This is a genomic window from Aquabacterium sp. (assembly GCF_049274795.1).
Classification (GTDB): Bacteria; Pseudomonadota; Gammaproteobacteria; order Burkholderiales; family Burkholderiaceae_C; genus Aquabacterium.
This window is the reverse complement of record NZ_JBASTH010000122.1, coordinates 1-55,708: the sequence shown is the minus strand read 5'-3', so window position 1 is coordinate 55,708 and position 55,708 is coordinate 1. Positions and strand designations below refer to the sequence as shown.

Here is a 55,708-nt window from a genome sequence, read left to right as displayed (position 1 = left end):
GCCTGAGTCTCCGGTGCGGGCCGTGCGCACCCTGGTGATTTCCGAGACGGGTGGGACGCTGGACCGCGAGTTTTCCGGTGACATCCGCGCCCGAACGGAAACGCGCCTGTCCTTCCGGGTGCCGGGCAAGATCACCGCGCGCCAAGTGGAACTGGGCCAATCCGTGCGGCCGGGCCAGACGCTGGCCCAACTTGACGCCACCGATTTGCGCCTGAACCAGCAGGCCGCCCAGGCCGGGCTGGCCGCTGCGGAGGCCACGGCCGTGCAGGCCGCCGCCGACCTCAAGCGCTTCCAGGATCTGCGTGCCCAGGGCTTCATCAGCGCGGCCGAGCTGGACCGCCATCAGACCAACAACAAGAACGCCCAGGCCCAGCTGACGCAGGCACGCGCGCAATCCAGCGTGCAGGGCAACCAGGCCGCCTACGGCACGCTCACGGCGGGTGCCGCCGGTGTCATCACCTCGGTGGATGCCGAGCCGGGCCAGGTCGTGGCCGCCGGCCAGCCCGTCGTCACCCTGGCCCACGATGGCCCGCGCGACGTGGTCTTCTCCGTGCCCGAAGACATGGGCCCGACCGTGCGCCCGCTGGTGGGCAAGGGCGGCGCGCTCAAGGTGCGCCGCTGGGGCAGCGAGCAATGGGTGCCCGCCACCATCCGCGAGATGGCCGCCGCCACCGACCCCACCACCCGCACCTTCCTGGTCAAGGCCGATGTGAACCGCCTGGATGCGGCCCTGGGCCAGACGGCCACCGTGGCCCTGGCCGTGCCCTCGCGCCTGCAGGGCGGCGGCGTGCACCTGCCGCTCAATGCCCTGGTGGAGCAGGGCGGCAAGTCGGCCGTGTGGATCCTTGATCCCAAAGCGATGACGGTGTCGCGCCAACTGGTCATCACAGCCGAGGTCAACGGCAACATCGTGCTGGTGGCCAGCGGCCTGCGTCCGGGCCAGGAGGTGGTCACCGCCGGCGTGCACGTGCTCACGCAGGGCCAGAAGGTGCGCCGCCTGCAGGTCAGCGCCTCGGCCGCGGCCGCCAACTCGCACTGACATCCCGGCCTGAGGCCCTCTGACACCCCTGAGACCGCATCGGACCGAGATGAGCTCCACCCCTGACCATGCGCCCCAGCCGGCGGCGCCCAAGTCCCACTTCAATCTGTCCCGCTGGGCGCTGCAGCACGCCCCGCTCACGCGCTACCTGATGGTGGCGCTGATGCTGCTGGGCCTGGCCGCCTTCTTCCAGCTCGGCCAGGACGAAGACCCTCCCTTCACCTTCCGCATCATGGTCGTGCGGGCCTACCTGCCGGGCGCCTCGGCCGAGGTCATGGCCGACCAGGTCACCGACAAGATCGAGAAGACGCTGCAGGAAGTGCCGCACGTCGACAAGATCCGCTCCTACAGCAAGCCGGGTGAGACGTACACGCTGCTGCTGATCAAGGATTCGACCCCGCCCAAGGAGGTGGCCGACATCTGGTACCAGACGCGCAAGAAGGTCGGCGACATGCGCGGCACCTTGCCGCAGGGCGTGATCGGCCCCTTCTTCAACGACGAGTTCGGCGATGTCTACGGCTCGATCTACGCCCTGTCGGCCGACGGCTTCAGCGACGAAGAACTGCGCCAGTACGCCGAGAAGGCACGCGGCAGCTTCCTGCACGTGCCCGATGTGGCCAAGGTCGAGATGTTCGGCGTGCAGCCCGAGAAGGTCTTCGTCGAGGTGCCGCAGTTCAAGCTGGCGCAGATGGGCATCGACCTGTCCTACGTGATCAACCAGCTCAATGCCCAGAACGGCATCGAGGGGGCCGGCGTCTACTCCGGCGAGAGCAGCACGGTGCAGATGCGCGTCACGGGTGCGTTCGGCACCATCGAGCAGATCCGCGCGATGCCGCTGCGCGTGGCCAACCCGGCCACCGGCCAGTTCCGCACTGTGCGCCTGGGCGACATCGCCACCGTGCGCCGTGCCTACGAGAACCCGCCCGTTACCAAGGTGCGCCACAACGGCAAGGAAGTGCTCGCCCTGGGCATCTCCATGGCCAAGGGCGGCGACATCATCGCGCTGGGCAAGCGTCTCACGCAGACCGCCAACGAGATCCGCTCCGACCTGCCCGTGGGCATCGAGATGGAGCAGGTGCAGAACCAGCCCGAGGCCGTGTCCCATTCGGTGGGCGAGTTCCTGCGCGTGCTGGTCGAGGCCGTCGTGGTCGTGCTGGGCGTGAGCTTCGTCAGCCTGGGGTTGCACACGCGGCCGTGGCGCCTGGACATCTGGCCCGGCATGGTGGTGGCCATCACCATCCCGCTGGTGCTAGCGCTGACCTTCCTGGTCATGTACTTCTGGGGCGTGGGCCTGCACAAGATATCGCTGGGTGCGCTCATCATCGCGCTGGGCCTGCTGGTGGACGACGCCATCATCGCCGTGGAGATGATGGTGCACAAGCTGGAGGAGGGCTACGACAAGATGGCCGCCGCCACCGCCGCCTACGACATCACAGCCATGCCCATGCTCACGGGCACGCTGATCACGGCGGTGGGCTTCCTGCCCATCGGCATGGCCAAGTCGGCCGTGGGCGAGTACACCTTCGCCATCTTCGCCGTCACGGCCGCGGCGCTGCTGATCTCGTGGATCGTGTCCGTCTACTTCGTGCCCTACCTGGGCCAATGGCTGCTCAAGACCAAGCGCAAGGTGTCCGAAGGCGGCACGGCGCTGGATCTGTACGACACGCCGTTCTACCGCCGCTTCAAGCGCACGGTGAGCTGGTGCGTGGAGCACCGCTGGCTCACCATCGCGCTGACCATCGGGGCGCTGGTGCTGGGCGTGCTGGGCATGGGCAAGGTGCAGCAGCAGTTCTTCCCTGATTCCAGCCGCCCTGAGCTGCTGGTGGACCTGTGGCTGCCCGAAGGCAGCAGCTTCGAGGCCACCGAGCGCGTGGCCAAGCGTTTCGAGGCCCGCCTGCTCAAGGAAGACGACGTGAAGATGGTCAGTGCCTGGGTGGGCGCCGGCGTGCCGCGCTTCTACCTGCCGCTGGACCAGATCTTCCCGCAGAGCAACGTCACGCAGATGATCGTGATGCCCAAGGACGCGCCGGCCCGAGAGCGCCTGCGCCACCGCCTGCCTGACCTGGTCGCCGAAGAGTTTCCAGAAGCCCGCGCCCGCGTCAAGCTGCTGCCCAACGGCCCGCCCGTGGCCTACCCGGTGCAGTTCCGCATCGTGGGCGATGACATCAACGAGCTGCGCAAGTGGGCCGACCAGGCCAAGGCCCTGATGGCTGCCCGCGCCGACATGCGCGGCATCAACGACAACTGGAACGAGTACGTCAAGGCCGTGCGCCTGGAAGTCGATCAGGCCAAGGCCCGTGCGCTGGGCGTGACCACCCAGTCCATCGCCCAGGCCAGCCGCGTGCTGACGTCGGGCGCCATCGTCGGCCAGTACCGCGAAAGCGATCGCCTGGTCGACATCGTGCTGCGCTCGCCGCAGTCCGAGCGCGTCACCCTGGGCGCGCTGGACAACGCCTACGTGCCCACCGCCTCGGGCCGCATGGTGCCGGTGCTGCAGGTGGCCAAGCCCAAGCTGGTGTGGGAGCCGGGCGTGATCTGGCGCGAAGGCCGCCGCTACGCCATCACCGTGCAGGGCGATGTGATCGACGGCGTGCAGGGCCCCACCGTGAGCACCGCGCTGTGGCCCCAGATGCAGGAACTGCAGCGCAAGATGCCCACCGGCTACCGCGTGGAGCTCTCCGGCACCGCCGAGGAAAGCTCCAAGGGCCAGGGCTCCATCTTCGCCAACCTGCCCGTGATGCTGTTCATCACCTTCACCTTGCTGATGCTGCAACTGCACAGCTTCTCGCGCTCGATGCTGGTGTTCCTGACCGGGCCCATGGGCATCGCGGGCGTGGCGGCGGCGCTGCTGATCTTCAATCGCCCCTTCGGCTTCGTGGCGCTGCTGGGCGTGGTGGCCCTGATGGGGATGATCATGCGCAACTCCGTGATCCTGATCGACCAGATCGAATCCGACCGTGCGCATGGCGTGCCCACCTGGGATGCCATCGTCGGCGCGGCCGCGCGGCGCTTCCGCCCCATCGTGCTGACGGCTGCCGCTGCCGTGCTGGCCATGATCCCGCTGAGCCGCAGCGAGTTCTGGGGCCCGATGGCCGTGGCCATCATGGGCGGGCTGATCGTGGCCACGGCGCTCACCCTGCTGGCGCTGCCCGCAATGTACGCCGCCTGGTTCCGCGTCAAACGCCCCGAAGACGAGGCCAAAACCCCGGCGCCGGCGCATTGAGGCATCACCCTGGTCGCGGTGGGTCAAAACGACCCCCGCGGCGCGGTAGAATCCCGGGTTCAGACCGAATCCGACCCGCGAGGGTTACGCCGGTCGTCCCGCGCGGGTGGCGAAATTGGTAGACGCACCAGGTTTAGGTCCTGACGCCAGCAATGGTGTGGGGGTTCGAGTCCCCCCCCGCGCACCAGACGACCGTTCAATTGCCAACATTTCTTAAGTGAGTTTCAACATGGCTGTCACCGTGGAGACCCTGGACAAGCTCGAGCGCCGCATCACGCTGTCGCTGCCTGCCGAAGTCCTCAAGAACGAAGTCGACGCCCGTCTCAAGAAGCTGGCGCGTACCGTCAAGGCTGACGGCTTCCGCCCCGGCAAGGTGCCGATGAACGTGGTGGCCCAGCGCTATGGCTACTCCGTCCAGTACGAAGTCATGAACGACAAGCTGGGCGAGGCCTTCTCCCAGGCTGCCGCCGAAGCCAAGCTGCGCGTCGCCGGTCAGCCCCGCATTTCCGAGAAGGAAGGCGACGCCCCCGAAGGCCAGGTGCAGTTCGACGCCACCTTCGAGGTCTACCCTGAAGTCACCGTCGGTGACCTGTCGGCCGTCGAGATCGAGCGTGTCAACGCCGAAGTGAACGACGCCGCCATCGACCGCACCGTCGAGATCCTGCGCAAGCAGCGCCGCACCTTCAACCAGCGCCCCGCCGCTGAAGGCGCCGCCGACGGCGACCGCGTCACCATCGACTTCGAAGGCAAGATCGACGGCGTGCCCTTCGAGGGCGGCAAGGCCGAAGGCTTCCAGTTCCTGGTCGGCGAGGGCCAGATGCTCGAAGCGTTCGAAAAGGCCGTGCGCGGCATGAAGGCCGGCGAATCCAAGACCTTCCCGTTGCAGTTCCCCGAGGACTACCACGGCAAGGACGTGGCCGGCAAGGAAGCCGACTTCCTGGTGACCCTGAACAAGGTCGAAGCCCAGAACCTGCCCGAAGTGAACGAAGGGTTCATCAAGACCCTGGGCCTAGCCGATGGTTCCGTCGAAGCCCTGCGCGCCGACATCCAGAAGAACCTGGCCCGTGAGGTCAAGTTCCGCGTGGCTGCCCGCAACAAGGCTGCCGCCCTGGACGCCGTGCTGAAGGTTGCCGAGTTCGACGTGCCCAAGGCACTGGTCGAAGCCGAAGGCGAGCGCCTGGTCGAGAACGCCCGCAATGACCTGAAGCAGCGTGGCATCAAGGACGCCGACAAGGCCCCGATCCCTGCTGAAATGTTCGCGCCCCAGGCCGAGCGCCGCGTGCGCCTGGGCCTGATCGTGGGCGAGTTGGTCAAGGCCAACAGCCTGCAGGCCAAGCCCGAGCAGTTGCAAGAGCACATTCAAGAGTTGGCCCAAAGCTACGAGCAGCCCGCCCAAGTGGTGGCCTGGTACATGAGCGACCGCCAGCGCATGGCCGAGGTCGAGGCCGTGGTGATCGAAGCCAACGTGACCGACTTCATCCTGGGCAAGGGCAAGATCGTCGACAAGACCGTCAGCTTCGAAGAGCTGATGGGCCAGGCCGGCCAGGCCTGATCGTCGCGATCGGCTGCCGGCTTGCCGGCGGCCATCCCGCCAAGCACCCCCTGTGGGTGCTTTTTCTTTGTCCGGCGTTCTTTGTCCGGGAGAACCAACCCGATTCGGGTTGTCTACGGGCTGCAACGCAGCGGAAAGGCCACAGCCGGGGGCGGCGTGCTTTTTCTCGGGGTGGTCACGACCCCGGCCAGCGTGATAATGAATTCATCACATTGAAAAAACGGCCTGATGCCCTCATGTGGGCCGTTCGTCTCACTTTCATCCCTTCCGAGGACTTCATGAGCGCACTGGATACGCAAAATTTGGGCCTGGTGCCCATGGTCATCGAGCAGTCCGGCCGCGGCGAACGCGCCTATGACATCTACAGCCGCCTGCTGCGCGAGCGCGTGGTGTTTCTGGTAGGTCCGGTTAACGATCAGTCGGCCAACCTGGTGGTCGCCCAACTGCTGTTTTTGGAAAGTGAAAATCCCGACAAGGACATTTCGCTCTACATCAACTCGCCGGGCGGCAGCGTGAGCGCCGGCATGTCGATCTTCGACACCATGCAGTTCATCAAGCCCGACGTGTCCACCCTGTGCATGGGCATGGCCGCGTCCATGGGCGCCTTCCTGCTGGCGGCTGGCGCCAAGGGCAAGCGTTTTGCGCTGCCCAACTCCAAGATCATGATCCACCAACCGCTGGGCGGCACCCAGGGTCAGGCCACGGACATCGAGATCCACGCCCGCGAGATCCTGAAAACCCGCGAGCAGCTCAACCGCATCCTGTCCGAGCGCACGGGCCAGCCGCTGGAGAAAATCCAGGCTGACACCGAGCGCGATTACTACATGTCCGCTGACGAATCAGCCACTTACGGCCTGATCGACAAGGTCATCGACAAGCGCGCCTGAGGTCAGGCGCAGGGGCGCTGGGGCGGAAAAGCCACACCAATCCCCTGCACTTTGCCCCGGGAACCCCTCCCGGGTTTGACTTATCATCACTTTCACGTTGCCAGCAACCCTCAAGGCTGACCACCATGCCCGAGAAAAAAGGCTCTTCCAGCGAAAAAATCCTGTACTGCTCCTTCTGCGGTAAGAGCCAGCACGAGGTCAAGAAGCTCATCGCCGGCCCGTCGGTCTTCATCTGCGACGAGTGCATCGAGCTGTGCAACGACATCATCCGTGACGAGGTAGCCGCCGAGGCCGAGGCCGTTGGCAAGCCCGTCCGCAGCGACCTGCCCACGCCCGCCGAGATCAAGGACAGCCTGGACCAGTACGTCATCGGCCAGGACGCTGCCAAGCGCACCCTGTCTGTGGCTGTGTACAACCACTACAAGCGCCTCAAGCACATGGGCGTGGGTGGCAGTGAGGGCAAGAAGCCCGACATCGAACTGGCCAAGAGCAACATCCTGCTGATCGGCCCGACCGGCTCCGGCAAGACGCTGCTGGCCCAGACGCTCGCCCGCCTGCTGAACGTGCCCTTCGTGATCGCCGATGCCACCACGCTGACCGAAGCCGGCTACGTGGGCGAAGACGTCGAAAACATCATCCAGAAGCTGCTGCAGAACTGCAACTACGAGGTCGAGAAGGCCCAGCGCGGCATCGTCTACATCGACGAAATCGACAAGATCTCGCGCAAGTCCGACAACCCGTCCATCACCCGCGATGTGTCGGGCGAGGGCGTGCAGCAGGCCCTGCTGAAGCTGGTCGAAGGCACCATGGCCTCCGTGCCCCCGCAAGGCGGCCGCAAGCACCCCAATCAAGACTTTTTGCAGATCGACACGACCAACATCCTGTTCATCTGCGGCGGCGCCTTCGATGGCCTGGAAAAGGTCATCCAGAACCGTTCGGTCAAGTCCGGCATCGGCTTCTCTGCCTCGGTGCAGAGCAAGGACGAGCGCAAGGTCAGCGAGGTCTTCCGCGAGGTCGAGCCCGAGGACATCATCAAGTTCGGCCTGATCCCCGAACTGGTCGGCCGCCTGCCCGTGGTCGCCACCCTGGGCGAGCTGACCGAAGACGCGCTGGTGCAGATCCTGACCGAACCGAAGAACGCGCTGGTCAAGCAGTACCAGCAGCTCTTCGCCATGGACAACGTCGAGTTGGAGATCCGCCCGGCCGCGTTGAACGCGATTGCCCGCAAGGCCCTCGCACGCAAAACTGGTGCGCGTGGCCTGCGTTCCATCGTCGAGCAATCCCTGCTCGACACCATGTTCGAATTGCCCACCATGGAAGGGGTGCAAAAAGTCGTGCTCGACGAGCCGACCATCGAGGAGCAGGCTAAACCCCTGCTCGTCTACCGCGACAAGGCCAAGGCTAGCGCCTGAAACCTGTTTCGGGGCCCTTGTGTTCCGGCACCCGGGCCCCCACGTAGCTGCTAGAAAGTGAGGCCATCATGTCAGGACATCCGATCCTTCCCCCTGAACCGCTGACACTCCCGCTGCTTCCTCTGCGGGACGTCGTGGTCTTCCCCCACATGGTCATCCCCCTCTTCGTGGGGCGCCCGAAGTCGATCAAGGCTTTGGAGCTGGCCATGGAAGCAGGCCGTCAGATCATGCTCGTGGCCCAGAAGGCCGCCGGCAAGGACGAGCCCAAGGCCGACGACATGTTCGAGGTGGGTTGCGTCTCCAGCATCCTGCAAATGCTCAAGCTGCCCGACGGCACGATGAAGGTGCTGGTTGAAGGCGTGCAGCGCGCCCGCACGACGGGCATCAACGACCTGGGTGACCATTTCACGGCCGACATCGTGCCCGTGGAGCCCGAAACCACGTATTCCGCTGAAGTCGAAGCCCTGCGCCGCGCCGTGACGCAGCAGTTCGACCAGTACGTCAAGCTCAACAAGAAGATCCCGCCGGAGATCCTCACCTCCATCTCGGGCATCGACGATGCTGGCCGTCTGGCCGACACCATCGCCGCGCACCTGCCGCTCAAGCTGGAAAGCAAGCAGTCGGTGCTGGACCTGTTCGCCGCCTCGCAGCGCCTCGAGAAGCTGCTGGAGCAGCTCGAGCACGAGGTCGACATCCTGCAGGTCGAGAAGCGCATCCGTGGCCGCGTCAAGCGCCAGATGGAGAAATCGCAGCGCGAGTACTACCTCAACGAGCAAGTCAAGGCCATCCAGAAGGAGCTCGGCGAGGGTGAAGAGGGCGCCGACCTCGAAGAGATCGCCAAGAAGATCGAGACTGCGCGCATGCCCAAGGAGGCACGCAAGAAGGCCGATGCCGAGCTCAAGAAGCTGCGCCTGATGTCGCCCATGTCGGCCGAGGCCACCGTGGTGCGCAACTACATCGACACCCTGGTCGGCCTGCCCTGGAGCAAGAAGACCAAGATCAAGCACGACCTGTCGCATGCCGAAGGCGTGCTGAACGAAGACCACTACGGTCTGGACAAGGTCAAGGAACGCATCCTCGAATATCTTGCCGTGCAGCAACGCGTGGACAAGGTCAAGGCGCCCATCCTGTGCTTGGTCGGCCCTCCTGGCGTCGGCAAGACCTCGCTGGGTCAGTCCATCGCCCGTGCCACCGGACGCAAGTTCGTGCGCATGGCCCTGGGCGGCGTGCGCGACGAGGCCGAGATCCGTGGCCACCGCCGCACCTACATCGGCTCGATGCCGGGCAAGGTGCTGCAGAGCCTGTCCAAGGTCGGCACGCGCAACCCGCTGTTCCTGCTTGACGAGATCGACAAGCTGGGCATGGACTTCCGTGGCGACCCTTCGTCGGCGCTGCTGGAAGTGCTCGATCCCGAGCAGAACCACACCTTCGGTGACCACTACATCGAGGTCGATTTCGACCTGTCCGATGTGATGTTCGTGGCCACGTCGAACTCGCTGAACATCCCGCCGGCCTTGCTGGACCGGATGGAAGTGATCCGCCTGGCCGGCTACACCGAAGACGAGAAGGTCAACATCGTCCAGACCTACCTGCTGCCCAAGCAACTGAAGAACAACGGCGTCAAGGATGAAGAGCTGGAAGTCACCGAAGCGGCCATCCGCGGCGTGATCCGCTACTACACCCGTGAAGCCGGCGTGCGCTCGCTGGAACGCGAGGTCTCCAAGATCTGCCGCAAGGTGGTCAAGGGCATCGCGCTCAAGCAGTACACCGGCAAGGTGGTCGTGACGGAAGAAAACCTCAACGACTTCCTGGGCGTGCGCAAGTACAGCTACGGCGAGGCGACCAAGGAAAACCAGGTCGGCCAGGTCGTGGGCCTGGCGTGGACGGAAGTGGGCGGCGATCTGCTGACCATCGAAGCCGCGATCATGCCCGGCAAGGGCAACATCATCCGCACCGGCCAGCTGGGCGACGTGATGAAGGAATCGGTCGAGGCGGCCCGCTCGGTGGTGCGTTCACGCGCCCGCCGCCTGGGCATCACGGACGATCTGTTCGAGAAGCGCGACATCCACATCCACGTGCCTGACGGCGCAACGCCCAAGGACGGCCCCAGCGCGGGCATCGCCATGACGACGGCCTTCGTGTCGGCGCTCACCGGCATCCCTGTGCGGGCGGATGTGGCCATGACGGGCGAGATCACGCTGCGAGGCGAGGTCACGGCCATCGGTGGTCTGAAGGAGAAGTTGCTGGCGGCTCACCGCGGTGGCATCAAGACGGTGCTGATCCCGGAAGAGAACGTCAAGGACTTGGCCGAGATTCCCGAGAACGTGAAGAGCCAGATCGAGATCGTGCCGGTCAAGTGGATCGACAAGGTGCTGGAAGTGGCCCTGGAGCGCGAGCCCCAGGCCCTGCCGGACGAAGAGGCCAAGCCTGTGGACGGCAAGGTGGTGGAAGCCGCCAAGCCCGATGCAGCGCCCGGCGGCTCGAACGACTTGATGAAGCACTGATTTTTTCGCAACAAACGAAGGCCTGGGTCAGAAATCGCGTAAAACCGATGTATAGTTCAGTTCTTCGCTGAACGCGACACCAGGAGCGGTCAACGGCAAAAAGCCTCAAGCTTGATGTCAGCGAATATGCGGGATTAGCTCAGTTGGTAGAGCGATACCTTGCCAAGGTATAGGTCGAGAGTTCGAGCCTCTTATCCCGCTCCAAACGCTTAAAAGCCCTGTGCACACGCACAGGGCTTTTTTCATTCCGTCTCACATTCGGGTGGGCCTCATGTGCGGGGCAGGGCTGTGGTTTTGTCGTCCCTTGCCGCCGGCCAGCATCCTTGCGCCAAGGCGGGATGTCGAAATCTGGGCCATAATCCGGCCTGCCTGAGGCGCGGTAGCAAAGCGGTTATGCACCGGATTGCAAATCCGTGTAGGTCGGTTCGACTCCGGCCCGCGCCTCCATCTTTCAAGGAAGCAACCGTAAGGAATGGGAAAGGCACTGATGGTTATGACACCGCGAACTTCGACCACCCCCTTCACCTCGACCGAGGTCTAGTCGGCTGGCCGCTGCTTTCGTACTCTCTCATCTCCATCCCATCAGAAAGCGCGGCGCCCACCGCGCTTTTTTGTTGTCTGCGCGCTCTGCCAACCCCTATCCAAGAGCTTGAACACCATGATTTCGATCCAACTGCCTGACGGCTCCAAAAGAGAATTTCCGGGGCCCGTGACCGTGGCCGATGTGGCCGCCTCCATCGGTGCGGGCCTGGCCAAGAACACCGTGGCCGGCAAGGTGAATGGCTGCTTGGTCGACGCCAGCGATGTCATCGACCACGATGCCAAGCTTCAGATCATCACGCCCAAGGATCAGGAAGGCGTGGAGATCATCCGTCACTCCTGCGCTCACTTGGTGGGGCATGCCGTCAAGCAGCTCTATCCGACCGCCAAGATGGTGATCGGCCCGGTGATCGAGGATGGCTTCTACTACGACATCTCCTACGAGCGCCCCTTCACGCCAGAGGACGTGGCCGCTATCGAGCAGCGCATGCGCGAGTTGATCGCCAAGGACTACAACGTCATCAAGAAGATGACGCCGCGCGATCAGGTGATCGAGGTGTTCCAGTCGCGTGGCGAGGACTACAAGCTGCGCCTGGTGGCGGACATGCCAGATGAGAAAGCCATGGGCCTGTACTACCACGAGGAATACGTGGACATGTGCCGTGGCCCGCACGTGCCTAACACGCGCTTCCTGAAGGTCTTCAAGCTGACCAAGCTGGCGGGTGCCTACTGGCGCGGTGATGCCAAGAACGAGCAGCTGCAGCGCATCTACGGCACGGCCTGGGCCGACAAGAAGGACCTGGAGGCCTACATCACGCGCATCGAGGAAGCCGAGAAGCGTGACCACCGCCGCCTGGGCCGCGAGCTGGACCTGTTCCACATCGACGAGCATGCGCCCGGCGTGGTGTTCTGGCACCCCAAGGGCTGGACGGTGTGGCAGGCGGTCGAGCAGTACATGCGCGCGGTGTACCGCGACAACGGCTACCAAGAGGTCAAGGGCCCGCAGATCATCGACAAGACGCTGTGGGAAAAGACTGGTCACTGGGACAAGTACCGCGAGAACATGTTCACGACGGAATCGGAAAAGCGCGACTATGCGCTCAAGCCGATGAATTGCCCTGGCCACATCCTGATCTTCAACCAGGGCATCAAGAGCTACCGCGACCTGCCCATCCGCTACGGCGAGTTCGGCCAGTGCCACCGCAACGAGCCCACCGGCGGCCTGCACGGCATCATGCGCGTGCGCGGCTTCACGCAGGATGACGGCCACGTCTTCTGTACCGAAGACCAGATCCTGCAGGAGTGCGTGGACTTCACGGCGCTGCTGCAGAAGGTCTATGCCGACTTCGGCTTCACCGACATCATCTACAAGGTGGCCACGCGCCCCGAGAAGCGCATCGGCTCCGACGAGGTGTGGGACAAGGCCGAGCAGGCCCTGATGGAAAGCTTGCACGCCACCAACAGCGAGTTCACGATCGCCCCGGGCGATGGCGCCTTCTACGGCCCCAAGATCGAGTACACGCTGAAGGACGCGCTGGGACGCCACTGGCAGTGCGGCACCATCCAGGTCGATTTCTCGATGCCGGAGCGCCTGGGTGCCGAGTACGTGACCGAAACCAGCGATCGCAAGCACCCCGTGATGCTGCACCGCGCGATCCTGGGCAGCCTGGAGCGTTTCATCGGCATCCTGATCGAGCAGCACGCCGGTGCCTTGCCGGTTTGGCTGGCGCCGGTGCAGGTGGTGGTGCTCAATATCACCGAGGCGCAGGATGACTACGCACAAGATATTGTCAAATCACTGCAGAAACAAGGAATTAGAGTCCGGCTGGATTTGCGAAACGAGAAAATTAACTATAAAATCCGCGAGCATTCGTTGCAGAAGGTGCCGTACTTCGTCGTTGTCGGTGACAAGGAGAAGGCTGATGGCACCGTCGCCGTGCGCGCCCGGGGTAACCAGAACCTCGGTGTGATGTCACTGGATGACTTCTCCCAGAAGATCTCTCAAGACATCGCCAGCAAGGCCTGAGGCGGGAGCGTGCTTTGCCCGTGCCGTTAGGGCATGAGCACGCTGCCAGCCGGCGTTGCCTGGGTGCGTGAACATTGTTAACTGGTGCGGTTGCCGTCGGGCAGCCGTGGCCTGAAGGAATTTGACATCGCTAACTTCTTTGACCGCCGTACGCGCAATGATGAGCGCAAGCATCGGCTGAACCGTGAGATCACTGCTCCTGAAGTCCGCCTGAACGGCGTGGAGAACGAGCCCCTTGGCATCGTCAGCACCCAGGATGCCCTGCGCATGGCGGGTGAGGCTGACGTGGACCTGGTCGAGATCGCTGCCACGGCGGATCCTCCTGTCTGCCGCCTGATGGACTACGGCAAGTTCAAGTACCAGGAGCAGAAGAAGGCGCACGACGCCAAGCAGAAGCAGAAGGTCATCGAAGTCAAGGAAGTCAAATTCCGTCCCGGCACGGACGAAGGTGACTACCAGATCAAGCTGCGCAACCTGCGCCGCTTCCTGGAAGATGGCGACAAGGGCAAGGTCACGCTGCGTTTCCGCGGCCGTGAAATCACCCACCAGGAACTGGGCATGCGCCTGCTCGAGCGTGTGCGTGACGACCTGACCGATGTCTCCGTCGTCGAGAACATGCCCAAGCTGGAAGGGCGCCAGATGATCATGGTGCTCGGCCCGAAGAAGAAAAAGTGATGCACAGACGGCCTCGGCCGTCGTAGAATGCGAGCTTCGCCCGGATTTTGTCTGGGCGAGCAGCAGCCGGGCAGGTGGTTTGGTCACCGCTTGCCACGGGACAAGTGCTGGATCAGCACTTGATAAGTTCCTGGGGGCCATCAAGACGCGAAGCAGTTTCGCGGCGCCTGGCAGGAACAACGTAAAAGGAGCAGAATATGCCCAAAATGAAGACCAAGAGCAGCGCGAAGAAGCGTTTTCGCGTGCGTCCGGGTGGTACCGTCAAGCGCGGTCACGCCTTCAAGCGCCACATCCTGACCAAGAAGTCCACGAAGACCAAGCGCCAACTGCGCGGCGTCGCCAACGTGCACGAGACCAACCTGGGCCACGTCGCCCAGATGCTGCCTTTCGCTGGCCTGTAATCGGCTACTGCGAATCGCAACAAACGTCTCGAATTTCTGGTTTTAGGTATCAACGCCGAAGGAGTCATCCATGCCTCGCGTCAAACGTGGTGTAACAGCCCGCGCTCGTCACAAGAAAGTTCTCGCCCTGGCCAAGGGTTTCCGTGGTCGCCGCAAGAACGTCTATCGCATCGCCAAACAGGCGGTCATGAAGGCAGGCCAATACGCCTACCGTGACCGCCGTGCCAAGAAGCGCGAATTCCGCCGCCTGTGGATCGCTCGTATCAATGCCGGTAGCCGTGCACTGGGCCTGACTTACAGCAAGCTCATCGCCGGTATCAAGAAGGCGTCGATCGAGATCGACCGCAAGGTGCTGGCTGACCTCGCCGTCAACGACCCCGCTGCTTTTGCCAGCATCGTTGAAAAGGCCAAGGCTCAACTGGCTGCTTGATTTTTTCAAGCGGGCAGCAAAAGATGCTGCTCCGGCCCACGCCGGCCGAGGCTCACCCCTCGGACGGCCAGGCCGGTGACTCAAAGGCCAACGGTTCGTTGGCCTTTTTTTTCGACACAAGACCATGAACGACCAGCCAAGCGACCTGCAGGCCCTGGTGCAATCGGCCCAGGAAGCTTTCGCCGCCGCCCTCACGCCCGCCGACCTCGAAAACGCCAAGGCGCGTTTTCTGGGCAAGTCCGGCAGCGTGACCGATCTGCTCAAGGGCATGGGTGCCCTGAGCCCCGAAGAGAAGAAGACCCGGGGCGCGGCCATCAACCAGGCCAAGCAGTTGGTGGAAGCGGCGCTGACCGCCCGTCGCCAGGGTTTGGCCGATGCCGAACTGGCGCAGCAACTGCAGGCCGAGAAGCTGGACGTGACTTTGCCCGGCCGCCGCCGTGGCGAGGGCGGATTGCATCCGGTGTCGCTCAGCATTGAGCGCATCGAGGGCATCTTCGGCTCCATGGGTTTCGACGTGGCCGATGGCCCCGAGATCGAAGCCGACTGGTTCAACTTCACCGCACTGAACACGCCGGAAGACCACCCCGCGCGTTCGATGCACGACACCTTTTACGTCGAAGGCGGCCACCTGTTGCGCACGCACACCAGCCCGATGCAGGTGCGCTACGCCGTGCAGCACGTGAAGGCTCATGCCGACCTGATCGCCAAGGGCGAGCGCATGCCCGAGATCCGCGTGATCGCGCCGGGCCGCACCTACCGTGTCGACAGCGATGCGACGCACTCGCCGATGTTCCACCAGTGCGAAGGCCTGTGGATCGGTGAGTCGGTGAGCTTCGCCGACCTGAAGGCCGTGCTGGGCGATTTCTTCAGCACCTTCTTCGAGACGGACGATCTGGACATCCGTTTCCGCCCCTCGTTCTTCCCGTTCACCGAGCCCTCGGCCGAGGTGGACATCGCTTTCGCGAGCGGCCCGCTGAAAGGCCGCTGGCTGGAAGTGGGCGGGGCAGGGCAGGTGCACCCGAACGTGGTGCGCAACTTCGGGCTGGACCCGGAGCAGTACATCGGCTTCGCCTTCGGCCTGGGGCCGGATCGCCTCACCATGCTGCGGTATGGCGTGAACGATCTGCGCCTGTTCTATGAAGGTGACCTGCGCTTCCTGCAGCAGTTTCAGTGAGTGAGTTCCGATCGCCATACCCCAGCGATCGGCCCAACAGTCTGACCAGAGAACAAGCCATGAGCACCACCAACATCCGCGCCTGGGCCGCCCAGGAAGCCGCCAAGCCCCTGGTGAACTTCGAGTACGACCCGGGCCCGCTGGGCGTCGAAGAGGTCGAGATCCGTGTCGAGCACAGCGGGCTGTGCCATTCCGATCTGTCCGTGATCGACAACGAATGGGGCTCGTCCCGCTATCCCACCGTGGGTGGCCACGAAGTGGTGGGCACGGTGGTGGCACTGGGCCCCAATGCGCGCGGCCTGAGGCTGGGCCAGCGTGTCGGCCTGGGCTGGATGTCCGAATCGTGCATGACCTGCCGCGCCTGCCTCAATGGCGAGCCGCAGCTGTGCCGCGTCAGCCGCCCGACCATCATCGGCCACCACGGCGGTTTCGCCGAGCGCGTGCGTGCGCACTGGCTGTGGGTGTGCCCCATCCCTGAAGGGCTGGATGCGGCCAAGGCCGGGCCGCTGCTGTGCGGCGGCATCACGGTGTTCTCGCCGTTCCTGAATTTCAACATCAAGCCGACGCACCGCGTGGGCGTGGTCGGCATCGGTGGCCTGGGCCACCTGGCGCTGAAGTTCGCGCGGGCCTGGGGCTGCGAGGTTACGGCCTTCACGTCCAGCGATTCCAAGCGCGACGAGGCGCTGAAGCTGGGCGCGCACCAGGTGGTGTCCAGCGTGGACCCGAAGGCCATGAAGCAACTGGCTGGCCGGCTGGACATGGTGCTGGTCACCGTGAACGTGATGCTCAACTGGCGTGCGCTGATGAGCACGCTGGCGCCCAATGGCCGCCTGCACCTGGTGGGCGTGTTGCCGCAGCCGATGGAGGTCGATGCCTTCCCGCTGATCGGTGGGCAACGCAGCGTGTCGGGTTCGCCCACGGGCTCGCGCCAGGACATCGACACCATGCTGGAGTTTGCCGCGCGCCACGGCATCGAGCCGCAGACCGAGCACTTCCCGATGAGCCGCATCAACGATGCGCTGGAACACCTGCGCGCCGGCAAGGCCCGCTACCGCGTGGTGCTGGATGCCGATTTCGCGCCGGCCGCCTGACGCCGCCTGAAGAACCGTTTTTAAGAGATTCCCGAGGATCCCATGCAATTCCCCGAGTCCTGGCTGCGCAGCTTCTGCAACCCCGACCTCGACACCCAGCAACTGGCCAACCTGCTGACCATGGCCGGCCTGGAGGTGGAGGAGCTGGAGCCCGTGGCCCCGCCCTTCACCGGCGTGGTCGTGGCGCAGGTGCTGGAGGTGGCCCGCCACCCCGATGCCGACCGCCTGAACGTCTGCAAGGTGGACGCGGGCACCGGCACGGTGCTGCAGATCGTGTGCGGCGCGCCCAATGTGCGCCCCGGCATCAAGGTGCCTTGCGCCACCGTGGGCGCCGAGCTGCCCCCGGGCGCCGATGGCAAGCCTTTCAAGATCAAGCTGGGCAAGCTGCGTGGTGTGGAGAGCCAGGGCATGCTGTGCTCGGCGCGCGAGCTGGGTGTCTCGGAAGAGTCCAACGGCCTGCACATCTTGGCCGATGACGCGCCCGTGGGCGAGAGCATCCGCACGCACCTCAAGCTGGACGACACGCTGTTCACGCTCAAGCTCACGCCGAACCTGGCACACTGCCTGAGCGTGGCCGGCATCGCCCGCGAAGTGTCGGCACTGACCGGTGCGCCGCTGGTGCTGCCTACCATCGCCCCCGTCAAGCCTTCGATTGACGATGCGCTGAAGGTGTCGGTGCAGGCGCAGGACTTGTGCGGCCGTTTCGGTGGCCGCGTGATCCGTGGCGTGAACCCTCAAGCCGCGACACCTGACTGGATGATCGAGCGCTTGGCCCGTTGCGGCCAGCGCTCCGTGTCCGCCCTGGTCGACATCTCCAACTACGTGATGTTCGAGCTGGGCCAGCCCTCGCATGTGTTCGACCTGGACAAGATCCACGGCGGACTGACGGTGCGCTGGGGCCGCGCCGGTGAAACGCTCAAGCTGCTCAACGGCCAGACCATCACGCTGGACGAGCAGGTCGGCGTGATCGCCGATGACTCGCAGGTCGAATCGCTGGCCGGCATCATGGGTGGCGACGCCACCTCGGTGGGCGACGACACGCGCAACATCTACCTGGAAGCCGCCTTCTGGTGGCCCAAGGCCATCGCCGGCCGCGCACGCCGCTACAACTTCTCGACCGATGCCTCGCACCGCTACGAGCGCGGTGTGGACCCGGCGCCCACGGCCCAGTACCTCGAGCGCATCACGCAGCTGATCCTGGACATCTGCGGCGGCCAGGCCGGCCCGCTGGATGACCAGCATCTGCAACTGCCCGAGCGCAAGCCCGTGACCATGCGCCTGTTGCGTGCCCAGCGCGTGATCGGCATGGACGTGTCGCTGGTCGATTGCCAGACCGTGTTCCATCACTTGGGCCTGCACTACACCACGCAGGCGCTCAAGCACGACACCAACCTGATCGTGAACCCGCCGAGCTGGCGCTTCGACATCCAGATCGAAGAGGACCTGATCGAAGAAGTGGTGCGCGTGATCGGCTTCGACAAGCTGCCCAAGCGTGCGCCCAAGGCCCCGGTGACCAGCCAGGTGCGTCCCGAGCGCCAGCGCGGCCTGTACGCCGTGCGCCGTGCCGTGGCCGCGCGTGGCTACCAAGAGGCGATCACCTTCAGCTTCGTCGAGGAGCGCTGGGAGCGCGAGCTGGCCGGCAATGCCGACCCGATCCGCGTGCTCAACCCGATCGCCAGCCCGCTGGCCGTGATGCGCTCCAGCCTGATCGGCAGCCTGGTCGAGGTGCTGCGCCTGAACCTGTCGCGCAAGGCCGACCGCGTGCGCGTGTTCGAGATCGGTCGTGTGTTCAAGCGCGATGCCTCCGTGCAGGATGGTGATCAGACGGTTGCGGGTTTCGATCAGCCCGTCCGTGTGAGCGGCCTGGCCTATGGCCCCGCTGATGCGGCGCAGTGGGGCACCGCTTCGCGCGCTGTCGATTTCTTCGATGTGAAGGGCGATGTCGAGACCTTGCTGGCGCCGCGTCAGCCGCGTTTTGTGGCCGCCGAGCATCCGGCTTTCCACCCCGGCCGCTGTGCCCGTGTGGAGCTGGACGGCCAGGCCGTCGGTTTCATCGGCGAGTTGCACCCCAAGTGGCGCCAGGCCTATGACCTGCCGCAGGCCCCCGTGCTGTTCGAGCTGGACGCGCAAGCCCTGGCTACCCGCGTCGTGCCCGCCTTCACCAGCGTGCCCAAGATGCAGTCGGTCTACCGCGACCTGGCCCTGGTGGTGAACGACGCCACCACGTACGAGTCGCTGATCGGCGCCATCGTGCAGGCCAAGACCGATGGCCTGGTGCGTGGCGCCCGCCTGTTCGACATCTACAAGCCCAAGACGCCGGTGGCCGGCATCGCCGACAATGAACGCAGCCTCGCCGTGCGCGTGGAACTGCGCGATGATGAGCAGACGCTGACCGACGAACGCATTGAAGCGGCCATGGCCGCGGTGATCGATGCCTTGTCGCAAGGTGTGGGCGCACGCGTGCGTGCCTGACGGCCGGGGGAGGGCCAGGAGACATGAACGACAAGATCCGCGACCTGACGGTACTGCTGCCAGCCACGTTGGAGACGCCCACGCTGACCAAGGCCGAACTCTCGGACATGCTGTTCGAGCGCCTGGGGCTGAACAAACGCGAGTCCAAGGACATGGTGGAGGCCTTTTTCGAGCTGCTCCATGAGTCGCTGGTGGACGGCAAGGATGTGAAGCTGTCCGGATTCGGAAACTTCCAGATCCGCCAGAAGGCCCCGCGGCCGGGCCGCAACCCCCGTACCGGCGAGGCCATCCCCATCAAGGCCCGCCAAGTGGTGACCTTCCACGCCAGCCAGAAACTCAAAGGCATGGTGCAGGGGGATGTTCCCAGCGACGACGACTTGGAGTAAAGTCTGAAGCCCCTGGCCCATCACACTGATGGCCCAGGGATTTTTTACACTCCTCCAAGCCATGGAACGCACAGAGCAAGAATCATCGCCGCGTTCGGAATCGCCCGTGTCCACGACACCGGGGGCTGCGCAGCCGCGTGGCGCCACATCACGCGCCCTGGCCCGCACGGAGGCCAAGGGGGCGTCTCGCGCGGAGGGGCGTGCGGAAGGTCGTTCTGAGGGCAGGGCCGAGGCCCGCACCGAGGTGCGTGTGCCTACCGGCGCCGTGGCGCCTGTGAGCAGCCTGCCGCCCATTCCCGCCAAGCGCTACTTCACCATCGGTGAGGTCAGCGAGCTCTGTGGCGTGAAGCCTTACGTGCTGCGCTACTGGGAGCAGGAGTTCACGCAACTGCGCCCCATGAAGCGGCGCGGCAACCGCCGCTATTACCAGCACCATGAGGTGCTGCTGATCCGCCGCATCCGTGAACTGCTCTATGAGCAGGGCTTCACCATCAGTGGTGCGCGCAACCAACTGCACGATCATGCGCCGGCAACCGCTCAGGCGGCAACTGATGTCGATGCCGAGGAGGCATCCGGCAAGGTGGCCTTGGCGCCTGACGTGGCCTGGACAGGCCCTGACCTGATGGCCCTGGCACATAGCCACCCACAGGCCGCCGCCGAGTTGCGTGAGGCCTTGTTGTCCATCCGCGACTTGCTGAGTTGACACGCGCGTGCTGTTGAGCGTGTGGCGCAAAAAAATTGCATGGCTTCAAAAGCCCCTTCAAACCGTGCTATAGTCTAAGTCTTCGTCGGGGCGTAGCGCAGCCTGGTAGCGCACTTGCATGGGGTGCAAGGGGTCGCGAGTTCGAATCCCGCCGCCCCGACCAAGAGAATCACGAGGGTCAGCAGAGAAATCTGCTGACCCTTTCGTGTTTCTGGGCTCAGGCCGCCTGTGCCTCGTAGCCTTCTTCGCTGATGGCCTTGGTCACGGCATCAGCCGTCAGCACCGAGTTCACGCTGACGCGGCCCTGTGCCAGATCGACCTGCACCGTGGCCTGTGGATCCAGTGCCTGCACGGCGTTGGTCACGGATTTGACGCAGTGCTGGCAGCTCATGCCCTTCACGCTCAACTGCAGCGTTTGCGGGGTGGTGGTGCTCATGATGGTTCCTTTCCTTGAAGCGCCCTGATCAGGGGCAGGCCACGAAGTATTGACCTTGACATCATGGAAAGGTCAATACTGGCGCCATGGCCATCACGGGATGGTCCGCAAGGATAGAGAACATGAGTGACGCAGCAGCAGGCGTGCTCCACGCGCTTGAAGAGCCCTTGCAACTCGCGGTGCGCGGCATGACCTGCGCGGCCTGCGTCAACCGTGTGGAACGCGCGCTGCGCAAGGTGCCGGGCGTGGCCTCGGCCAACGTGAATTTCGCGACCGAAACCGCCTCCGTGCAGTGGGCCGCCGGGGCGGATCACCCGGCTGACAGCGCCCTGGTCGAGGCCGTGGCACACGCAGGCTACGAGGCTCATGTGCAGGCGGCCGATGCGCCCTTGGCGGATGAATCGCAGAGTTGGTGGGATGTCTGGGGCGCCGTGACCCTGGGGCTGGTGGCCAGCGTGCCTCTGGTGCTGCCGATGCTGTGGGGCAACCACCACTTCTGGCCCGCCTGGGTGCAGTTCGCGCTGGCCACGCCGGTGCAGTTCATCCTGGGCGCACGCTTCTACCGGGCAGCCTGGGCGGCCTTGAAGGACCGCAGCGGCAACATGGATCAGTTGGTGGCACTGGGCACCACGGCCGCCTGGGCCTTGTCATGCTGGCTGTGGTGGACGCATGAGCGCACTGCAGAGCAGGGGCATGGGCCGCACGCTGGCATGCCGGATCTGTATTTCGAATCTGCCGCGGTGGTGATCACCCTGGTCCTGCTGGGCAAGGCGCTGGAGGCGCGGGCCAAGCGCCAGACCACGGCGGCGATCCGGGCCTTGCAGTCGCTGCGGCCGGACACGGTGCTGCGCCTGGGTCCTCAAGGCGAGGTGAGTGTGCCGCTGCGCCAGGTGGTGGTTGGCGACATCCTGGTGGTGCGCCCGGGTGAGCGAGTGCCCAGCGACGGTGTCGTCACCGAAGGCCACAGCCATGTCGATGAATCCATGCTCACCGGTGAGCCTCTGCCCATCGCCAAAGGGGAGGGCGAGCGCCTGACCGGCGGTGCCATCAATGGCGACGGGCGCCTGCTGATGCGGGTGTCGGCGGTGGGCAGGCAGACGGTGCTGTCGGGCATCATCCGCAGCGTTGTCGAGGCCCAGGCGGGCAAGGCGCCTATCCAGCGTGTGGTGGACAAGGTGTCGGCCATCTTCGTGCCCACGGTCTTGCTGCTGGCGGTACTCACCGGGCTGGGCTGGTGGGCCTGGGGGCTGGGCTTGGAGCAATCCCTGGTGCGGGCGGTGGCGGTGCTGGTCATCGCGTGTCCTTGCGCCTTGGGCTTGGCCACGCCAGCGGCCCTGATGGCCGGCACGGGGGCGGCGGCGCGCCACGGCATCCTCATCAAGGATCCGGAGGCGCTGGAAGCGGCCCACAAGATCGCGGTTGTTGCGTTCGACAAGACAGGCACGCTCACCGTTGGCCAGCCGCGCCTGACGCACTGGCAGGTGGCGGATGGCCGGGGGCTGGCGCCGGATCAGGCGCTGCAGGTGGCGGCTGCCATGCAATCGGGCAGCGAGCACCCCTTGGCCAGGGCGGTGGTGGTGGCCTGCACGCAGGGCATGGATGGTGTGCAGGCCACGGCAGTGCAGGCGGTGCTTGGGCGTGGCCTGCAGGCGGTGGTGGCGGGCGATGCCTTGCCCGCTGCATGGTCGGGGCTGGCGTGGCGGTTGGGCAGCACGCGCTGGATGGAATCGCTGGTGCCGGTGTCGGCGCGGCCGGCTGATCTGGCGGCCAAGGCATCGTCTCTGGCGGCCGGCGGCTCATCCGTCTCGTGGCTGATGGCCGGGCCCGCGCATGACGTAGGAGCCTCCCTGAATGGCGAAGACGTCCAATGGCAGGTGGTCGCCCTGTTGGGATTTGGCGACGAGCTCAAGCCGCAATCGGCACAGGCCGTGGCGCAACTCCATGCGCTGGGCATCGAGACCGTGATGATCTCTGGCGATAACCGTGGCGCGGCCGAGGCCGTGGGCCGGGCGCTGGGCATCGGCAAGGTGGTGGCCGAGGTGTTGCCCGCCGACAAGGCTGAGCAGGTGCGCGCGTTGAAGTCCGGCCGTGATGGCCACCCGCGCGTGGTCGCCATGGTGGGTGATGGCATCAACGATGCGCCGGCACTGGCCGCGGCGGACGTGGGCATGGCCATGGCCAACCCGCATGGCGCCACCGATGTCGCCCTGCATGCGGCCGGGGTCACGCTGATGCGGGGCGATCCGGCCCTGGTGCCCGCGGCCATCGACATCTCGCGCCGCACTTCGGCCAAGATCCGCCAGAACCTGTTCTGGGCCTTCGGCTACAACGTGATCGGCATCCCGCTGGCCATGGCCGGTGGCCTCAGCCCCATGCTGGCGGGCGCGGCCATGGCCTTCAGTTCCGTGAGTGTGGTGGGCAATGCCCTGTTGTTGTCGCGATGGCATGCGAAGGGTTCGCGCCCCGAGGCGGTGCAAAGCCATTAAACTCGCCCGATCACTGCCAGTAGCTCAGTTGGATAGAGCACCTGCCTTCTAAGCAGGCGGTCGGGGGTTCGACTCCCTCCTGGCAGGCCATCGTGCACGCCGGGCAATCAGGCGTGCGATCAGAACGAGGTCCGTGGATGATGTTGGACGCACTCAAGCGATTGATCGGCGCCGGCCAGTCTCCGGCAAAAGGTGCTGACCAGCAGCAAGTGCTGGCCACCTGGGCCAAGGCCGAAGGCCACAAGCTCAAGACCGTGTCGGGGCAGTCCGGCGGTGTCGTCGTGGACACGACCGCGGGCTGGCGCATCGAATGGGGGCCGGCGCAACGCCCTTATTTCACGGGGCACGAGTTGCGTTTCCGCTTCGATGCCGGGGTGCCGGCCGATGTGCAGATCCTGTTCCTGACCAAGGTGCTCGCGCACTCGCTTGAGACAGACGTATTCCAGCGCTTCACCGATGCCATGCAGACCCGGGTGGACAACACGCTGCCCGAAGAGATGCGCTGGCTGGCCATGCATGCCAAGGTGCCGCTGTCCGAGCACCCGGTGCTGCATCGGCGCTTCCTGATGCTCTCCAACGCCGAGGGCATCGCCAAGCTGTGGCTGGATCCGGAGTTCGCCGCGGCGCTGGAATCCGCAGCCGCCGCCTGGTGGACGGATGCCCTGGTGGCCGTGATGACCGTCAACCGCGGCATCCTGACCGTCCGCATGTCGGGTGACGACATCGAGGTCAACCAGTTGCGCCTGGTGTCCGCCCTGTTCGATCTGGCGGCGCGCAAGCTGGTCGACGCCGTCTGATCAGCCTTTCTTGCGCTGCAGGAAGCGCGCGATGGCCTCGCCGGCCTCTGGGCGCATCAGGTTCACCAGGAAGTGCCGCTTCTCGGCGGCCAGGTGCTCGCTGAGCGGCGCTTGCGGCGCATCGTTGACCAGCTCCTTGAGGCTGGCCAGCACATTGGCCGGGGTCTTGGCCAGCGTGTCGGCCAGGGCCAGGGCTGCGGTCAGCACCGTGCCAGCCGGCTCGATCTGGTGCACCAGCCCCCACTGCTGCATCTGCTGGGTGGTGGCATCGCCGCCGGTCCACAGCCATTGCAGCGCCACGCCGCGGGGCAACTGCCGCGCCAGGTGCCAGCTGGCGCCGCCGTCCGTCGACAGACCCACCTTGCTGTAGGCGCTCACGAAGCGCGCGTTGTCGGCCGCGACGATCAGGTCGCAGGCCAGCGTCACCGACAGCCCGCCGCCCGCCGCCACGCCTTCCACCGCCGCGATCACGGGCTTGGGAAAGGCGCGCAGAGCCTCGATCCACTGGTGAAACGCATCAATGTTGGCCGCTTGCTGGCTCGGATCCTGCTGGCGGTTATGCGACAAACGTTGTAAATCTCCCCCACCGCAGAAATGGCCGCCGGCGCCTGTCACGATCACGGCGGCCACGCTCGGGTCGGATTCCGCCATGTTCAGGGATTCGATACCGGCCGCATACACCTGTGGCGACAGGGTGTTGCGGGTGGCGGGGCCGGACAAGGTCATGACCAGGACGGCGTCCCGGCGTTCGGTCAGTAATTCAGTTGTCATGGCTGGATCTGGTTGTTACTGTTTCTCGATGTGAATGGGGGCTTATGATCAGAAAGACGGGTAACTTGACGTGCTAGAGTGAAAACTTGGCAGAAAACCGCACCGATATGATGAAATTCAAAGGAGTATCGGCGGCCATTGTCGTAGGTCTCTCGGTGGTGAGCTTGTGCGAATCAGCGTTCTCGCTGGGATTCGGGAGGCCCACCAGTCGGGCAGTACTGGGGGAGACACTCAGCCTGACCGTTCCGCTCCATCTGGAGGCGGGCGAAGTCATCGCTGATGAGTGCGTGGCAGCCGACGTTTATTTTGGGGATGACAAGCAGACTTCACTGTCCGTGAAGGCTACCGTGCTGCCTGGCGAAGGCTTGCAGCGCGCTGTGCGCGTGGTGACCACGTCGCTGATCAACGAACCGGTGGTGACCGTTTACCTGGGCGCTGGTTGCAAGGCCAAGATCACCCGCAAGTTCGTGGCCTTTGCCGATCCACCCGGTCTGGCCATTGGCGCTGACAGCGCAGTGGCGGACAACGTGCGTGGGGTGTCGTCTCCTGTTGTTGGCGATGGTGCACCGCTGGCCGCTGCGCCATCGGGTGCCGTGGGCGAGCGTGCGGCTTCGTCGACGCGTGCGGCGCGCACGGGCGGCACAATGCCCCGGCCGGCCAAGGCGCCAGTGGCCCGCAAACCCCGGGACGCCGCCAACGGTGGCGTGATCACGGAAGGCCCCGCCACCAACCTGGCCAGTGCCACGGCACCGGTCAAGGTGAGCCCGGATCGGCGCTCCGGCACGCCCGCCAAGGCGGCCGTGAGTGAGCAGCCCAGGCGCGAGACCTCGCGCCTGGTGCTCGATCCGGCCGAGGCCGATGCCCTGGTCATTCCCAACCTGATGATGACCTCCGCCATGAGCGGGATCGCCGCGGACATCGATGCGCCGGAAGTCAAGGCGCGTCGGGCTGCGGCTGCGGCGCTGTGGGCCGCGATGAACTCATCGCCGGAGCAACTGGCGCGTGACCGCCAGCGCATGCAGGAGCTCGAGCAGCGCCTGGCGCACCTGCAGCAGGAGTCCAACGGTGCCCAGAGCCGTGTGGCCGCCATGGAGGCTCGCGTGCGTGAGGCCGAAGACCAGCGCTTGCGCCACCCCCTGGTGTATGCGCTGGTGGCTCTGGTAGTGCTGCTGGGCGCTGCCGTGGCCTGGTTGGCCATGCGCCGGCGCAGCCAGCCGGCTGAGGCAGCACAGTCCTGGTGGCAGGGTGAACCCGGTGATGGCGGCGCCCCCCAAGGTGGCGATGCTGCTGCCGTAGAGCCGGCGCCGTCAATGGCCGAGCCCGCGATCGCCCGCACGGCGGCCGAGTTCATGCCGGTGCGCCCGAAGGCCACGCCGCCGAGTGCACTGCTGGCCGATACCGCCGCGCCTGTGGCAGCCGCTGCAGCCTCTGTGGCGGCCCCCGCCACGGCGAACGAATCGACCACCAGCAGCCGCGCCATGCTGATCAAGCCGGCCGCGCAAGAGGCCCGCGAGATCACGGTCGAGGAGCTGATCGACCTGGAGCAGCAGGCCGAATTCTTCGTGGTGCTGGGGCAGGACGACGCCGCGATCGAGCTGCTCGAAGGCCATGTGCAGAGCACGGCCGGCGCCAGCCCCTTGCCACATCTGAAGCTGCTGGAGATCTACCAGCGCCTGGACCGCCGCGACGACTACGAGCGTGTGCGCGAGGCCTTCAACGGTCGCTTCAACGCCTATGCTCCGTCGTGGGAGTCCGATCTGCAGCACGGCCATGCCCTGGAAGATTACCCCGGTGTGATCGACCGCCTGCAGAACCTGTGGTCCGTGCCCGCCAAGGCCATGGATGTGCTGGAGGTGTCGCTCACCCGTGCCGATGGCAGTGCAGAAACCTTCGATCTGCCGGCCTACCGTGAACTGCTGTTCCTCTACGGCGTGGCCCGGGATCTGTCCGAACGTGAAGCCCAGGACCGTACCCCCGTGGACCTGCTGCTGCCGGTTCAAGGTGGCGGGGACGAGGATGCCGATGACATCAGCCCGCCCACCATGCTGCAGCCCCTCATGGCTACGCGCCCGGTCAAGGCCCTGCCAGAGGTGACGCCCAGCTTGAGCCTGGACCTGTCGCTGGATGACCCCGCGCCGGCCGATGACGATGGTGGTGCCCGGGTGGACATGGGGGATGCCGACAAGGACAAGCCTCAGGGCGGTACCGGCAACAGCATCGACTTCGAGCACGTGGACCTGCCCCAGAACAAGGGCTGATCCTCGACCACACCTTGCTGCACGTTGCGTCAGTCAGGCCCTCTCCGGAGGGTCTGATTTGTTTCGGGAGCCTTAGAGGGCCTGATCGCTGTCGGTGGTCTGTGCACCCGGCCCGGTGGTGCTGTTGCCTGCGCTCTGCAGCGCCTGCAGGATCAGCTGCTTGTTGAGCCGTTCGGACAGCAGTTCAGTGAAGGTCAGCACGAACTGCCGCAGGTAGCTGCCCCGCTTGAAGGCGATACGGGCCACGTTGCTGCCGAACAGGTGGCCCACGGGCCGCCAGGTCAGCTCGCCCCCCGGGCCGAACAGGGGGTCATCCTTGACCACCATGTCGGCCACCAGGCCGATGCCCAGGCCCAGCCGGGTGTAGGTCTTGATGATGTCGGCGTCGATGGCTTCCAGCACCACATGGGGTGTCAGGCCCCGCTGCGCGAAGGCCTTGTCGATGCGCGAGCGGCCGGCGAACGAAGGGTGGTAGCTGATCAGCGGCTCAGCCGCCAGTTGCTCCAGCGTCAGGCGGGGTGCCTCGGCCAGGGGGTGGTCGTGGCGCATCAGGGCCACGTGCTGCCATTCATACAGCGGCAACGTCACCAGTTCGTCGTAGTTGGCCAGTGATTCGGTGGCCAGGCCCACGTCCGCGACGTCGTCCAGCACCATGCGGGCTACCTGCTCCGGGTTGCCCTGGTGCAGGCTGACGGACACCTTGGGAAAGCGCTTGCGCAGCGCGGCCACGGGCTCTGGCAGGGCATAACGCGCCTGCGTGTGCGTGGTGGCGATGGAAAACGTACCGGCATCCTGCAGTGCGTACTCGGCGCCGATGCGCTTGAGGTTGCTCACCTCGCGCAGGATCACGTCGATGGACTGGAGCACCTTCTCGCCAGGCTCGGTGATGCGCTTGAGGCGTTTGCCGTGCCGCACGAAGATGTCCACGCCCAGCTCTTCCTCCAGCTCCAGGATGGCCTTGGAGATGCCGGGCTGCGAGGTGTGCAGGGCCTTGGCGGTTTCCGTGAGGTTCAGGTTGCGCCGGGCGGCCTCCCAGACGAAGCGGAACTGGTGCAGGTTCATGCGGCGTCTCCGTCGGTCGGTTGTGCTGGGGATGCGTCCAGGCCGGCTTGCGCCAGTTGCCAGGCCGCGTCGGCCAGGGCGTTGACCACCGTGCGTGTCTCGCCCACGGCCGGTGCCAGGTGCCAGGTGATGTGCGGGTGCTGCTGCTGCATCTGCGCCATCAGTACCGGCAAATCCTTGCGCACGTGTCCGCCCGCGCCCAGGAACAGGGGCACCACGGTGATGCGGCTGCAGCCTTGCGCGGCCAGTTGATCACCGGCTTCCTGCAGCGTCGGGCTCATGAACTCCAGAAAGGCGAGGGCCATGGGCACGCCAGGGCCATGCTGGGCCTGCAACTGCGCGCGGGCCTGCTCGAAGGGGATGGCCCAGGCCGCATCCCTGGCGCCATGGGCGAAGAGCAGCAGGCCGTGGGTCATGGGGCAGGCCTTTCGGGTGTCAACGGTTGCGCACCAGCCAGATGAAGGCCGACAGCGACAGCAGCAGGTAGGCCAGGCTGGGCGCGGAGGCGGCCAGCCAGGGGCGCCACTCATGCAGCAGGCCCAGGTGGCTGGTGATGTGGTTGACCAGCACGAAGCTGATGCCCAGCATCACCCCGCCGAACACCTTGAGGTTCATGCCGCCGCTGCGCGATTGCAGGTAGGCGAAGGGCAGGGCCAGCGCCACCATCACCAGGCAGGTCAGGGGCGAGAAGGCCTTTTTCCAGAACTGCAGCTCGTACTTCTGCGCGGCCTGGGCGTTGCGGGCCAGGTGGTGCGTGTAGCGCCACAGCGCCACGGTGGACATGGTGTCGATGGGCAGCACCGAGGCGGCCACCACCTGCGGTGTCATCTGGCTGATCCAGTCGAGCTTGTCCAGGCGTTGTTCGGTCACCAGGGACTGGCCCGTGGTCTCCTGCTCGGGGGTGACCTTGGCGGCCGAGGCCCAGTGCGTGTCGGTCACGCCGCGCAAGGTCCACAGCGAGGCGCCACCGGAGCCCTGGGCCGCGTGCGAGATGTCGGCCTCTTGCGCGATGATGCGGCGCACCATGCGGCCTTGGCCATCGAACTCGAAGATGCGCACGTTCTTGAAGCTGGATTCGCCGGTGGCCGAGCCCACGTTGACGGTGAGTTGGTGCCCCTCGGGTGTCTCTGGCCCGCTGCTTTCGCGCAACCAGGCGCCCCCGCGGCCCAGATTCAGCGCCTGGCCCTTGCGGAAATCAGAAGAGTTCAATGAGGTGAGCTGCCGCGTCCAGGGGGTGACGAAATCGCCGATCGCGAACAGCATCAGCGCGCTGCCCACGCCCAGGGCGGCCAGCAGCGTGAGCGCGCGCGCCGGGCCCAGGCCGCTGGTGCGCAGGATGGTGTACTCCGAACTCTGCGCCAGTTGCGACAAGGCCATGATGGTGCCGATCAGCAGCGTGATCGGGAACACGTCGTAGACGTGGCCGGGCAAGGCGAGGATGCAGGTCCACAGCGCGTCGGTCAGGGTGTAGCCATTGCGGCCGATGTCCTGCAGCTCATCGACCAGGTCGATGAAGAAGAACAGCGCCAGGAAGGCCAGCGTGACGAACAGCACCGACGACAGGATCTGTCGGTAGAGCAAGCGGCGGACGGTCTTCATGCGCCGGCTCCTTGTGCGGCCGACGAGGCAGGCGGTGAGGGCTCGTCCGCATCGCCATCACCCGGTTTGCGCCAGGCGCCATCACGCCACCACAGCGTGGCCAGCGCGCCCAGGGTGATCGCGCCATGGATGCCGAACAGGCCGGCGGCGCTGCTGAGCTTGCCCGATGTGACCCAGGCCTGCGTGAGCGTGAGCACGTTGTAGTACGCCACGAACACCAGCAGGGCCCAGACCATGCTCCAGGCATTGCCGCGCCGCACCTGGGTGTTGACGGAGGCCAGCGCGATCAGCACCAGGTTGGCCGCCGACCACAGGGTGCCCAGGCGCCAGACCAGCTCTGCCTGCATCTCGCGGTTGGTGCTGTTGAACAGCTCCACGGTAGGGGTGCCGCGAGCGCCCAGTTCGCCGGCATTGCCCACCGGGGCATCACCCACCAGAATCTGGGCCTGCTCGAAGCGCGAGCGGGTTTTCTCGCCGGTGGACAGCTTGGTCTCGACACGCTCGCCCTGGCGCAGGTTGAGGTAGCGCTGGGCGCCGATGGTTTCGATCTGCCCCTCGCGAGCGCTGACCACGGCTTCGGTGTCGCCCTCGCTGAGCACGATGAACACGTTCTTGCCGGTGCGCTCGCCATCACTGCGGCTGTCGATGAAGAACACGCGCTTGCCATCAGCCGAGCTCTGGAACTGGCCGGGTGCCACGCGGGCGATGTCTGAGCGGCGCTCGAAGCGGTCCTTGAGCACCTGGGTCTGCTGCTGCCCCCAGGGGCGCGCCACCAGCAGCAGCACGCCCAGCGCCACCAGCACGGGCCAGGCCATCTGCCAGATTGGCTTGAGCAGGCGCGACAGGCGCACGCCGCTGGCCTGCCAGACCACCATCTCGCTGTCGCGGTGCAGGCGGGCCAGCAGGGCCACCACGGCCACGAACAGCGCCAGGGTGATCAGGGTGGGCACCTGGGCGATCATGGTGTAGCCCAGCAGCAAGCTGACGTCGGCCAGCGCCACGCTGCCCTTGGCCGCCTGGCCCAGCACGCGGATCAGCACCATGGTCAGCACCACGGTCAGCAGCACCACCAGCGTCCCGACAAAGCCACGCCAGAGTTCTCGGCGGAGAGAGGAATCGAATAACATCAGTCAAATCAAACTCAATCCGTCCATTATGGACGTGGCAAGCATGGACTATCGCAACGTGGTGGGCTCGGGCCCGGAACTCGCAGGTTTTTCGGCCGACGTGCTGCTGGTGGTGTTGACCCCTGAGCATTCACGCACGGGCAGCGCCCCGCTGGACGCGCTGGTGAGCGAGGCCCTGTCCGCCGGTGATCTGGAGCTGAAAGACGGCCAGACCCTGTACGTGCACCGCCCCGCCGGCCTGAAGGCCCCCCGCCTGGCCGTGGCCGTGGCAGGTGGCGACACCCCCCGCCAGTTCAAGGCCGCCATCGCGCGCCTGGCTGGCCACGCCAAGGGCGCCCGTTTGACGCATGCCGCCGTGGCCACCGCGCAGGGCCTGGCCGTGACGGCCGCCCACGCCGAGGTGCTGGCCACCGCTTTTGGCGATGCCACCTACGTGTACAGCCTGAGCAAGCCTTCCGCGCCCAAGCCGGCTGCGCTCAAGAAGGTGTCGCTGATCACCACGGCCGCCGAGGCTACGGCTGCCCGCGAAGGCCTGGCCCGTGGCCAGGCACTGGCAGCCGGCAGCACACTGGCGCGTGAACTGGGCAACCGCCCCGGCAACTACTGCACGCCCACCGGCCTGGCCAATGAGGCCCGTCAACTGGGCAAGGCCTTCAAGCACATCAAGGTCGAGGTGTTCGACCGTGCCGCCATCGAGAAGATCGGCATGGGCTCCTTCTTGTCCGTCACGAACGGTTCGGCCCAGCCGCCACGCTTCATCGTGCTGCGCTATGACGGCGCTGCCAAGGACCAGGCGCCGGTGGTGCTGGTGGGCAAGGGCATCACTTTCGACACGGGCGGCATCTCCATCAAGCCGGCCGGCGAGATGGACGAGATGAAGTTCGACATGGGTGGCGCCGCCAGCGTGCTGGGCACCTTCCGTGCCGTGGCCGAACTCAAACCCAAGGTCAACCTGATCGGCCTGGTGCCCACCTGCGAGAACATGCCCAGCGGCACGGCCACCAAGCCGGGCGATGTGGTCACCAGTCTGTCGGGCCAGACCATCGAAGTGCTCAACACCGATGCCGAAGGCCGCCTGATCCTGTGCGATGCGCTGACCTACGCCGAGCGCTTCAAACCGGCGGTGGTGGTGGACATCGCCACGCTGACGGGTGCCTGTGTGATCGCGCTGGGCCACATCCACAGCGGCTTGTTCTCGGCCGATGACGAACTGGCGCAAAGTCTGGAGCAGGCGGGCAAAACTGCGGGCGACACCGCTTGGCGCATGCCACTGGACGACGAATACGGCGATGCCCTCAAGAGCAACTTCGCCGATCTGGGCAACGTCGGCGGTCGCGCAGGCGGCGCCATCACGGCCGCCGTGTTCCTGAGCAAGTTCGCCAAGGCCTACCGCTGGGCCCACCTGGACATCGCCGGCACGGCCTGGAAGTCGGGCGCGGCCAAGGGCGGCACGGGCCGGCCCGTGCCGCTGCTGACGCACTTCGTGCTGTCGCAGCAAGGCAAGGGGGCGCTGGTGCCCAAGCAGGCCAAGGCCACCGACAAAAAGGCTGCAGGCAAGGGCGCCGTCGCTGCCACGGTGGTCAAGCCCACGCGCAAGGCCCCCGCCCGCCGTGCGGCCAAGGCCTGATCAGCGTAGCCTCCGGATGTGCAAGGCACGATGAAGCAGGTGGAGTTCCATCACGGCATGGACGACAAGCTCGCCTACGCTTGCCGGCTGTTGCGCAAGGCCTATCGCAGCGGTGCGCGCCTGGTCGTCACCGCCGACATGGGCACGCTGCGCCAACTGGACCGCCAGCTGTGGGTGTTCGACGACCAGGAGTTCCTGCCCCATGTGTGCACCGGGGCCGGTCAGGCTTGGCCACTCCGCTGGAAGGACACGCCCGTGTGGCTGACCGACGCGCCCGAGCAGGCGCCGCAAGGCCTCCAGGTGCTGATCAACCTGGGGCAGTCCATTCCTTCGGGCGTCGAGCGCTTCGAGCGGTTTTTCGATGTCGTGTCCACCGAGCCGGATGACCGCCAACTGGGCCGCCAGCGCTGGCGTGAGTACGAGGCCAAGGGCTGGACAGTCAAGGCGCATCTGGCGCAGGAGTAAGCCTCGATGAGCCAGCCCCCACGCCCCGCGCCGTCTCATGTGCCGACCCTCACCGAGGTGATCGAAATCCCCGAGGTCTTGCCGACGCCGGTGCAGCCGACGACGGGTGTTGTCGAGGCCTTGGCGTCGGAGCCCGCATCGACATGGATGGCGCCGGCAGTAGTCGACAGCGTTCAGCCGACAGAGACCGTGGGCATCCTCGCGCCGCTTGTGCCTGCTGCCGTGCCCGCCGCGGTGCCATTGGCGATGCCGCCTTTGGTGCCCGTCGTGACGTCGCTGGTTGCAGCACCCACCGCGCCTGTATCTGTCCCTGAGCCCTTGCCCATACCGGCGTCACTGTTGAAGCCTGCGCTGGCACCAGTGCCGCCCCTGTCATCGCCTGCACCTGCGCCCGCACCGCTGACACCGGCACGCGGCGCTTCCGGCTTGGACGAGGCCGCCATGGCGCAACGCGTGTTGAGCGAGGTGCAGCGCCAGATCGACGGCATGCTGGAGTACCGCCTGCGCGAAGCGCTCACCCCGATCCTGGCACGCACCTCCGAATCCCTGGTGCGAGAATTGCGACAGGAACTCTCCAAGACCATGCGTGACGTGGTGTCGCGCGCCGTGGCCCAGGAAGTGGCGCGCCAGCGCAGCCGCTCTTGACCCGTCATCCCTTTCACCCACACAAGCAAGAGGTAGACAGACATGAAAGCGAACTTCCCGAACGTGGCGCCCCTGGCGCTGGCCCTGGTTGCTGCTGCGGCCACCATGCCTGTGCAGGCCCAGCAGGTTGTTCGCATCGGCCATGTGGGACCGGTGTCGGGCCCGCAAGCCCATTACGGCCGTGACAACGAGAACGGCGCGCGCATGGCCGTGGACGATCTCAATGCTCAGGGTGTGACCATCGCCGGCAAGAAGCTGAAGTTTGAGCTGATCGCGGAAGATGACGCGGCTGATCCGAAGCAGGGCACTGCGGCGGCGCAGAAGCTGTGCGATGCCAAGGTCAACGGCGTGGTCGGGCACCTCAACTCTGGCACCACGTTGCCGGCCTCCAAGGTGTATGCCGGCTGCGGGCTGCCGATGATCTCGCCCTCGGCCACCAACCCGCAGTTGACCGCGCTGGGCTACAAGAACGTGTTCCGCCTGCTGGCCAACGACAACTCGCTGGGCGCGGGCCTGGCCAAGCATGCCTTCGAGGTGCTCAAGCTCAAGAAGGTGGCCGTGATCGACGACCGCACCGCCTATGGCCAGGGCGTGGCCGAGGTGTTCAAGAACACCGCGCGCAAGCTGGGCATGGAGGTGGTGAGCGAGCAATACACCAATGACCGTGCCGTGGACTTCACCGCCATCCTCACGGCCATCAAGAGCAAGAAGCCCGATGGCATCTTCTTCGGTGGCATGGACCCGCAGGCCGGCCCCATGCTGCGCCAGATGCAGCAGCTGGGCCTGACCAAGGCCTACCTGTTCGGCGGTGACGGCATCTGCACCGAGAAGCTGGCGGATCTGGCCAGTGGTGCACGCACCCTGGGCAACGTGGTGTGCGCCATTGGCGGCCTGCCGGTCGACAAGCTGCCCGGTGGCCAGGATTGGCGCAAGCGTTACGATGCCAAGTTCCCCAAGCAGTTCCAGGTTTACTCGCCCTACACCTATGACGCCACCATGGTGCTGGTGGACGCGATGAAGCGCGCCAACTCCACCGACCCCAAGGTGTACGGCCCCAAGATCGTGGAAGCCAACTACAAGGGCGTGACGGCCCAGGTGCAGTTCGAGCCCAATGGTGAGTTGAGGAATCCGGCGATGTCGCTGTACACCTACAAGGATGGCAAACGCATCAACGCGAATTGACGCGATAAGCCTGCTACAATGGCGGGCTTCCGGAGAGGTGGATGAGCGGTTTAAGTCGCACGCCTGGAAAGCGTGTGTGGGTTAATAGCCCACCGCGGGTTCGAATCCCGCCCTCTCCGCCAAGACATCAATGAAAACGGGCCTTCGCGGCCCGTTTTTCATGTCTACCCACCTTCCTGCCCACCTTCGTGAAAACGATTGAACCTCGTGCGGAAGTGGTGGTGGCAGCGATCTAGGCCTGATGAGGCATCGCAAGTCGCTCGAGCACCTCTTTGACCCCTGGTTCCGGCATCAAGTCTCCTGCGGCAATCTCTGCAAGCCATCGACCTCGCACCGCCAGTGCTCCACCTTGAGCGGTTGGATTTCGATGATCCAGGCATGTCTGCACGACGGCGCGGGCTTGGGGCATGTAGAGTTTTTCGAGCATGGCGAGCCTCTGCATTTCGGTGAGCATGGGGTTAGGTCAGTTGAAGGGACGTGGCCCGTCAGTTGGGTCATCTGCGCTGGACAGGTGGACCAGGTCGGCAACTGCGCGGCGGGCGGCTTCCTCGGGCACTGTGGCGCCAGCGTCTTCCCAAAGCCGCTCTGCCCACTCGACGGCCTCGGGCAGACTCATGCTTCCGAGCAGCGGTGACAGCAGGAGCTTGTAGAGCGAGACCAGCTCAAGCGTGCAGCGGTTCATCCAAAGATTGCGGGGTAGGCCTGGATCATCTGAAGGGGTAGGGCGGTGGTTCGTAGTCGTCATGCGCTCACTCTCCAAACGGATGCCAGATCGGCACCCCTGAGCCCTGCAGCTGTTCCATCAGCACCTGGACGCGGTGGCTTTCGCCGGGGAACACGATCACGCCCTGCGGCGTGCCTGTCTCCAAGACATAGTTGTTCTCTTGCTCAATCGAGGGCGAGAAACGTCGTTCGGTGACGCCCAGGTCACGGACGCCCACCCCACGGGTGACGCACCAGCCCTCGGCCAGCCGGCCGACCAGGCCACCCCAGTGGATGACCTGAACAATGCGACGACGGCGCCAAGCTTGGTCTAGGGCAAAGGCGAAGCGCTCCCGATCGGAGTAGTCGACAGGCCCACAGGCCAACACGCGGATATCTGCCCCCTGACCAATCGGCGGGGTGTGATCTTCACAGCCAGTCTGCGGACGTTTGCACGGCACATCGCGGTGTGTACAGAAATCCTGGCCGGACTCGGCTCTGTGGTGGTGGCAGGTTCGGCAGGGCCAGACGCCCCGCCCGCTGGGCTTTTGCATACTGTATCTTTATACAGTATTTGGCGGCTTTGAACAGCTTTAGACGGCGCATGAACCAGCGCCAGCGCGGTCAAGGCTGATGAGCGCCCGGTGCCCCGCATCGAAGCAATCGAGATCCGTCTGCATCTGCCCTTGCGTTCCCCGTACACTTTTCCAAAAAGGAGAGACATGGAGTCAATTCAAGGAGCTCGATCATTTGCGATCGAGATGCATGGCGGCCAGTTGTACGGTGACCGGCCGTACTCCTTCCACCTCGACCAAGTGGCCGAGATCGCCTCAAGCTACGGGCATCAGGCGGAGACCCTGGCGTTTTTGCACGACACAGTAGAAGACACCTCCGCCACGCTGGACGAAGTTCGAGAGCGCTTTGGCAGCTTCATCGCAGACTGCGTGGCCTTGTTGACGGATCAACCAGGCGAGAACCGCAAAGAGCGCAAGGCGAAGACATACGCCAAGCTTGCCGAGGTGAACGATGAGCGCCAGTTGGCTCTGATCGTCAAGGCTGCAGACCGACTGGCCAACGTGCGAGCCTGTGTCGCCGATGGCAATGAGCGATTGCTCAGCGTCTATCGCGGCGAACATGAGGTGTTCAAGCTGGCTGCGTTCAGAGCAGGGCTGTGCGATGAGCTTTGGGGTGAACTTGGATCGCTCCTCTCTCTCGTTGGACCTGCTGTGCCTACCTCCGGGAAGAGCTAGCCTTGTCGCGCATGGAAAAAGCGACGGAAGACCTGTCTGCTCCGTATGAGAGCTGGGCGAGTGCCCGCCTGGATGTCGAAGGCAAAGGTGCCAAGCGTCGGGTGGTGCCCGGGGCGTTTGCGATGCTGGTTGTGGTGCTAGCCATCGGATGGCTGAACGCGTGGGTGCTTGTCTCCGACGTGCTTCGTCCCTTGTGGAGCAAGCCCTCGGCGACGGTCCTGTTGGGGATGGCGATCTCCTTCTTCGTGGGCGCCGCGGTGCTTTGTTTGACCTCCAAGTTTGGGCGACTGCGAACGCACGCGATGCTTGTGGGCTTTTGCCTGGTGTTGCCTTTGGGCGCCTTGATATTCGCTCCGCTCTTTCTGTACATCAATCAGGTCGGAGACTCGAGCGACGCTACTTGTGCTCGCTACACCTTACTGAAGAAGACGGTCGTGAAGGTGAAAGGGTATGCATACGAACTCACCTTGTCGAATGACGCAGCACAGGAGAAACGCCTTCGCGTACACCGAAAGCTATATGACGAGCTCCACGAAGGCCGGCCGCTCTGGGTTCAGGTGGGCAATGGGCTCTTCGGAGTTCGGTTTGCTAGACAGATCAGTGACATGGAACTGCCCGACTGTGGCAACCATGAATAGCGGTGCTCTGGAGGCTGCGAGATCAACGAGTCCTTGATTCAAGCGCTGTCGTCTCTGAGCTCAAACCAAATTCGCTGGGCGACTTGACCAGATACCGCGCGGCGGGGAGCCAAGCAGTCACGCACTTCACTGCGACATAACTGGCGAGGCCAAGAGCCACAGGCGCACAAAGCCAGTTGCCGACAGGGTCCAGATCGTGAACGCCGGCCACCCAGCCGACGATCTTCAACGCCAGTCCTATTCCACATGCGGCGCCCGCAATGCCGATGGCTCTGTCGATGAATTGATCTGTCCCGTCTTGCATCCTGAGAGTGTCGCTGGCAGAGGCCTGCAGCGCCATCCCTCTCAAGAGGGTAGCCGTTACCGAGCCTCGGGAATGACCTGGGCAGCCATCCCTTAAGTACCGAAGGCTTCCGCATAGAAGGCAAGCTACTTGGGGAGCTTGTCCTTGGCCAGCAGTTTCTCCATCACCTCACTGGAGCGTTTTGAGTCTTCCCGCAGAGCTTCAAGTTCCGCGGGCGTCAGCATGGTTGGATCATGCCGAGGCACCGGCGGTCGCTTGGCGGCGGCATTCTCGGGTGTTGGCTCTGGTGGGTTGGCCTGGTCGGGCGCGGTTGTCATGGCGATCCTGCACGAGTAGATCGAGGTCGCCAAGCGTACCCCTTTTTGGCGGACCCGGCGCGCCGGCGGTGCAAGCGCCCCGGCCTGATGGGAAGGCTATCAGCACGACGCGGCGACATGGAGGGCTGGGCCTACACGGGGCGGTTACCGCGAGCTACAGGCCATAGTTGTCACTCAGATACCTCTGGAGCCGACTCTCCAGAACCATTTTGGCTCGACCGTAATTCTCTTTCTCAATGGCCGACCGCATATTGATGACCTGCGGGTCACGTTCCGCCTGAACCCGTCTGAGTTTTTCTGGCGGCAGAGTCGACCCCTTTCCACGATTGGCTCCTGAAACCGTTGCGACAGGCTTCGCGGCCTGGTCCATGGATGCACGCGGCTGCGCCACGATGCCAGCCATTGCTGCAGCGGCGTTCTGGCTGGCCATTTGCTTGCCGGCCTCTACCGCATAGATGGCCGCCTGCAGATCCACAGTTCTCGCCGACTTTTCTTCGGGTGTCGATGCGGCCTTGACCGCAGAGTGCAATTGCTTCACGGCGACCTGAGCCCGCGCGATGTCGCCACCATATTTGCTCTGCAGCGTGGTGTACCCGGCAGACCGCTGGCGGTCCTCCATCACGGCAGGCGCCTCGTACACCTTGCCATCGCCGGTGAGGGGGCCCCGGTTGCTACCACTGCGCTTCGCGTTCAGTTCGGGAATGGGCCCAACAGCCTCACTCCTGTCGGAGGTGTAGCGGGCAAAGATCTTGCGCTGCTGATCAGTCAGTTGGGCTCGCTCCAAGATAAGGGCTTGGGCTTCCCCACTACCTTTCTTGACCGCGCCAAAAGACAGCTCTTCGTTGATCTCTGAGAGCCGCTTCTGGATGCCGTTAAGGCGGATTTCTTCGACCTTCGGAAGACGTTCTTGCCCGCCGGAGGTACCCTCCATAGCCAGGTTGTGCCGTCGCGTTTCCACCTGCTGTTGGCCCATGAAGGCAAGGCGCTTCCCAGTCTCGAACCGGTTGTCGGCCAGCGCTTCCCTCTCCTTTGAACTCATGCCGTAGATGGCTTCTATGTTGCGGCCGGTCATTGGAGAGACGAGCTTGCCGTCGGCGCCGACCACGCGAAAGTCGGGGATGACCCGCCCGTTGCCCAGATCGAGGGTAATCCACTCGCCGCGGGAACCGTCAGGGATCTGCGCCTTGCCGACCTTGTTGAAGACATCCACGCCAGCCAGATCGAACAGCTTGGACTTGCCGGCCTGAATGTCAGCCACTGATGGAGAGCTGACGAAGTTGCCCTTCACGAAGTCCATCAGGCCCTCGGCCTCGATCTCCTTGAGGTACTCCGCGCGCCGCTTCTTCATGTCCATCGCGGCCTGCTCTTCCGCCATGGCCTGCATCCCACGCCCCTGGGAGCGCAAGACTTGGTTGCGGCGGGCGTTCTGAGCCTCGATCGTATCCAGTCCAGGCACCGCGCCTTGCGCATCGGCCATCGAGGCGTAGCCCTTACCGCGTACCCGCGCTTCCTGGCCTGCTGGCATGGGGCCAGCATTGCCATCGCTGACCACCGAGTCAGCGACGGCGCCGCGCAGGGCCTGATCGTCTGAGCGCTGCAACTGCAGGTCGTCGATCTGCATCTGCCGTAGCTGGCGTTGCTGCTCGCGGTCGACGTTGTTCTCTTCTTGCTGTTTGGCCTGCAGGTAGCCCCCACCCATCCCGACCAAGAAGGCCCCCAAGCCACGCATGGTTCCGATTCCGCTCATGATTTTCCTTTCTGAAACCGGCCGCCCTCTGGGGCGCCACCGGGTAGTGATTCGCCGCCCTGGGGCCGCGATTTGACTTCCAATCCTTAACAAAACTTGGCTGCAGTTGAGGCTATCCAGAGAGGGCTTTCTGGTCGGTGCCGGCAGCCTTGTCCCTCCTGTATCTCCATCGATATGCTTCCCTCTGCACAGCTAGAAACCAGCTCTGATCTGTGTCCAGCCCATCGGGGAACTGCGTGGTGACTTCCCTTGCTAGTCGGTCAAAAGCACCATGCGCGGCGGCCTCATCCGCCTTTGCTTCAAAGTCCGGTGTCATGCGCCCTCCCGCGGTGCGGCGTTGGTGCCGCCGGCGAAACATCAGCTGTGCTCTCCGCCCACCGCTGATAGGCACCCTCGAATCGCAGGGCGATGCGCCGTTTTTCGCCTTGTCGGTTCTTGGCGACGATGCAGGCCACGACCTGGGCGCCTTCGGCCGGCTCGCCGCGAGGGTGGAGCAGCAGAACCACGTCCGCGTCCTCTTCGATCGCGCCGGATTCCTTCAGGTCGGCCAGGGTGGGCTCCCGGTCGGACTTGGTCACGTCGCGGTTGATCTGGCTGAGCACCACCACGCAGATGTCCAACTCCTTGGCCAGCGTCTTCAGGCCACGGCTGATCTCTTCGATCTGGTGGTGTCGGCTGAGCTTGCGGTCAGAGGCGGCGCACAGCTGCAGGTAGTCCAGCACCAGGGCATCTAGGCCGTGCCGAGCTTTGACCACCTGAGCCTTTGACCGAATGGCCAGCAGGCTCAAGGCAGGCTGGTCGTCGATCTGCAAGGGCAGGCGCAGGGAGGTCTCTCTGGCTTCGAGGATCCGGCCCCAGGTATCGTGATCGTCCGGGGCAATCCCCTGGATAAGCCCGTCAAGTGGAACGCGCCCCAGGTTGGCCGTGATCCGGTCGACCAGGTCGCCCCGTGGCATTTCCTGTGACAGCGCCAGCACGTGGTGTGCATCACCGGCTACGTTCAAGGCGACCTGGACGGCGAGGGATGTCTTCCCAATGCTCGGGCGAGCCGCGATCACGACCACCCTGCCGCGCTGCAGCCCTCCGCCAAGACACCTATCCAGTCCTGGGAGGCGCGTTCTCATGCCGGGCGCCACTACCCCCTTACCCATATCCTCCCAGCGCTCTGAGCGGACTGTCATCGCGTCGACCAGGCTGACAGGGTCTCGGCGGTTGTCCTGCCGCTTGAGGGCCATCAGGGCTGACTGGGCACGGTCCAGTAGCACGGAGGGCGCTTCCGGCTCGCGGGTCAGCGCCTGCACTTGGTCGCCGGCCTGGATCAGCGCACGGCGCTGGGCCTTCTCGACCACGATGGCGGCATAACCTCGGACGCTGCTGGTGCTGGCCACGGACATGACGATCTCCTGCAGGTAGGTCAGCCCACCGCACGCATCCACCTCGGAGCCCAGGGCTTCGGCCACCGTGATGACGTCGGCGGGCTTGCCAGCGGCGATGAGGGCCGTGATGGTGGACCAGATGCACCCGTGCACGGCGTTGTAGAACGCCTCGGCGGTGAGGTCGGCATCGGCCAGGCGGTACACCAGGCTGTTGTCCAGCAGCAGGCAGCCCAGCAAGGCTTGCTCGGCTTCAGCGGACCAGGGCAGGGATTCGCTGGCGCTGGTCATGCGGCCTCCTGGTGCTGGTCGTGCTGCTGCGCCTGTGACGCCCCGCCGTACTTGCCTTCGACCACGCCGGTGAAGCCCTTCGGCGACAGCAGGTGGTCGATGCTGCAGCGCCAGCTTTCATGCCCTGGGCGCGCCTCAACGCGGCCCATCAGGAAATCGGAGGCGGCCACGGTCTCGAAGAAGCGGCGAAACCAAGCCAGCCCCTCGGCCTCGCTCGTCCATCCCTTGTCGCGAGCTGTCTCACCCCACCGGGCCCGCAGGGCCGCCTGGCGGTTGTTGCCCCAGCGCTTGATCGCGGGCAAGTCGTGCAGAACCTCGGAATACAGACCGCGGATTGCGGCCTGGGGACAGGCTGGGCGGGGCGGCGTTTTAGCCGTCAAGGACATACCTGACGGTTCTTGACGGTTCAATGATGGTTCGGGTGCACTGTGGTGCAGGGGTTTTGTGCACTCCAGTGCACCCCCCGCGGCAACGTGGTGCACCCCTGCAACCGCTTGCACCCCTGCACTGTGGTGCAGCCCCAGTTGCGCAAAGACGATCCTGTACCGGTTGGTGCCGCGCGGGCCTTCGCCCTCCCGGATCTCCAGTTCTCTGGTGTCCTGGAGTTCCTTCAGCACGTAACGGGCATTGCGCTCCTTCATGCGGCACTTGGCAGCCAGAGTGCTGACAGAAGGGTAGGCGTTGCCGTCGTCATCTGCGAAATCGGCGATGGCCAGGAGCATGAGCAGGTGGCTGCCGTTGTGGCTGGAGCGCTCCCAGACCTGGGCGGAGGCTTTGACGCTCATTCGGCTCCCCCAAGGACGCGGATGAAGCGCTCTGCGTTCTCCAGCGCGCCGAGATCTCTCGTGGTGCCCCAGCGGGTGGCGAAGAAGCGCACCGGCCCATCAGTTGGGTCGGTGCGGGCAATCTGATAGCCGGCAAGCGCCGCTGCGGCCGTCAGGGTGCTGATGCGCTTTTCCTGGTCTTGCTGGTCGATTGTCATTCTCAGCGTGGCCTCCCGTTCGGCCAGGCGCCGGGGTAGCCGGCCTCAATGTCTGCCCACCGGCATTGCTCAATCAGGCTGAGTTGCGCCGAAGGTTCGAAGTCGTGCAGCGGGGCCCAGAAGTCACCGGACCTAGCGGACCAGATCACCGCGAAGACGCCAACGCCCCCGGCCGTTCCTGACGGACGCCAGGGGCCGCGGATGTTGTCCAGCGTCAGCAAGCGACCAGGCACCGGTTGGAATCGCCGAATTGCTTGGGGCATCGTCATGCTGGCACTCCCTCTTGTCCCTGGGCTGCGATGAACTGCTCGGCCAGAGACAAGTCATCGAACTCAAAGCCAATGCTCCAGCGGGTGGCAATCACTTTCACTGGGCCATCCTCTGGATGGGACCGGACGATCTGAAAGCCAGCCAGCGCAGCAAAGGCCTTGAGGGTGCAGAGACGTTTGGCGGACTCGTCGTTCTCGTTGTCTCGATCGGCGTTACTCATGCCGCAGTCTCCTGATCGAGCGCTTCCGCGTTAGCAGTGCCAGCACTTGGCGAGTCGTTGAACAGGTCGGGCTGGCGTTGCTGGGGGGCTGGCACCGTGCCGCCTCGGCGCAGCGAGTACAGCCCGACACGATGGCGCTGGCCATAGGCAGTTTCGATGGCCACCCAGACCATCATGATGTCAAGGCCGCGCTGCCTCAGCCCGTAGATCCGCGCTCGGCCATCCTGCAGGCCCAGGGCCCACATCTCCTGGAAGGTGAGGGGCCAGCGACGCAAGGCCATTTCCAGCCTTTCCTGCTGGGCCTTAACCGACCCGCCTGGGTGGGCATCACGGAGTGCAGTCAGTGCAGCGAGCTTGATAGGGGAGGTGGCGTGAAAGGGGATGCCGACCTGGGGCCGGGCGCGCTCCTTGGCGATCACCTCAGAGCGAGAGTCCGGTGCTTTGCGTTTCGCCGAAGCTTTGGAAGCCTGGGGCGTCTTGCTGCTCCGTTTGATCCGCTGGGGCGCTTCCTTGCGCTGCTTGCGGCCCTTGGCCTTCTGTGAGGGGTTCATGACGGCCTCACTGCGGCAGTCCGAGCCAGGTGCGGACATCAGCTACGCGCCAGCCTGTGAGCCCGCCGACTTTCAAAGGCTTGGCCAGCAAGCCGTTCTTGACGTGGTTCCAGACGGTCTGGTCCGAGCAGTTGCCTACCGTGGCAACGGTGCGAACGCGCACGATGGCGGAGCTGGGGAGGGCGTCGAAGTTCGAGACCGCTTCTCGTGTTGCGGCTTCGACCGCCGCCTTGCGGTCTCGAGTCTTGGGCGGGGTGCAAGCTGTCTTTGGCATCTCTAAACCTCACAAGGTTTGTTAAGAGATGCCCATTAGTTCGCACACCACGATGGGAGCATAGGGCCTGCGCCTTATCCAGCGCTGTTCCGCCCTATCCCGCGCTACCCCGCTTCTTTTGCTCGCCCCGAAGTCGGTCGGCGAGGTTCTTTCGGCTCAGTGCTTTTTGAGTGCCATCGCCATCTTTCCACTTCAGCCCTCCGCCTACTTCTCCTGTGAAAGGGCTCGCGCCGGTCCGGGCCACGTCCGACAGTATGAGCCAGACCTGATTGGCGTCGAAGGGGTCAGCGCACTTACCTTGGGCTTCTTCAATGTGTGGCCGAATCAGGTCTCTCCGACTGAGTTTCTTTATGACTCGCGAGTCGCTGGGATTTGATGCTCCGACATCCTGACTCATTGACGATGTGCCCTGCCGGAAGTGGGTGCCATCGCTCCGGTTCGGTTGAGCAAGAAGATGGTGAACCATGGCCCTGAGCCATTCCTTCTCAGCAGTGTCCTCCGCAGCCCTCGCCTTTGCGTGCTCAGCCCATGCTTCGTTTATTTCACTGCGCGGCCGCCCCTCGTTTTCAAGCTTCTCCGCGGCCTGGTGCAGCTCACGGGCATGTTGTCTTGCCCCAGCTAGAGCTTGTCCATCGACGGCAGAAGTAGCCGTCCGGTAGGCTGCGAACGCATCGCTGACGGCATCCTGAGCGTCGGTTGATCTGGAGAGGTAGTGGCGCAGTCGTTCTTGATCTGGGCCGTTCTCCCAGTCACCGAATCGAAGTGCAAAGCGACCGGCACCATGGAGAAACACCGCCGCCAGCCGCTCAGCTGTGAATGGGATTGGCAAACTGGGGTTCAGAAAGGGGTCGGGAGCTCCGCGTTCGTGGATGGCTCGTAATGGATGCCAATCCAGGGAGTCGAACTCTGCACATAGGTCTTCGTCACGAGAGGGCAGATCTAGCCATACACCCTTGTCGTCGACCCTAAAGTGTCGCGCCCCATCAAAGATGTATCCCGCAATCTCCTTGCCGTACCCATCAGTTTCCATACCCATCCCGTTCTTGGTGCTGCTTGGTGCCTCAGTGGCTTGACCTTCGGAAGGTTCGAAGGTGATGGGTCACCACGGCCACGACTTCGATAGGGTGCTCAAGCGAGCAGGCTTCGGCTCCCCTCTCAGGTCGAATATAGAACTCGCCGTAACGGTACCCGCTCGAAAAAGCCTCCAGGAGAAGCTTGGTGTCATGGCCCAATAGCGCCCCGGAATCGCCCCAAGATCGCAACTCCGTGTTGCGCCTTGGTGTAGACATCACCGAAAGCGGTCACCGCCTCAAAATTTCCGCCCGCCAGGCCGCGGTATCGACCGATGAAGTGATGGCCCGCCTCGGTCCTGAAAAGGTATATCTTGCGCTCTGCTGGCTGGAACAATCCATCGACTGGATCAATTGCCATTTGGTGCCCGGCTTGCACGCCAAAGGCTGGCATGTCCTCAACCGCAATCACCCATTTGAACAGGCCGCCCCCGCTTGGGTGTGCTGGGAGGCTGGAAGGGCACTCATCAGGGTTAAAGCGGGAAGGATTGCCGAGGGAGAGGCGGGTGCGGGAAGTCGTATGCTTTGCAATAGCCATGGTCGATCCTCGTGTGATCGGTTTTGGTCAGGGCCCGGTTGCTGTTCCACCAGCTTCCGGGCCCGCTATGCCTGAAATCGTCAGGCGGCGGTTTTCCTTTTGAGGGGGGTGACTTTCGCCTCGGTTGGTTCGGCTGTGGCGCAGAAAGCGGCCCAGTCCTCCATCATCTGTCGGCGCTTGTCGAGCATGTCGCCTCGGCGATAAGCGGCCTCCACCTTGTCGCCGATGGTGTGGGCCAGGGCCATTTCGGCCATGTCGCGGGGATAGCTGGTGCGCTCGGCCGTCCAGTCACGAAAGGTGGATCGGAACCCGTGGGGTACCGCGTCGACCTCCATCCGGCGTAGTACGCTGGTGAGGGTCATGTCAGAGAGTTGGCCACCACGCGGCGAGGTGAACACCAGGTCAGAGTCGGCGATTTTCGGGAGAGCCTTGACTAGGTCGATGGCAGCCTGGGAGAGGGGAACTCGGTGTTCCTTGCCCGCCTTCATCCTGACGGCTGGGACGATCCAGACGCCGGCGTCCAGGTCGATCTCTCCCTTGGTCGCGCCGCGTACTTCCCCAGAGCGGGCGGCCGTGAGGATGGCGAACTCGAGCGCCCGGGCGCCCATGCCTTCCTGCTGGCGCAGATCGCTGATGAAACCGCCCACGTCGGCAACGGGCAGGGCGGCGTGGTGCTCAACCTTGGTGACCTTCGCTGGCTTAGGCAGCAGTTTGTCCAAATGGCCACGCCAGCGGGCAGGGTTAAGGCCTTGGCGATAGTCCCGGGCTGTCGACCAGTCCAGCACCGCTTCCAGCCGGCCGCGGAGACGGGTGGCCGTCTCTGTCTTGGTCTTCCAGATGGACTCCAGCACTTTGAGGATGTGGGGCAGCCCGATGTCTCGCACGAGTACCTGGCCAATCTCGGGATAGGCGTAGGTGGTAAGGGTGTTGGTCCATTGCTGCCCATGCTTGGCATTGCGCCAGCCAGATTCGTGGGCTGCGATGTAAGCCTTGGCGGCTTCCTCGAAGGTGACGGATGAGGCCTGGGCGGCAGCGTTGGCGCGGCGTTCCTTTAGGCGGTACTCGACCGGGTCAATGCCGCGGTCGAGCAGCTGGCGCTGTTCACGAGCCTTGTCCCTGGCCTGGGAGAGTGTGACGTCCGGAAATGCCCCGAGACCCATCTCCCGGCGCTTGCCTTCCACATGGATTCGGAGGACCCAGCTACGGGCGCCGGTGGCCGTCACCTGCAGGCCGAGACCTGCGACACCGCCAACGAAATGCAGGCCGGGGTCCTTCAAGCGAGAGACCCCGAGAGCGCTCATTTCAGCGATTCGCTTAGGCATATCTGCCTATCCTCCTAACAGCCCACCTTCGTGCGTTAGGTTGGATAATAGATGTTTATGTTCCTTAACGTCAAGAAATGGCGTTTCTCCTATGAGGAGATCGATAGGTTAGGGTGCTTTAGGTGACTTTGAGTTCGATCCCGGCGGACGCCCTCTCCGCCAGAACTTAGAGTCCCCCTATGAGGTCCTGCCTCTAGGGGGATTTTCTTTTGGCGCTATGAACTTGGCCACGACCTGACGTCCTCTGAACCGGCACTGCATGCGCCTCACTTCGGTGACAATACTTTCAGGCCCGCGATACCGGCCACGATGAGCGCAAAGCAGAGGATCCGTAGAGCGCTTCTGTCTTCACCGAGCACAAGGATCCCGAAAATGGCGGTGCCGACTGCGCCTATGCCTACCCACACCGCATAGGCTGTCCCCACCGGGATGGTGCGGGTGGCCAGGGACAGCAGGTACATGCTGAGCCCGATGAACGCAGCGCAGAAGAGGCTGGGCCATAGCCGTGTGAAGCCATCCGTGCGCGGCATCACCGCTGCATAGAAGATCTCACAAATACCCGCACACACCAAATACACCCAGCCCAATGACGATCTCCAAGGTTCGCGTCTGCATTGCCTGAGACGGCAACACCGCCCTTGGATTCTCGCTCGGAAAGAGAGCCGGTCGGGCCTCAGGGGCGGCTCAGAAGCTTTCCCATTCCTCTTCCTTGGCGTGCTGCGACACCTTGCCTGTGCTGAGGGCAGGTGAGGGGGCATGGGCCACTTGCGGCACGCTGCCAGTGCTTTGACGCACCGGCGGGGCCTTGCCCGCAGGCGGGCTGGTCCGTGCCTTGGTGAGCTTGTGCAGTGAGGGCGCGCTTGCCGTGAGCTGCGTTGCAGCCTGAGGCTGCTGGTGCAACCGGAACACCGCCACCGATTCCGCCAGGCGTTGCGCCTGCTGCGCCAGGCTGGTGCCCGCGGCGGCGCTTTCTTCGACCAGCGCTGCGTTCTGCTGCGTGACCTGGTCCATTTGCGCCACGGCCTGGTTGACCTGGCCGATGCCGATGCCGATGCCGGTGCTCTGCTCGCGCACGGCGCTGGCGATCTCGCCGATCAGGTCGTTGACCTTGCGCACCTGCGTCACGATCTCGTCCATCGCGGCACCAGCCGCGGTGACCTGCTGGCTACCGGTCTCGACCTTGGTGACCGATTCATTGATCAGCACCTTGATCTCCTTGGCAGCTTCGGCGCTGCGGCTGCTGCTGTCGGTGATGGCGTTCATGGTGTCAACGACCTGGTGCATCACGTCACCATCGCGGCCGGCGGAGTTGCAGGCTGCGGTGGCCAACTGGCTGGTCTGCTGGGCGTTGTCCGAGCTGTGCTGCACGGTGCCGGTGATCTCTTCCATCGAGCTGGCCGTTTCCTGCAGGCTGGAGGCCTGCTGCTCGGTGCGGCTGGACAGATCCTGGTTGCCGGTAGCGATCTGGTTGGACGCGGTGGTCACGGAGTCGACCCCCGTGCGCACTTCCGTCACCACGCTGCGCAGGGCGGTCACGGTGCCGGCCAGGGCGCGTTGCAACTCGCCGATCTCGTTGCCACGGTTCACGGCGACATCCACGGTCAGGTCGCCCTGGGCCACGGCCTTGAGCGAGCCCACCACCTCACGCACGGGGCGTGTCACCGACCGGGTGACCAGCACGCCAGCCACCGTGGCCAGCAGCACGGCCAACACGGCCGCGCCGATCATCGTGAGCGATGCCTGCTTGACCTGGGTGGAGGCGGCCAGTCCGGCGGCGTTCATCAGGGCTTCCTGCTGGTGCGTGAGTTCGCCCAGGGCCTTGACGTAATCGAGTTGTTCGGGCCGCAGCTTGTTGAGCAACTGGGCTTTGGCGCCGGCCATGTCACCCTGGTTGACCATCTCCATGAAAGGATTGAGAGCGGCCACATACTCGGCACGCTCCTTCAAAGCAGCACCCAACAGGGTCTTGCCCTTGTCACTGGTGATCATGGGCTGGAGCTTGTCGTAGTGGCGCTGGATGGTGTCGCGCGAGGCCTGGATCAGCTGGATGTCCGCGGCCCGTTCCTCCGCCGTGTCCATGATCAGCAGGTTACGCGCAGAGCGGGCCTGCTGATTGAGCTCGTGGTCGATGCCGGTAACGAGCTGGACCTTCACGTAGCGGTCGTGGACCAGCCCGTCGATTTCGTTGCCGATGCTGTTGAGGCCGACTTTGGCCGTGGCAATGATCGCCAGCATCAGAGCCAGCAGTGCGATGAATGCAGCGCCGAGGCGGGTGCCGATGCGCAGGTTTGCAAAAAAATTCATTGGTGAATCCCCCTGGTAGAGGTTTCGACAGTCAGTTATGGAACTGAACTGAAAAATTCCTGAATCGAACCTGCAGTTTCAAGAATTCCAGACGGATGCCAACCCTTAGGCGGACTTGACCGCTTTTGAGATGGGGTTTCAGCGCTGTATCGGCCGCACCGGCCACATCCGGGCCTGGCGGGCTCAGGGCGTCAACGGGAACAGCCTGGTCGGCCGGGTGACGGTGTTCTGGCTGAACTCACAGACCTGTTCGGTTTTGCCCCGGTTGAGCTGGAACAGCCCCCGCTGGCCCTTGACCGTGCCTGAGATGTAGAAGCGCCCGTCGATCCGGTAGATGTCCAGCTCGCCTTCGTCGAAGGCCTGCAGCTGATCATTGAGCGGACCTCGCTGCACGCCCTTGAGATCACCGGCGAGCACGGACCACCACACCTGAGTGTTGCCGCAGCCAGCGCCTGACAGATGCCGGAAGCGCGCGATGCGCTCGGCCTTGCCGTCACGGTCCAGGTCTGTGCGCAGGATGGCGATGTCCTCGGCGTCATCGCCATAGCGCGCGATGAACTCATCGCGGTGGCCCTGCAGGCGGCGGTTGAAGGGCGCTGTCTCGGTGGCATCACGCCACTTGAGCGGGCGCACCTCGCCGCGCGCCACGGCATGGCAGACACGGCTCTGGCGCGCCGTGGTCACTTCGAGGCGGCTCTTGCTGCTCTTGAGCACACACAGAGGGCGTGTACGACCATTGGGCGTCACCCACGAGATCATGTTGACCTTGTTGGGATCACGCAGGTCGGCCTTGACGATGAAGTGGCGGCCCTTGTAGAGGATGGGGTAGTCGCTGCCACCGAGGGCGGCCAGGCGGATGGATTCCTCCGATTCGGTGACCTTGTCGATGCCCAGGTCGCCGGGGTCGGCATCGAGCAGGTAGGGCAGGTTGAAGGTCTGGTAGGCGGGGCAGGAGCCGCCGGTGAAGAAGGTGGCGAAGCGGGTGGGGGCGGCGCCCGGGGCCAGCTTCAAGAGGTAGATGGTGCGGGCGTCTGCGGGCCAGCCCAGGTCCTGGGCCTGCAGGCGGCTCTTTTCCTGCGGGGTGAAGGCTGAATCGCTGGGCGGTGCGGTGTCCGCGAAGGGCCATTGGTCCATGCCGGGCAGCGCCTGGGCCGACAGGCGTTGCCGATCGGCCAGGCGGGCCAGGTCGACGCAGGCCGCTTCTGCATCGTCATTGGAAAGAGGCTGGTCGGTGACGTTGGCAGAGGTAGCGATCAGCTTGCCCAGCTCGGCGGTGCGGGCCTGGTAGACACGCAGCAGGCAGTCATGCGCGGCGCACTTGTCGCGCATGGTGCGCAGCCACTTGGATTGCTGTTGCCTCAAGGCCTGGGGATCGGACACGGTGTCCAGGGCCAGTTGCAGGGCGCGGCCCATGGCCTCGTCGACATCCTTGAGGCGTTGCCCGGCGCAGAAGGCCTGATCGGCGCGGCTGAGCTGGCTGGCCGCGCAGCGATCACGGGCGTGGGCAGGTGTGCTGGCCATCCACAGGGCCAGCAGCACAGGCAGCCATGCCATGGTGAAAGGGCGCATCGGGCGTCGGGTCGGATCGTTGCAGGCCATGTCGGTGAAGGTGGTCGGTGCACCGGGCGCATGGCGCGGCGAGCGCCCCCGGGTGTCTCAGGCAGACCATAGCCGATTTGCGCGGTTCCCCGGCGTGGGTGGGGCTCAGTCGCGGCAGTAGCCTTCGCCGGGGCGCACGGTCAGGCAGTCCTTCTTGTCGGCCAGCCATTTCATGCCGGTGGCCTGGCCGTCGGTGGCGCGCAATGTTTCGAGTTGGCCGTTGCGCTCGAACTCGATGTGCTCGCCCACGGCCCGGCCCGAGAAGGGACGAGGGCCGTCCAGATCCTGGATGGTGATGTCGTAGCGGCCCGAACCGCCTCCCAGGCGCAGGAAGGTGCCCTCAGGGCCGTTCCATTGGCCCAGCCAGCGGTCGGTGGGGGCCTGCAGTGGCTGGCTGGCCGCGGTGCCCAGTGGTGTCAGGGTGCGCTCCCGGGCATCGGGGCCAGGGGCCTTGGGGTCTTCGATGCGCTCGGAGCAGGCACCCAGCGCCAGAAGCGCGGCCAGGCACAGGGGCAGCGGGCCACTCCTCAAGCCAGCACCACCGTCACCAGCGCGGAGGTGTCCTCCAGTGCGTGCAGGGCATGTTCTTCTTTGGCGGGCAGGTAGAGCATCTGGCCCATCTCGAGCGTGCGGGCACCAGAGGTGACCATCACATCCAGCCGGCCTTCGATGCACTGCACTGTGATTTCGCCATTGACATGATGGGAAGGCATGGACTTGCCTGCCTTCAGGACCACGCGCATCACTTCGAGCTGGTCCGACTTGAACAGCGCGCAGGTTTGCGCACCATCCAGTTGGTCACCGTACGGGCCGATGTTGATCGGCTGGCAGGGTTCGTGGTGTTGCAGGGCCATGGGCGTCTCCTGATCTTGTCACGCGCGGGGCGGGTCATTGCTTGCGGCAGTTTACCGATGGGCGGTGTGCTGGGCAATGAAAGCTGGCGGGGGATGCCAGTCGATCCTAGGAGGCAGGCTGCGGGGAGGCTGTCGGGCGATGCCGGCAGTGTGTGTCGGCTGACGCTGACAGGGCTTCTACGGGGGCTGGTTGGCTGCGCCGCGCTCAGGCCGAGGTGTCGACCATGCCCTTGTAGGTCAGGGCACTGGTCTTGTCGGACAGGGTGAACACAGCTGTGGTGCTGTTGCTCTGCTGTTGCTGCATCAGGCTGCTGTAGAGCGACATCACCGCCGCGGGTGTCTTGGCATAGCGGGCTGCCTGGGAGATGGCTGCGCTGGAGCGGTTGTCTGTTTCCAGGCTGAGCGCATCCTTGGTCAGGGCGGCCAGGCGCGAGGCTAGCGAAGGCGATGACTTGTCGGCCTTCAGGGCTGCACTGATGGCCTTCTTGTCTTCTTCGCTGCCGGTGATCTTCAGGCCCTGGGTGCTGTCCAGTGCAAAGCTCACTTCGCCCTTGAGCGCGCCGCCCGAGGCGGTCACAGCCTCACGCAGGGCCTTGGCCAGGGTCTGCTGGGTCTGTTCCAGCAGTTGTCGGCCGCGCGTGGTCTTGAACGAGGTAGAGGTGCTGGCCTCGATCGTCTTGAGTGTGTCGGCGGCCTTGTCCGTGCCGGTGGTCGGTGTCTTGCCGGTGGTGGTCGTGTCGGTCTCGTCGGCCTTGTCCGTCTTGCCGGCGGCGGCTGCAGCCTTGGCGCGCAGGCTGTCCGAGTAGGCCAGCAGGGCGCTGCTCAAATTGAAGTTGCTGTTTCCGGTGATCATGCGTGCCTCCTTGGGCCATGAGACGCATGGCCAGCCTGGAGGCAGCTTGCCGCAGGGCGGCGTTTCTCACTCGGTGGAATCGAGGGGTGTTTTGCCCCGGAAAGCGCGCGACAGGCGCTGCGTTCAACTCAGTGCCACAGGGTCTCGTCGTCCTCGGGCACGTTCAGGCGTTCGCACAGGGAGGCGATGGTGCGGGCCTCGTCGAGGGTGAAGTCACCGCGGGTGGTGAGTTCCTGGTAGATCGCATCGGAGGCGGCCTCGATGGCCACGGCGGTCTGCGAGGGGTAACGGGGCACGGCGCACACGCGCACATCGCCGCCCCGGAACACGTGAATCTCAACGCGGCGGCTGCCGATCTGGCCGATGAGGTGGCGATCTGACTTCTGCATGTGGCGCTCCCGTTCCTGTGCATGCCTTGAACAGGTTAACGACGCTTTTCCCCTCCACCCTTAGAAAAAGGGACGTGGTCTCACGCCCTTATTCGGTGATATCTCACGTTTTCAGTGCGCAGCACCAGGCGCCGCGGGAACCACCCGCGCCAGCACATGGCGCACCATGGCGCGGGCCAGTTCCTGCTCGCCCAGGAACACCACGCTGCCGGCCTCGCGGGCCAGCAGTTCGGCCTCGTGCTCGTTGTGGCTGCGCACGACGACCTCGATGTCCGGGTTGAGGGTCCGGGCCGTCTCGATCATCTGGCGCACGGCGTGCGGCTGCGCGGTGGCGATGACCAGCATGCGGGCCTCGGCGATGTGGGCCTGGATCAGCACGCCCGGATCGGACGCATTGCCCGTGACGGCGGGCGTGCCCGAGGCGCGCAACTGCTCCACCGCCTCGCGGTTCTCATCGGCCACCACGAAGGGGATGCCTTGCTCGGTCAGGGCCTGGGCCACGCGCTTGCCGACGCGGCCATAGCCCACCAGCACCACCTGCTTGGACAGGTATTTGCGGTCGGTGGTCATGGGCAACTCGGCCAGCGGGTCGTCAGGGCGCTCGAACAGGCGGGCCAGGGGCGAGCGCTCACGCATCCATTTCTGGATGGGCTCAATGGCGCCGAAGAGCAGCGGGTTGATGGCGATGGAGATCAGGGCGCCGGCCAGGATCAGGCTGTTGCCTTCAGGCGGCAGCAGCTTCAGGCTCATGCCCAGGCCGGCCAGGATAAAGGAGAACTCGCCGATCTGGGCCAGGCTGGCCGACACGGTGAGCGCCGTGTTGAGCGGGTAGCGGAAGGCCAGCACCAGGCCGGCCGCAGCGATCGACTTGCCCACCACGATGATGGCGACCACGGCCAGCACCTGGAGAGGCTTCTCGACCAGCACATGCGGATCGAACAGCATGCCCACCGAGACGAAGAACAGCACCGCGAAGGCATCGCGCAAGGGCAGGGTTTCTTCCGCCGCACGGTGGCTGAATTGCGATTCGCGCAGCACCATGCCCGCGAAGAAGGCGCCCAGCGCGAAGGACACGCCGAACAGCTTGGACGAACCGTAGGCGATGCTCACGGCTGCCGCGATCACGCACAGCGTGAACAGCTCGCGCGAGCCGGTGCGCGTGACCTGCCACAGCACCCACGGGAAGAAGCGCCGCCCGATCACCAGCATGATGGCCACGAAGGCCGCCACCCGTGCCAGCGTGCTGCCCAGCGTGGTCAGCAGGCTGCCATGCGGGGCATCCGGGTTGGCCTGCGGGGCGCCCAGCCAGCCCGCCAGCGGGGGCAGCAGCACCAGCACCAGCACCATGGCCAGGTCTTCCACCACCAGCCAGCCCACGGCGATCCGCCCATTGACTGTGTCGAGCACGCCCCGGCTTTCCAGTGCCTTGAGCAGCACCACGGTGCTGGCCACCGACAAGGCCAGTCCGAAGACCAGTGCACCGCCCAGCGACCAATCCCAGGCCCACATGGCCACGCCCATGCCCAGCGCGGTGGCCACCACCATCTGCAGCGCGGCGCCGGGCAGCGCAATCTTGCGCACCGACAGCAAATCGCCCAGCGAGAAGTGCAGCCCCACGCCAAACATCAGCAGCATCACCCCGATCTCGGCCAACTGAGCGGCGATCTCCATGTCGGCCACATAGCCGGGCGTCGTCGGCCCGATCACGATGCCGGCGAAGAGATAGCCCACCAGGGCTGGCATCTTCAGGTGTGTTGCGATGAACCCGAAGATCAGGGCCAGGCCGAAGCCGACCGCCAAGGTGGTGATGAGGCTGAGTTCATGGTGCATCGGGGCGAGGGTCCTTTCAAGAGCGAGGCTTCAACAGCAAGCCGAAGCAGGCCTTGGGCCGTGACAGGCCAAAGCCGAAGCAGACAAATTGCATGGGTTCGTTTCGAATTTAACATTCGATTCAGTCGCTGCGCAGCATCCGCACCAATGGGCGGGACATCTTGCGGGCGATGTGGTGCCAGAGGCTCAGGCTCCGGGCTGATGGATCAGGCCGTGGTGAGCCAGTGCCAGCGTTCGGCGCTTTCGATCGTGATGGGGTAGAAGGCTGGCGCCATGCCCAACTGTCTGTGCAGCCTGAACACGTTGCAGGCCTGCGCGGGTGCCAGGCCATGGTGCTCGTCGCTGTCGGGCTCGTGCAGGGCGATCACATCACCGGGCAGGTGCCCGAACACGGCCAGTACCGCCTTGTGCTGGCCCGGCCAGGCCACGCGGTTGTTGCGCAACACCGCCGAGAGCGTTTCCAGGCGGACGTCGTCCGTCGCGGGGTGCCAGCTCAGGCACCACACACCGATGCAGGCATCGCGGAACGTGTTGTCCATGCGGACCAATGTACAGGTCGCGTAGCAGGCGCGCCAGTGAAAAAGCGCCCAACTGGGCGCTTTTCGAAACGAACCACTCAATCGAGTGGTGGCGAGGAGACGGGCTCGGGCAATACGGCCCGAGCATCGTCCCCGTGCCCAAGGATCAGCGGTTGCTTTCCTTGAAGATCACCCATTCGCCGTTGATCGGGCGCCACGTCAGGGTCTTCAGGGTGCTGTCCTTGAAGTCCTGCGAGTTGTAGACCTGCTTGAAGGAGGTCACCACGTAGGGCCCTTGAGCCTGGGCCTTCACGTCCTCGACGTGGATGTCGATCGGGCCCTTCTTGCTGACCAGGCGGCGGCGCTCGCTGATCCACTTGGCCGACGACATGCGGGCCGGGGCGAAGTCCTTGGCGTAGAAGGTCATGTACTTCTCCACGTCCTTGGCCATCCAGGCGGCGACCCAGTCACGCAGGCGCTGCTCGACCGTCTGCACGGCGGCGGCCGGGGCCACGGGCTGCGGCGTCACGGCCGGCGTGGGC

At 64.8% G+C, this 55,708-nt stretch carries 53 protein-coding genes and 6 tRNA genes (1 of these 59 cut by a window edge); 30 read left to right on the top strand and 29 right to left on the bottom strand.

The features are described 5' to 3' along the window. The 19 genes from WAQ08_RS21160 to WAQ08_RS21070 form a co-directional block, all read left to right on the top strand. On the top strand, positions 1–1,039 hold the 3' portion of the coding sequence (locus WAQ08_RS21160) for an efflux RND transporter periplasmic adaptor subunit (RefSeq protein WP_422194503.1). The gene continues 80 nt to the left of window position 1, outside the view; only the last 1,039 of its 1,119 coding nucleotides appear in the window; its start codon lies off the left edge, out of view; its stop codon occupies positions 1,037–1,039. Positions 1,040–1,088: 49 nt separating this feature from the next. Further along, a complete protein-coding gene (locus WAQ08_RS21155; protein WP_422194501.1) occupies positions 1,089–4,262 on the top strand; it encodes an efflux RND transporter permease subunit in 3,174 nt (1,057 codons plus the stop codon). 100 nt (positions 4,263–4,362) lie between these two features. Continuing rightward, positions 4,363–4,449 (top strand) — tRNA-Leu (locus WAQ08_RS21150). A gap of 42 nt (positions 4,450–4,491) precedes the next feature. Continuing rightward, positions 4,492–5,814 carry a trigger factor gene (tig, locus tag WAQ08_RS21145; RefSeq protein ID WP_422194499.1) on the top strand — a complete coding sequence of 441 codons (1,323 nt, stop codon included), beginning with the start codon at positions 4,492–4,494 and terminating at the stop codon, positions 5,812–5,814. A 278-nt stretch (positions 5,815–6,092) separates the two neighbouring features. Next, a complete protein-coding gene (gene clpP, locus WAQ08_RS21140; RefSeq protein ID WP_422194497.1) occupies positions 6,093–6,701 on the top strand; it encodes an ATP-dependent Clp endopeptidase proteolytic subunit ClpP in 609 nt (202 codons plus the stop codon). Between the two features lie 125 nt (positions 6,702–6,826). Next, a complete protein-coding gene (gene clpX, locus WAQ08_RS21135; RefSeq protein WP_422194495.1) occupies positions 6,827–8,113 on the top strand; it encodes an ATP-dependent Clp protease ATP-binding subunit ClpX in 1,287 nt (428 codons plus the stop codon). A 68-nt stretch (positions 8,114–8,181) separates the two neighbouring features. Next, positions 8,182–10,617, top strand: coding sequence for an endopeptidase La (lon, locus tag WAQ08_RS21130; protein ID WP_422194493.1), 2,436 nt, complete (start codon positions 8,182–8,184; stop codon positions 10,615–10,617). Between the two features lie 128 nt (positions 10,618–10,745). After that, positions 10,746–10,821: transfer RNA gene (locus tag WAQ08_RS21125), tRNA-Gly, on the top strand. Between the two features lie 169 nt (positions 10,822–10,990). Next, a tRNA-Cys gene (locus tag WAQ08_RS21120) sits at positions 10,991–11,064 on the top strand. A 211-nt stretch (positions 11,065–11,275) separates the two neighbouring features. Then, the gene (gene thrS / locus WAQ08_RS21115; protein WP_422194492.1) at positions 11,276–13,183 is read left to right on the top strand and encodes a threonine--tRNA ligase; all 1,908 of its coding nucleotides are present in this window, start codon (positions 11,276–11,278) and stop codon (positions 13,181–13,183) included. Positions 13,184–13,294: 111 nt separating this feature from the next. Next, positions 13,295–13,858 carry a translation initiation factor IF-3 gene (gene infC / locus WAQ08_RS21110; RefSeq protein ID WP_422194620.1) on the top strand — a complete coding sequence of 188 codons (564 nt, stop codon included), beginning with the start codon at positions 13,295–13,297 and terminating at the stop codon, positions 13,856–13,858. 197 nt (positions 13,859–14,055) lie between these two features. Continuing rightward, positions 14,056–14,259, top strand: a complete 204-nt coding sequence (gene rpmI / locus WAQ08_RS21105) for a 50S ribosomal protein L35 (RefSeq protein ID WP_422194491.1) — start codon at positions 14,056–14,058, stop codon at positions 14,257–14,259. A 70-nt stretch (positions 14,260–14,329) separates the two neighbouring features. Continuing rightward, positions 14,330–14,689, top strand: a complete 360-nt coding sequence (gene rplT / locus WAQ08_RS21100) for a 50S ribosomal protein L20 (protein ID WP_125243447.1) — start codon at positions 14,330–14,332, stop codon at positions 14,687–14,689. Between the two features lie 124 nt (positions 14,690–14,813). Continuing rightward, positions 14,814–15,863 carry a phenylalanine--tRNA ligase subunit alpha gene (locus WAQ08_RS21095; RefSeq protein ID WP_422194490.1) on the top strand — a complete coding sequence of 350 codons (1,050 nt, stop codon included), beginning with the start codon at positions 14,814–14,816 and terminating at the stop codon, positions 15,861–15,863. A 59-nt stretch (positions 15,864–15,922) separates the two neighbouring features. Further along, positions 15,923–16,954 (top strand): NADPH-dependent aldehyde reductase Ahr, encoded by a 1,032-nt coding sequence (gene ahr / locus WAQ08_RS21090; protein ID WP_422194488.1) that lies wholly within the window; start codon positions 15,923–15,925, stop codon positions 16,952–16,954. 42 nt (positions 16,955–16,996) lie between these two features. Continuing rightward, positions 16,997–19,426: a phenylalanine--tRNA ligase subunit beta gene (pheT, locus tag WAQ08_RS21085; RefSeq protein ID WP_422194487.1), complete on the top strand. Its 2,430-nt coding sequence runs from the start codon at positions 16,997–16,999 to the stop codon at positions 19,424–19,426. A 23-nt stretch (positions 19,427–19,449) separates the two neighbouring features. Then, a complete protein-coding gene (locus WAQ08_RS21080) occupies positions 19,450–19,812 on the top strand; it encodes an integration host factor subunit alpha (RefSeq protein ID WP_422194485.1) in 363 nt (120 codons plus the stop codon). A gap of 274 nt (positions 19,813–20,086) precedes the next feature. Continuing rightward, positions 20,087–20,515, top strand: a complete 429-nt coding sequence (locus WAQ08_RS21075; protein ID WP_422194619.1) for a MerR family transcriptional regulator — start codon at positions 20,087–20,089, stop codon at positions 20,513–20,515. 86 nt (positions 20,516–20,601) lie between these two features. After that, positions 20,602–20,678 (top strand) — tRNA-Pro (locus WAQ08_RS21070). 54 nt (positions 20,679–20,732) lie between these two features. On the opposite strand, the gene WAQ08_RS21065 is transcribed toward WAQ08_RS21070, so the two are convergent. Further along, complete coding sequence (locus WAQ08_RS21065) at positions 20,733–20,951, bottom strand: heavy-metal-associated domain-containing protein (RefSeq protein ID WP_422194483.1); 219 nt, start codon at positions 20,949–20,951, stop codon at positions 20,733–20,735. A gap of 122 nt (positions 20,952–21,073) precedes the next feature. On the opposite strand from WAQ08_RS21065, the gene WAQ08_RS21060 reads away from it, so the two are divergent. The 3 genes from WAQ08_RS21060 (at position 21,074) to WAQ08_RS21050 (ending at position 24,234) form a co-directional block, all read left to right on the top strand. Further along, complete coding sequence (locus tag WAQ08_RS21060; protein ID WP_422194481.1) at positions 21,074–23,437, top strand: heavy metal translocating P-type ATPase; 2,364 nt, start codon at positions 21,074–21,076, stop codon at positions 23,435–23,437. A gap of 13 nt (positions 23,438–23,450) precedes the next feature. Further along, a tRNA-Arg gene (locus WAQ08_RS21055) sits at positions 23,451–23,527 on the top strand. Between the two features lie 47 nt (positions 23,528–23,574). Further along, a complete protein-coding gene (locus WAQ08_RS21050) occupies positions 23,575–24,234 on the top strand; it encodes a hypothetical protein (protein WP_422194479.1) in 660 nt (219 codons plus the stop codon). Here the strand turns inward: WAQ08_RS21050 and WAQ08_RS21045 are convergent, their stop codons facing one another. After that, positions 24,235–25,005 carry an oxepin-CoA hydrolase, alternative type gene (locus tag WAQ08_RS21045; RefSeq protein WP_422194477.1) on the bottom strand — a complete coding sequence of 257 codons (771 nt, stop codon included), beginning with the start codon at positions 25,003–25,005 and terminating at the stop codon, positions 24,235–24,237. Positions 25,006–25,340: 335 nt separating this feature from the next. Here WAQ08_RS21045 and WAQ08_RS21040 point away from each other — a divergent pair, with 335 nt between their 5' ends. Then, positions 25,341–27,263: a hypothetical protein gene (locus tag WAQ08_RS21040; RefSeq protein WP_422194475.1), complete on the top strand. Its 1,923-nt coding sequence runs from the start codon at positions 25,341–25,343 to the stop codon at positions 27,261–27,263. A gap of 72 nt (positions 27,264–27,335) precedes the next feature. Here the strand turns inward: WAQ08_RS21040 and WAQ08_RS21035 are convergent, their stop codons facing one another. From WAQ08_RS21035 to lptF, 4 genes are read right to left on the bottom strand one after another with little or no spacing between them, the layout of a single operon-like run. Then, positions 27,336–28,325 carry a CysB family HTH-type transcriptional regulator gene (locus WAQ08_RS21035; protein ID WP_422194473.1) on the bottom strand — a complete coding sequence of 330 codons (990 nt, stop codon included), beginning with the start codon at positions 28,323–28,325 and terminating at the stop codon, positions 27,336–27,338. Next, the gene (locus tag WAQ08_RS21030) at positions 28,322–28,741 is read right to left on the bottom strand and encodes a sirohydrochlorin chelatase (RefSeq protein WP_422194471.1); all 420 of its coding nucleotides are present in this window, start codon (positions 28,739–28,741) and stop codon (positions 28,322–28,324) included. Before WAQ08_RS21030 ends, WAQ08_RS21035 begins: the two co-directional genes overlap by 4 nt. A 19-nt stretch (positions 28,742–28,760) precedes the next feature. Continuing rightward, complete coding sequence (lptG, locus tag WAQ08_RS21025) at positions 28,761–29,924, bottom strand: LPS export ABC transporter permease LptG (RefSeq protein ID WP_422194469.1); 1,164 nt, start codon at positions 29,922–29,924, stop codon at positions 28,761–28,763. After that, positions 29,921–31,051 (bottom strand): LPS export ABC transporter permease LptF, encoded by a 1,131-nt coding sequence (gene lptF / locus WAQ08_RS21020; RefSeq protein WP_422194467.1) that lies wholly within the window; start codon positions 31,049–31,051, stop codon positions 29,921–29,923. The genes lptG and lptF overlap by 4 nt, the downstream gene beginning before the upstream one ends. A gap of 43 nt (positions 31,052–31,094) precedes the next feature. On the opposite strand from lptF, the gene WAQ08_RS21015 reads away from it, so the two are divergent. The 5 genes from WAQ08_RS21015 (at position 31,095) to WAQ08_RS20995 (ending at position 35,092) form a co-directional block, all read left to right on the top strand. Continuing rightward, on the top strand, positions 31,095–32,678 hold the full coding sequence (locus tag WAQ08_RS21015; RefSeq protein WP_422194465.1) for a leucyl aminopeptidase: 1,584 nt from the start codon (positions 31,095–31,097) through the stop codon (positions 32,676–32,678). 30 nt (positions 32,679–32,708) lie between these two features. Next, a complete protein-coding gene (locus tag WAQ08_RS21010) occupies positions 32,709–33,143 on the top strand; it encodes a DNA polymerase III subunit chi (RefSeq protein WP_422194617.1) in 435 nt (144 codons plus the stop codon). A gap of 6 nt (positions 33,144–33,149) precedes the next feature. Continuing rightward, positions 33,150–33,788 carry a hypothetical protein gene (locus WAQ08_RS21005; protein WP_422194463.1) on the top strand — a complete coding sequence of 213 codons (639 nt, stop codon included), beginning with the start codon at positions 33,150–33,152 and terminating at the stop codon, positions 33,786–33,788. Positions 33,789–33,830: 42 nt separating this feature from the next. Further along, a complete protein-coding gene (locus WAQ08_RS21000; RefSeq protein WP_422194461.1) occupies positions 33,831–34,970 on the top strand; it encodes a branched-chain amino acid ABC transporter substrate-binding protein in 1,140 nt (379 codons plus the stop codon). A gap of 31 nt (positions 34,971–35,001) precedes the next feature. Then, positions 35,002–35,092: transfer RNA gene (locus tag WAQ08_RS20995), tRNA-Ser, on the top strand. Between the two features lie 341 nt (positions 35,093–35,433). Here WAQ08_RS20995 and WAQ08_RS20990 read toward each other — a convergent pair. Together WAQ08_RS20990 and WAQ08_RS20985 are read right to left on the bottom strand one after the other, a co-directional pair. Beyond that, entirely contained in the window at positions 35,434–35,652 is a 219-nt protein-coding gene (locus WAQ08_RS20990; RefSeq protein ID WP_422194459.1) for a hypothetical protein, read from the bottom strand. A gap of 67 nt (positions 35,653–35,719) precedes the next feature. Beyond that, entirely contained in the window at positions 35,720–36,226 is a 507-nt protein-coding gene (locus tag WAQ08_RS20985) for a hypothetical protein (RefSeq protein WP_422194457.1), read from the bottom strand. A gap of 90 nt (positions 36,227–36,316) precedes the next feature. On the opposite strand from WAQ08_RS20985, the gene WAQ08_RS20980 reads away from it, so the two are divergent. Both WAQ08_RS20980 and WAQ08_RS20975 read left to right on the top strand, forming a co-directional pair. Beyond that, on the top strand, positions 36,317–36,922 hold the full coding sequence (locus tag WAQ08_RS20980; protein WP_422194454.1) for an HD domain-containing protein: 606 nt from the start codon (positions 36,317–36,319) through the stop codon (positions 36,920–36,922). Positions 36,923–36,924: 2 nt separating this feature from the next. Next, positions 36,925–37,560, top strand: a complete 636-nt coding sequence (locus WAQ08_RS20975; RefSeq protein WP_422194452.1) for a hypothetical protein — start codon at positions 36,925–36,927, stop codon at positions 37,558–37,560. Positions 37,561–37,989: 429 nt separating this feature from the next. Here WAQ08_RS20975 and WAQ08_RS20970 read toward each other — a convergent pair whose 3' ends face one another. The 21 genes from WAQ08_RS20970 to WAQ08_RS20870 all read right to left on the bottom strand — a co-directional run. Beyond that, positions 37,990–38,181 carry a hypothetical protein gene (locus WAQ08_RS20970; protein ID WP_422194450.1) on the bottom strand — a complete coding sequence of 64 codons (192 nt, stop codon included), beginning with the start codon at positions 38,179–38,181 and terminating at the stop codon, positions 37,990–37,992. Between the two features lie 154 nt (positions 38,182–38,335). Beyond that, positions 38,336–39,928, bottom strand: coding sequence for a hypothetical protein (locus tag WAQ08_RS20965; RefSeq protein WP_422194449.1), 1,593 nt, complete (start codon positions 39,926–39,928; stop codon positions 38,336–38,338). Between the two features lie 299 nt (positions 39,929–40,227). Then, complete coding sequence (locus tag WAQ08_RS20960) at positions 40,228–41,592, bottom strand: replicative DNA helicase (RefSeq protein ID WP_422194447.1); 1,365 nt, start codon at positions 41,590–41,592, stop codon at positions 40,228–40,230. Continuing rightward, the gene (locus WAQ08_RS20955) at positions 41,589–42,377 is read right to left on the bottom strand and encodes a helix-turn-helix domain-containing protein (protein ID WP_422194445.1); all 789 of its coding nucleotides are present in this window, start codon (positions 42,375–42,377) and stop codon (positions 41,589–41,591) included. Before WAQ08_RS20955 ends, WAQ08_RS20960 begins: the two co-directional genes overlap by 4 nt. After that, positions 42,374–42,574, bottom strand: a complete 201-nt coding sequence (locus WAQ08_RS20950) for a hypothetical protein (RefSeq protein ID WP_422194443.1) — start codon at positions 42,572–42,574, stop codon at positions 42,374–42,376. Before WAQ08_RS20950 ends, WAQ08_RS20955 begins: the two co-directional genes overlap by 4 nt. Positions 42,575–42,839: 265 nt before the next feature. Further along, complete coding sequence (locus WAQ08_RS20945) at positions 42,840–43,064, bottom strand: hypothetical protein (RefSeq protein ID WP_422194441.1); 225 nt, start codon at positions 43,062–43,064, stop codon at positions 42,840–42,842. Beyond that, positions 43,061–43,615 (bottom strand): helix-turn-helix domain-containing protein, encoded by a 555-nt coding sequence (locus WAQ08_RS20940; protein ID WP_422194440.1) that lies wholly within the window; start codon positions 43,613–43,615, stop codon positions 43,061–43,063. Before WAQ08_RS20940 ends, WAQ08_RS20945 begins: the two co-directional genes overlap by 4 nt. Positions 43,616–43,622: 7 nt before the next feature. Then, a complete protein-coding gene (locus tag WAQ08_RS20935; RefSeq protein WP_422194438.1) occupies positions 43,623–43,889 on the bottom strand; it encodes a helix-turn-helix transcriptional regulator in 267 nt (88 codons plus the stop codon). 94 nt (positions 43,890–43,983) lie between these two features. Next, entirely contained in the window at positions 43,984–44,919 is a 936-nt protein-coding gene (locus WAQ08_RS20930; RefSeq protein ID WP_422194436.1) for a hypothetical protein, read from the bottom strand. 191 nt (positions 44,920–45,110) lie between these two features. Next, complete coding sequence (locus tag WAQ08_RS20925) at positions 45,111–45,497, bottom strand: hypothetical protein (protein WP_422194434.1); 387 nt, start codon at positions 45,495–45,497, stop codon at positions 45,111–45,113. An 80-nt stretch (positions 45,498–45,577) separates the two neighbouring features. Further along, positions 45,578–46,819, bottom strand: a complete 1,242-nt coding sequence (locus WAQ08_RS20920; RefSeq protein WP_422194433.1) for a tyrosine-type recombinase/integrase — start codon at positions 46,817–46,819, stop codon at positions 45,578–45,580. A 266-nt stretch (positions 46,820–47,085) separates the two neighbouring features. Next, positions 47,086–47,397: a DMT family transporter gene (locus tag WAQ08_RS20915; protein ID WP_422194615.1), complete on the bottom strand. Its 312-nt coding sequence runs from the start codon at positions 47,395–47,397 to the stop codon at positions 47,086–47,088. A 106-nt stretch (positions 47,398–47,503) separates the two neighbouring features. Then, positions 47,504–49,123, bottom strand: coding sequence for an MCP four helix bundle domain-containing protein (locus WAQ08_RS20910; protein WP_422194431.1), 1,620 nt, complete (start codon positions 49,121–49,123; stop codon positions 47,504–47,506). 183 nt (positions 49,124–49,306) lie between these two features. After that, positions 49,307–50,677, bottom strand: coding sequence for a hypothetical protein (locus WAQ08_RS20905; RefSeq protein ID WP_422194429.1), 1,371 nt, complete (start codon positions 50,675–50,677; stop codon positions 49,307–49,309). 150 nt (positions 50,678–50,827) lie between these two features. Then, positions 50,828–51,253: a hypothetical protein gene (locus WAQ08_RS20900; RefSeq protein WP_422194427.1), complete on the bottom strand. Its 426-nt coding sequence runs from the start codon at positions 51,251–51,253 to the stop codon at positions 50,828–50,830. Then, complete coding sequence (locus WAQ08_RS20895; RefSeq protein ID WP_422194425.1) at positions 51,250–51,576, bottom strand: cupin domain-containing protein; 327 nt, start codon at positions 51,574–51,576, stop codon at positions 51,250–51,252. The genes WAQ08_RS20900 and WAQ08_RS20895 overlap by 4 nt, the downstream gene beginning before the upstream one ends. A gap of 205 nt (positions 51,577–51,781) precedes the next feature. Further along, positions 51,782–52,429: a hypothetical protein gene (locus tag WAQ08_RS20890; RefSeq protein ID WP_422194423.1), complete on the bottom strand. Its 648-nt coding sequence runs from the start codon at positions 52,427–52,429 to the stop codon at positions 51,782–51,784. Positions 52,430–52,557: 128 nt separating this feature from the next. Beyond that, complete coding sequence (locus WAQ08_RS20885; protein WP_422194421.1) at positions 52,558–52,818, bottom strand: hypothetical protein; 261 nt, start codon at positions 52,816–52,818, stop codon at positions 52,558–52,560. Between the two features lie 111 nt (positions 52,819–52,929). Next, positions 52,930–54,648 (bottom strand): YbaL family putative K(+) efflux transporter, encoded by a 1,719-nt coding sequence (ybaL, locus tag WAQ08_RS20880; protein ID WP_422194419.1) that lies wholly within the window; start codon positions 54,646–54,648, stop codon positions 52,930–52,932. A 206-nt stretch (positions 54,649–54,854) separates the two neighbouring features. Further along, the gene (locus WAQ08_RS20875; protein WP_422194417.1) at positions 54,855–55,187 is read right to left on the bottom strand and encodes a hypothetical protein; all 333 of its coding nucleotides are present in this window, start codon (positions 55,185–55,187) and stop codon (positions 54,855–54,857) included. Between the two features lie 145 nt (positions 55,188–55,332). Continuing rightward, positions 55,333–55,708: L,D-transpeptidase Cds6 family protein (locus WAQ08_RS20870; protein WP_422194415.1), on the bottom strand; the 376-nt coding region annotated here is incomplete at its 5' end.

What these genes read in the sequence shown, in the direction of transcription:
- tig (WP_422194499.1), top strand. Translation starts at nt 4,492, where the DNA reads ATGGCTGTCACCGTGGAGACCCTGGACAAGCTCGAGCGCCGCATCACG.
- WAQ08_RS20910 (WP_422194431.1), bottom strand. Translation starts at nt 49,123, where the DNA reads ATGAATTTTTTTGCAAACCTGCGCATCGGCACCCGCCTCGGCGCTGCA.
- WAQ08_RS21060 (WP_422194481.1), top strand. Translation starts at nt 21,074, where the DNA reads ATGAGTGACGCAGCAGCAGGCGTGCTCCACGCGCTTGAAGAGCCCTTG.
- lptF (WP_422194467.1), bottom strand. Translation starts at nt 31,051, where the DNA reads ATGTTATTCGATTCCTCTCTCCGCCGAGAACTCTGGCGTGGCTTTGTC.
- WAQ08_RS21015 (WP_422194465.1), top strand. Translation starts at nt 31,095, where the DNA reads ATGGACTATCGCAACGTGGTGGGCTCGGGCCCGGAACTCGCAGGTTTT.
- rpmI (WP_422194491.1), top strand. Translation starts at nt 14,056, where the DNA reads ATGCCCAAAATGAAGACCAAGAGCAGCGCGAAGAAGCGTTTTCGCGTG.
- WAQ08_RS21045 (WP_422194477.1), bottom strand. Translation starts at nt 25,005, where the DNA reads ATGACAACTGAATTACTGACCGAACGCCGGGACGCCGTCCTGGTCATG.
- WAQ08_RS20885 (WP_422194421.1), bottom strand. Translation starts at nt 52,818, where the DNA reads ATGCAGAAGTCAGATCGCCACCTCATCGGCCAGATCGGCAGCCGCCGC.
- WAQ08_RS21095 (WP_422194490.1), top strand. Translation starts at nt 14,814, where the DNA reads ATGAACGACCAGCCAAGCGACCTGCAGGCCCTGGTGCAATCGGCCCAG.
- WAQ08_RS20905 (WP_422194429.1), bottom strand. Translation starts at nt 50,677, where the DNA reads ATGGCATGGCTGCCTGTGCTGCTGGCCCTGTGGATGGCCAGCACACCT.
- WAQ08_RS21155 (WP_422194501.1), top strand. Translation starts at nt 1,089, where the DNA reads ATGAGCTCCACCCCTGACCATGCGCCCCAGCCGGCGGCGCCCAAGTCC.
- WAQ08_RS20940 (WP_422194440.1), bottom strand. Translation starts at nt 43,615, where the DNA reads ATGAACCCCTCACAGAAGGCCAAGGGCCGCAAGCAGCGCAAGGAAGCG.
- WAQ08_RS20875 (WP_422194417.1), bottom strand. Translation starts at nt 55,187, where the DNA reads ATGGACAACACGTTCCGCGATGCCTGCATCGGTGTGTGGTGCCTGAGC.
- WAQ08_RS20935 (WP_422194438.1), bottom strand. Translation starts at nt 43,889, where the DNA reads ATGCCAAAGACAGCTTGCACCCCGCCCAAGACTCGAGACCGCAAGGCG.
- WAQ08_RS21035 (WP_422194473.1), bottom strand. Translation starts at nt 28,325, where the DNA reads ATGAACCTGCACCAGTTCCGCTTCGTCTGGGAGGCCGCCCGGCGCAAC.
- ahr (WP_422194488.1), top strand. Translation starts at nt 15,923, where the DNA reads ATGAGCACCACCAACATCCGCGCCTGGGCCGCCCAGGAAGCCGCCAAG.
- WAQ08_RS20970 (WP_422194450.1), bottom strand. Translation starts at nt 38,181, where the DNA reads ATGACAACCGCGCCCGACCAGGCCAACCCACCAGAGCCAACACCCGAG.
- WAQ08_RS21000 (WP_422194461.1), top strand. Translation starts at nt 33,831, where the DNA reads ATGAAAGCGAACTTCCCGAACGTGGCGCCCCTGGCGCTGGCCCTGGTT.
- WAQ08_RS21030 (WP_422194471.1), bottom strand. Translation starts at nt 28,741, where the DNA reads ATGACCCACGGCCTGCTGCTCTTCGCCCATGGCGCCAGGGATGCGGCC.
- ybaL (WP_422194419.1), bottom strand. Translation starts at nt 54,648, where the DNA reads ATGCACCATGAACTCAGCCTCATCACCACCTTGGCGGTCGGCTTCGGC.
- WAQ08_RS21065 (WP_422194483.1), bottom strand. Translation starts at nt 20,951, where the DNA reads ATGAGCACCACCACCCCGCAAACGCTGCAGTTGAGCGTGAAGGGCATG.
- WAQ08_RS20990 (WP_422194459.1), bottom strand. Translation starts at nt 35,652, where the DNA reads ATGAACCGCTGCACGCTTGAGCTGGTCTCGCTCTACAAGCTCCTGCTG.
- lptG (WP_422194469.1), bottom strand. Translation starts at nt 29,924, where the DNA reads ATGAAGACCGTCCGCCGCTTGCTCTACCGACAGATCCTGTCGTCGGTG.
- WAQ08_RS20960 (WP_422194447.1), bottom strand. Translation starts at nt 41,592, where the DNA reads ATGACCAGCGCCAGCGAATCCCTGCCCTGGTCCGCTGAAGCCGAGCAA.
- clpP (WP_422194497.1), top strand. Translation starts at nt 6,093, where the DNA reads ATGAGCGCACTGGATACGCAAAATTTGGGCCTGGTGCCCATGGTCATC.
- WAQ08_RS20930 (WP_422194436.1), bottom strand. Translation starts at nt 44,919, where the DNA reads ATGGAAACTGATGGGTACGGCAAGGAGATTGCGGGATACATCTTTGAT.
- WAQ08_RS21050 (WP_422194479.1), top strand. Translation starts at nt 23,575, where the DNA reads ATGATGTTGGACGCACTCAAGCGATTGATCGGCGCCGGCCAGTCTCCG.
- WAQ08_RS20890 (WP_422194423.1), bottom strand. Translation starts at nt 52,429, where the DNA reads ATGATCACCGGAAACAGCAACTTCAATTTGAGCAGCGCCCTGCTGGCC.
- thrS (WP_422194492.1), top strand. Translation starts at nt 11,276, where the DNA reads ATGATTTCGATCCAACTGCCTGACGGCTCCAAAAGAGAATTTCCGGGG.
- WAQ08_RS20920 (WP_422194433.1), bottom strand. Translation starts at nt 46,819, where the DNA reads ATGCCTAAGCGAATCGCTGAAATGAGCGCTCTCGGGGTCTCTCGCTTG.
- clpX (WP_422194495.1), top strand. Translation starts at nt 6,827, where the DNA reads ATGCCCGAGAAAAAAGGCTCTTCCAGCGAAAAAATCCTGTACTGCTCC.
- WAQ08_RS20985 (WP_422194457.1), bottom strand. Translation starts at nt 36,226, where the DNA reads ATGCAAAAGCCCAGCGGGCGGGGCGTCTGGCCCTGCCGAACCTGCCAC.
- WAQ08_RS20925 (WP_422194434.1), bottom strand. Translation starts at nt 45,497, where the DNA reads ATGGCTATTGCAAAGCATACGACTTCCCGCACCCGCCTCTCCCTCGGC.
- pheT (WP_422194487.1), top strand. Translation starts at nt 16,997, where the DNA reads ATGCAATTCCCCGAGTCCTGGCTGCGCAGCTTCTGCAACCCCGACCTC.
- WAQ08_RS20895 (WP_422194425.1), bottom strand. Translation starts at nt 51,576, where the DNA reads ATGGCCCTGCAACACCACGAACCCTGCCAGCCGATCAACATCGGCCCG.
- WAQ08_RS21005 (WP_422194463.1), top strand. Translation starts at nt 33,150, where the DNA reads ATGAGCCAGCCCCCACGCCCCGCGCCGTCTCATGTGCCGACCCTCACC.
- WAQ08_RS20965 (WP_422194449.1), bottom strand. Translation starts at nt 39,928, where the DNA reads ATGAGCGGAATCGGAACCATGCGTGGCTTGGGGGCCTTCTTGGTCGGG.
- WAQ08_RS21010 (WP_422194617.1), top strand. Translation starts at nt 32,709, where the DNA reads ATGAAGCAGGTGGAGTTCCATCACGGCATGGACGACAAGCTCGCCTAC.
- WAQ08_RS20950 (WP_422194443.1), bottom strand. Translation starts at nt 42,574, where the DNA reads ATGACAATCGACCAGCAAGACCAGGAAAAGCGCATCAGCACCCTGACG.
- WAQ08_RS20955 (WP_422194445.1), bottom strand. Translation starts at nt 42,377, where the DNA reads ATGAGCGTCAAAGCCTCCGCCCAGGTCTGGGAGCGCTCCAGCCACAAC.
- lon (WP_422194493.1), top strand. Translation starts at nt 8,182, where the DNA reads ATGTCAGGACATCCGATCCTTCCCCCTGAACCGCTGACACTCCCGCTG.
- rplT (WP_125243447.1), top strand. Translation starts at nt 14,330, where the DNA reads ATGCCTCGCGTCAAACGTGGTGTAACAGCCCGCGCTCGTCACAAGAAA.
- WAQ08_RS20945 (WP_422194441.1), bottom strand. Translation starts at nt 43,064, where the DNA reads ATGAGTAACGCCGATCGAGACAACGAGAACGACGAGTCCGCCAAACGT.
- WAQ08_RS21080 (WP_422194485.1), top strand. Translation starts at nt 19,450, where the DNA reads ATGAACGACAAGATCCGCGACCTGACGGTACTGCTGCCAGCCACGTTG.